The organism is Aeromonas finlandensis (genome assembly GCF_000764645.1).
In the GTDB taxonomy this organism is placed as follows: Bacteria; Pseudomonadota; Gammaproteobacteria; order Enterobacterales; family Aeromonadaceae; genus Aeromonas; species Aeromonas finlandensis.
Genome location: NZ_JRGK01000053.1, coordinates 1 through 46991 on the forward strand (window position 1 = coordinate 1; position 46991 = coordinate 46991).

43 protein-coding genes and 1 pseudogene are annotated in these 46991 nt (G+C 60.3%); 13 read left to right on the forward strand and 31 right to left on the reverse strand.

Annotation, left to right across the window (positions count from 1 at the left end; all coding sequences use genetic code 11):
* The 3 genes from LD28_RS0107070 to trhA all read right to left on the reverse strand — a co-directional run.
* On the reverse strand, positions 1 to 1779 hold a 1779-nt coding region (locus LD28_RS0107070; RefSeq protein WP_033136286.1), incomplete at its 3' end, for a retention module-containing protein.
* Between the two features lie 231 nt (positions 1780 to 2010).
* The gene (locus tag LD28_RS0107075) at positions 2011 to 3672 is read right to left on the reverse strand and encodes a putative transporter (protein ID WP_033136287.1); all 1662 of its coding nucleotides are present in this window, start codon (positions 3670 to 3672) and stop codon (positions 2011 to 2013) included.
* Positions 3673 to 3799: 127 nt separating this feature from the next.
* Complete coding sequence (trhA, locus tag LD28_RS0107080) at positions 3800 to 4435, reverse strand: PAQR family membrane homeostasis protein TrhA (protein ID WP_005335337.1); 636 nt, start codon at positions 4433 to 4435, stop codon at positions 3800 to 3802.
* A gap of 175 nt (positions 4436 to 4610) precedes the next feature.
* Here trhA and LD28_RS0107085 point away from each other — a divergent pair, with 175 nt between their 5' ends.
* The 3 genes from LD28_RS0107085 to LD28_RS0107095 all read left to right on the forward strand — a co-directional run bounded on the left by LD28_RS0107085 (position 4611) and on the right by LD28_RS0107095 (position 7116).
* Complete coding sequence (locus LD28_RS0107085) at positions 4611 to 6116, forward strand: pyridoxal-dependent decarboxylase (protein WP_033136288.1); 1506 nt, start codon at positions 4611 to 4613, stop codon at positions 6114 to 6116.
* Between the two features lie 115 nt (positions 6117 to 6231).
* Positions 6232 to 6795 (forward strand): septation protein A, encoded by a 564-nt coding sequence (locus tag LD28_RS0107090; protein ID WP_033136289.1) that lies wholly within the window; start codon positions 6232 to 6234, stop codon positions 6793 to 6795.
* Between the two features lie 24 nt (positions 6796 to 6819).
* On the forward strand, positions 6820 to 7116 hold the full coding sequence (locus LD28_RS0107095; RefSeq protein WP_005335344.1) for a YciI family protein: 297 nt from the start codon (positions 6820 to 6822) through the stop codon (positions 7114 to 7116).
* Between the two features lie 96 nt (positions 7117 to 7212).
* Here the strand turns inward: LD28_RS0107095 and cysQ are convergent, their stop codons facing one another.
* The 11 genes from cysQ to rpoE all read right to left on the reverse strand — a co-directional run bounded on the left by cysQ (position 7213) and on the right by rpoE (position 17093).
* Complete coding sequence (gene cysQ, locus LD28_RS0107100) at positions 7213 to 7980, reverse strand: 3'(2'),5'-bisphosphate nucleotidase CysQ (RefSeq protein ID WP_156120132.1); 768 nt, start codon at positions 7978 to 7980, stop codon at positions 7213 to 7215.
* A gap of 201 nt (positions 7981 to 8181) precedes the next feature.
* The gene (gene pdxJ / locus LD28_RS0107105; protein ID WP_033136290.1) at positions 8182 to 8919 is read right to left on the reverse strand and encodes a pyridoxine 5'-phosphate synthase; all 738 of its coding nucleotides are present in this window, start codon (positions 8917 to 8919) and stop codon (positions 8182 to 8184) included.
* A 140-nt stretch (positions 8920 to 9059) separates the two neighbouring features.
* Entirely contained in the window at positions 9060 to 9767 is a 708-nt protein-coding gene (recO, locus tag LD28_RS0107110) for a DNA repair protein RecO (RefSeq protein ID WP_033136291.1), read from the reverse strand.
* Positions 9768 to 9925: 158 nt separating this feature from the next.
* Entirely contained in the window at positions 9926 to 10825 is a 900-nt protein-coding gene (gene era / locus LD28_RS0107115; RefSeq protein ID WP_033136292.1) for a GTPase Era, read from the reverse strand.
* Positions 10822 to 11493 (reverse strand): ribonuclease III, encoded by a 672-nt coding sequence (gene rnc, locus LD28_RS0107120; protein WP_033136293.1) that lies wholly within the window; start codon positions 11491 to 11493, stop codon positions 10822 to 10824. The genes era and rnc overlap by 4 nt, the downstream gene beginning before the upstream one ends.
* Positions 11494 to 12417 (reverse strand): signal peptidase I, encoded by a 924-nt coding sequence (gene lepB, locus LD28_RS0107125; protein WP_033136294.1) that lies wholly within the window; start codon positions 12415 to 12417, stop codon positions 11494 to 11496.
* 3 nt (positions 12418 to 12420) lie between these two features.
* A complete protein-coding gene (gene lepA, locus LD28_RS0107130; RefSeq protein ID WP_033136295.1) occupies positions 12421 to 14214 on the reverse strand; it encodes a translation elongation factor 4 in 1794 nt (597 codons plus the stop codon).
* A 116-nt stretch (positions 14215 to 14330) separates the two neighbouring features.
* Positions 14331 to 14792: a SoxR reducing system RseC family protein gene (locus tag LD28_RS0107135; protein WP_033136296.1), complete on the reverse strand. Its 462-nt coding sequence runs from the start codon at positions 14790 to 14792 to the stop codon at positions 14331 to 14333.
* Between the two features lie 92 nt (positions 14793 to 14884).
* Positions 14885 to 15865 carry a MucB/RseB C-terminal domain-containing protein gene (locus tag LD28_RS0107140; protein WP_033136297.1) on the reverse strand — a complete coding sequence of 327 codons (981 nt, stop codon included), beginning with the start codon at positions 15863 to 15865 and terminating at the stop codon, positions 14885 to 14887.
* A gap of 21 nt (positions 15866 to 15886) precedes the next feature.
* Complete coding sequence (locus tag LD28_RS0107145; RefSeq protein ID WP_033136298.1) at positions 15887 to 16489, reverse strand: sigma-E factor negative regulatory protein; 603 nt, start codon at positions 16487 to 16489, stop codon at positions 15887 to 15889.
* Between the two features lie 22 nt (positions 16490 to 16511).
* Positions 16512 to 17093 carry an RNA polymerase sigma factor RpoE gene (gene rpoE / locus LD28_RS0107150; protein WP_005335411.1) on the reverse strand — a complete coding sequence of 194 codons (582 nt, stop codon included), beginning with the start codon at positions 17091 to 17093 and terminating at the stop codon, positions 16512 to 16514.
* Positions 17094 to 17275: 182 nt separating this feature from the next.
* On the opposite strand from rpoE, the gene nadB reads away from it, so the two are divergent.
* Complete coding sequence (gene nadB / locus LD28_RS0107155; RefSeq protein WP_033136299.1) at positions 17276 to 18883, forward strand: L-aspartate oxidase; 1608 nt, start codon at positions 17276 to 17278, stop codon at positions 18881 to 18883.
* A 151-nt stretch (positions 18884 to 19034) separates the two neighbouring features.
* Here the strand turns inward: nadB and LD28_RS0107160 are convergent, their stop codons facing one another.
* Positions 19035 to 19427, reverse strand: a complete 393-nt coding sequence (locus LD28_RS0107160) for a protein YgfX (protein ID WP_033136324.1) — start codon at positions 19425 to 19427, stop codon at positions 19035 to 19037.
* Positions 19428 to 19446: 19 nt separating this feature from the next.
* Complete coding sequence (locus tag LD28_RS0107165) at positions 19447 to 19716, reverse strand: FAD assembly factor SdhE (protein ID WP_033136300.1); 270 nt, start codon at positions 19714 to 19716, stop codon at positions 19447 to 19449.
* Positions 19717 to 19827: 111 nt separating this feature from the next.
* Between LD28_RS0107165 and ygfZ the strand changes: the two genes are divergently transcribed.
* A complete protein-coding gene (gene ygfZ / locus LD28_RS0107170) occupies positions 19828 to 20736 on the forward strand; it encodes a tRNA-modifying protein YgfZ (RefSeq protein ID WP_033136301.1) in 909 nt (302 codons plus the stop codon).
* 6 nt (positions 20737 to 20742) lie between these two features.
* On the opposite strand, the gene LD28_RS0107175 is transcribed toward ygfZ, so the two are convergent.
* Positions 20743 to 21624 carry a LysR family transcriptional regulator gene (locus LD28_RS0107175; protein WP_033136302.1) on the reverse strand — a complete coding sequence of 294 codons (882 nt, stop codon included), beginning with the start codon at positions 21622 to 21624 and terminating at the stop codon, positions 20743 to 20745.
* 137 nt (positions 21625 to 21761) lie between these two features.
* Here LD28_RS0107175 and LD28_RS0107180 point away from each other — a divergent pair, with 137 nt between their 5' ends.
* Entirely contained in the window at positions 21762 to 22187 is a 426-nt protein-coding gene (locus LD28_RS0107180; protein WP_033136303.1) for a PACE efflux transporter, read from the forward strand.
* A 215-nt stretch (positions 22188 to 22402) separates the two neighbouring features.
* On the opposite strand, the gene LD28_RS0107185 is transcribed toward LD28_RS0107180, so the two are convergent.
* Positions 22403 to 22759: a hypothetical protein gene (locus LD28_RS0107185; protein WP_033136304.1), complete on the reverse strand. Its 357-nt coding sequence runs from the start codon at positions 22757 to 22759 to the stop codon at positions 22403 to 22405.
* A 232-nt stretch (positions 22760 to 22991) separates the two neighbouring features.
* Here LD28_RS0107185 and cutA point away from each other — a divergent pair, with 232 nt between their 5' ends.
* The 3 genes from cutA to LD28_RS0107200 all read left to right on the forward strand — a co-directional run bounded on the left by cutA (position 22992) and on the right by LD28_RS0107200 (position 25642).
* Positions 22992 to 23309, forward strand: a complete 318-nt coding sequence (cutA, locus tag LD28_RS0107190) for a divalent-cation tolerance protein CutA (RefSeq protein ID WP_033136305.1) — start codon at positions 22992 to 22994, stop codon at positions 23307 to 23309.
* Complete coding sequence (locus LD28_RS0107195) at positions 23306 to 25096, forward strand: protein-disulfide reductase DsbD (RefSeq protein ID WP_033136306.1); 1791 nt, start codon at positions 23306 to 23308, stop codon at positions 25094 to 25096. Before cutA ends, LD28_RS0107195 begins: the two co-directional genes overlap by 4 nt.
* Positions 25097 to 25228: 132 nt before the next feature.
* Positions 25229 to 25642: a hypothetical protein gene (locus LD28_RS0107200; protein ID WP_033136307.1), complete on the forward strand. Its 414-nt coding sequence runs from the start codon at positions 25229 to 25231 to the stop codon at positions 25640 to 25642.
* Positions 25643 to 25696: 54 nt separating this feature from the next.
* Here the strand turns inward: LD28_RS0107200 and LD28_RS0107205 are convergent, their stop codons facing one another.
* From LD28_RS0107205 to LD28_RS0107255, 11 genes are all read right to left on the reverse strand, one after another.
* Positions 25697 to 26284: a hypothetical protein gene (locus LD28_RS0107205; RefSeq protein ID WP_033136308.1), complete on the reverse strand. Its 588-nt coding sequence runs from the start codon at positions 26282 to 26284 to the stop codon at positions 25697 to 25699.
* A gap of 220 nt (positions 26285 to 26504) precedes the next feature.
* Positions 26505 to 27809 (reverse strand): NAD(P)/FAD-dependent oxidoreductase, encoded by a 1305-nt coding sequence (locus tag LD28_RS0107210; protein WP_033136309.1) that lies wholly within the window; start codon positions 27807 to 27809, stop codon positions 26505 to 26507.
* A gap of 159 nt (positions 27810 to 27968) precedes the next feature.
* A complete protein-coding gene (gene fbaA / locus LD28_RS0107215) occupies positions 27969 to 29048 on the reverse strand; it encodes a class II fructose-bisphosphate aldolase (RefSeq protein WP_033136310.1) in 1080 nt (359 codons plus the stop codon).
* Between the two features lie 114 nt (positions 29049 to 29162).
* Positions 29163 to 30326, reverse strand: coding sequence for a phosphoglycerate kinase (locus LD28_RS0107220; protein ID WP_033136311.1), 1164 nt, complete (start codon positions 30324 to 30326; stop codon positions 29163 to 29165).
* 61 nt (positions 30327 to 30387) lie between these two features.
* Positions 30388 to 31398, reverse strand: coding sequence for an erythrose-4-phosphate dehydrogenase (gene epd / locus LD28_RS0107225; RefSeq protein WP_033136312.1), 1011 nt, complete (start codon positions 31396 to 31398; stop codon positions 30388 to 30390).
* A gap of 60 nt (positions 31399 to 31458) precedes the next feature.
* A complete protein-coding gene (locus LD28_RS0107230) occupies positions 31459 to 32388 on the reverse strand; it encodes an ROK family protein (RefSeq protein WP_033136313.1) in 930 nt (309 codons plus the stop codon).
* 112 nt (positions 32389 to 32500) lie between these two features.
* Positions 32501 to 33568: a uroporphyrinogen decarboxylase gene (gene hemE / locus LD28_RS0107235; protein WP_005354434.1), complete on the reverse strand. Its 1068-nt coding sequence runs from the start codon at positions 33566 to 33568 to the stop codon at positions 32501 to 32503.
* Positions 33569 to 33750: 182 nt separating this feature from the next.
* Positions 33751 to 34530: an NAD(+) diphosphatase gene (gene nudC / locus LD28_RS0107240; protein ID WP_033136314.1), complete on the reverse strand. Its 780-nt coding sequence runs from the start codon at positions 34528 to 34530 to the stop codon at positions 33751 to 33753.
* A gap of 229 nt (positions 34531 to 34759) precedes the next feature.
* Positions 34760 to 37924: a bifunctional proline dehydrogenase/L-glutamate gamma-semialdehyde dehydrogenase PutA gene (putA, locus tag LD28_RS0107245; RefSeq protein WP_033136315.1), complete on the reverse strand. Its 3165-nt coding sequence runs from the start codon at positions 37922 to 37924 to the stop codon at positions 34760 to 34762.
* 327 nt (positions 37925 to 38251) lie between these two features.
* Positions 38252 to 38857 (reverse strand): TIGR04211 family SH3 domain-containing protein, encoded by a 606-nt coding sequence (locus LD28_RS0107250; protein WP_033136316.1) that lies wholly within the window; start codon positions 38855 to 38857, stop codon positions 38252 to 38254.
* Between the two features lie 146 nt (positions 38858 to 39003).
* Entirely contained in the window at positions 39004 to 39756 is a 753-nt protein-coding gene (locus LD28_RS0107255) for a potassium channel family protein (RefSeq protein ID WP_241462267.1), read from the reverse strand.
* A 101-nt stretch (positions 39757 to 39857) separates the two neighbouring features.
* On the opposite strand from LD28_RS0107255, the gene LD28_RS0107260 reads away from it, so the two are divergent.
* Positions 39858 to 41108, forward strand: a complete 1251-nt coding sequence (locus tag LD28_RS0107260; protein ID WP_033136318.1) for a methyl-accepting chemotaxis protein — start codon at positions 39858 to 39860, stop codon at positions 41106 to 41108.
* Between the two features lie 148 nt (positions 41109 to 41256).
* Here the strand turns inward: LD28_RS0107260 and LD28_RS24030 are convergent.
* Both LD28_RS24030 and gltX read right to left on the reverse strand, forming a co-directional pair.
* Positions 41257 to 41387: pseudogene (locus tag LD28_RS24030) on the reverse strand (glutamyl-tRNA synthetase); the annotation flags it as partial.
* Between the two features lie 14 nt (positions 41388 to 41401).
* Positions 41402 to 42817: a glutamate--tRNA ligase gene (gene gltX, locus LD28_RS0107270; protein WP_033136319.1), complete on the reverse strand. Its 1416-nt coding sequence runs from the start codon at positions 42815 to 42817 to the stop codon at positions 41402 to 41404.
* Between the two features lie 274 nt (positions 42818 to 43091).
* Between gltX and LD28_RS0107275 the strand changes: the two genes are divergently transcribed.
* The 3 genes from LD28_RS0107275 to LD28_RS0107285 all read left to right on the forward strand — a co-directional run bounded on the left by LD28_RS0107275 (position 43092) and on the right by LD28_RS0107285 (position 46446).
* Positions 43092 to 45194: a methyl-accepting chemotaxis protein gene (locus tag LD28_RS0107275; protein WP_033136320.1), complete on the forward strand. Its 2103-nt coding sequence runs from the start codon at positions 43092 to 43094 to the stop codon at positions 45192 to 45194.
* 99 nt (positions 45195 to 45293) lie between these two features.
* Positions 45294 to 45962 carry a LysM-like peptidoglycan-binding domain-containing protein gene (locus LD28_RS0107280; protein ID WP_033136321.1) on the forward strand — a complete coding sequence of 223 codons (669 nt, stop codon included), beginning with the start codon at positions 45294 to 45296 and terminating at the stop codon, positions 45960 to 45962.
* 274 nt (positions 45963 to 46236) lie between these two features.
* Positions 46237 to 46446 carry a cold-shock protein gene (locus LD28_RS0107285; protein WP_033136322.1) on the forward strand — a complete coding sequence of 70 codons (210 nt, stop codon included), beginning with the start codon at positions 46237 to 46239 and terminating at the stop codon, positions 46444 to 46446.
* Positions 46447 to 46991: the final 545 nt, after the last annotated feature.

The following is a 46991-nucleotide window of genomic DNA, read 5'->3' on the forward strand; positions in this document are numbered from 1 at the left end:
GTTGGGCTCGTCGGTCACCGTGGTGATCACCGCAACCGGCAGGGCTGGCGCTTTCTCGTAGCCACCGCCACTGGTGCCGCTAACGCTGACCTGGAACTGCTCGGCCTCTTCCGCATAAACGTCATCCAGGGTCTCAACATCAAACTTGACGCTGGTCTCGCCCGCCTTGATAACCACGTCGCGGGTCACCGCCTGGACATCACCGTTATCGGTGGTGATGTGCCCCACCACCACCTTGACGGTCAAATCGGTTTTCGGTGCGTCGCTGATGGTCAGGGTGTAGTTGGCCTTGCCCCCCTCGACCACATTGGCATCGCCGGTCAGGGTCAGGGTCGGTGCATCCTGATCATCCACCACTGTATTGGTGATGGTGCCAGTGGTAACAACGTTCTCGTAATTGCCACCACTGGTCTTGTCGATAGTGACGCTCAGTGACTCTTCACCTTGCTGATAAATGTCATCACCACGAACCGGTACCGGCTCGCTGTTGGCGCTGCTGCTGCCCACCGGAATGGTGATCACCACCCCGTTGGAGAGGGTCACGGTCAGCGGGCTGCCAGTCACCGGGTTGCTGACGCTGGCGGTGTAGACGATGCTGCCGCCCTCGGTCACGGTCTGGCCATTGGTGGCCGAGCTCAGGGTCACGGTGGTGGTGTCCACGGTATCAGCCACCTCGGTGGTCACCTTGCTGCTGGTGTCCAGCTGCTCGTAGTTACCACCGCTGCTGCCGGTGATGCTCACCGTCAGGCTGCTGCCATCCTGGTACACATCGTCACTCGGGGCATCGACCGTCACGCTGCCGTTCAGCTCGCCCGCCTTGATGGTGATGCTGGCACCGTTGGACAGGGTCAAAACCAAGTCACTTTGCGGGGCGTTGTTAACGCTGGCGCTATAGGTGATCTGGCCCCCTTCGTTGACCTGCGCCGGAGCACCCAGGGTCACCGTGGTGGTGTCCACTGTGTCGTTAATCTGGGTAGTTGTTGAAGGGCCGGTAATGATCTGGTTGAAACCACCGCCTTGAGTACCGGTGATCGAAACAGTGATCGTGGACGGGTCAACATAGGGGCTGTCGGCAGGAGCTGCCACGGTGACAGAACCTGTGTTCTGGCCAGCAGGAATGGTAATGACCGCACCATTGGAGAGAGTAATAACCAGATCGGTACCAAAAACAGGTACATCAACAGACGCAGTGAAGGTGATAGAACCACCTTCATTGACTTGGGGCTGGGCAGCAAGGGTCAGATTAGCAGAGATAAAAGGCTGATCTGCAACGCCGGTCGCATCCAGTGTAGGCGCGGCACCATTGTTGTAGGTGGTATCAAACCCAGCCTGGGAGATGGTGGCATCACCTACCCGATCGATGGTGACAAAACCGCCGTTCCCACTGGAACCGGCAACACCACCAATACCGCCACCACCAGCAGCCGGAGCACCACCTGCAGCGGATGCTTCAAAGGCTTGGGTCGGGTCAGCCCCGCCCAAAATTGCCTGTTGCAATGCATTGATATCACTGGGCGTTCCCGCGGCACCATTCTGCGCCAACTGGGAAGCATCGCCCTCTTCGGCCGGTTTAGTCTGCTCGCTGGCCGGTTGCACATTGAACGACTGTCCGCCGCCAATAAAGCTGCCGCCATCAGGTGACATGATCACCGCGCCTTTCGGCAGCACATCACCTTCAGCCAACAGTTTCCGGCTGCCATCTGCGGCCACCAGGTAAATTTGTCCTTTGAGTTGGGTTACGGTTACACCCTGTTCCAAGGTAACGGCATTGGTAATCATGTTCTCTCCTGAATCCTGATTTGCATGCAATAAGCCACAGCCTACTGTGCATACAGAAAGTACAAATAACCAGCTCGAAAATTCGAAAGGATAAAGTGATTTGAGGCTGAATCGTTCAGCCAGAGAGAAGGGTATAAATCCGTGAATTCGGAAAAATAAAAACCAAAATTATCAATAAATTACAGAACAACGACAGGAGCATGACAATGCATGCCCCTGTCTGCTTCCACCCTAGGCACCTGCCCAGAGGATGATGGCCAGCAGTTGCGGCGAGATGATCCGCAGGAACATCACCAGCGGGTAGACTGTGGCGTATGAGAGCGCACTGGCACCACTGGTTGGATGCATTGCGTTGGCAAAGGCCAGCGCGGGAGGATCAGTCATGGAACCCGCCAGCAAGCCGCACAGGGTCAGATAGTTCATCTTGCCGTAGAGGCGCGCCAGCACCCCGACGACCAGCAGCGGGATCAGGGTGATCGCCATGCCGTAGAGCATCCAGGCCGGACCATCACCGTTGATCAGGGTATCGATAAAACCGGCCCCCGACTTGAAGCCCACCACCGCCAGAAACAGCACGATACCGATCTCCCGCAACGCCAGGTTGGCACTGGGGGGCATGAACCAGTAGAGCTTGCCGATGCTGCCGATCCGCGACAAGATCAGTGCCACCACCAAGGGCCCACCCGCCAGACCCAGCTTGAGCGCGGCAGGGAATCCGGGCAGATAGAAGGGGATGGAGCCCAGCAACACACCGAGGCCGATCCCGATAAATACCGGCAACATCTGCACCTGTTGCAGTTTTTGCTGCACGTTGCCGACTACATTGGTCACCGCTTCGATGGCGTCGAGACGCCCTACCAGGTTGAGAATGTCGCCAAACTGCAGACTGGTCTGGCTGGTCGGAACCAGCTCGATGCCCGCCCGGTTGAGACGGGAGATCACCACGTCATAACGCTGTTTGATGTCAAGATCGCGGATCTTCTTGCCAAGTACCTGCTCGTTGGTCACCACCACCCGTTCGACGCGCAGATCGGTGCCTCGGGTCGAAAGCGAGGTCTCCACCTCCTCTCCCAACACCAGCAATACCTTGTGCAGCGCGTGGCGCTCCCCCACTAAATGCAACAAGTCACCCAGCTCGATACGGGAATCAGGCCGAGGAACCATCAGCTCCTCACCCCGTTTGAGGCGAGAGCAGATCACATCGGACTCATCGAGACTCGGGATCTCGCTCAGCATCAGACCGTGCATATTGGGATTGCGGACCGCGATGTTGATGGTCTGCAAACTCTCTTTGGTTTTACCGGTTTGTTGCTCGAACTGGGCGGCTTCATCGTCGATCTTGATGCGAAAGAACACCCTGACCAGCCACATGGTGAGCAAAATGCCACAGATGCCGAACGGATAGGCAACCGCATAGCCCATCCCCATCAAGCCGGTCGAACCGGGCGCAGCGCCCAGCTCAGCCAGGATCTGCTGCCCGGCACCGAGGGACGGCGTGTTGGTGACGGCACCGGAGAAGACCCCGAGGATCACGGGTAACGGGACATCAAACAGTTGGTGCAGCGCAGCCGCTACCACGCAACCAAGGATGACCAGCAAGGCGGCAAAGGCATTAAGCTTGAGCCCCGAACTGCGCAAAGATGAAAAGAAGCCAGGCCCGACCTGGATGCCGATGGTGTAGACAAACAGGATCAAACCAAATTCTTGAATAAAGTGAAGAGTTTGCGCATCCAGCGCAAGATTGGAAGCACCAGCAAAGTGACCCACAATGATGCCGCCGAACAGCACCCCCCCTATCCCCAGACCAACGCCATAGACCCGCCAGTTTCCCAGCCAGAGTCCCAGCACTGCCACCAGCGACAACATGCTGATGGAAAGCGCGATATCACTCATTTCGTGCATCCTTTGCGAATTGAACTGTCCCTAGCTTGTCAGCAAACGCTGAAGCCAACTGTGTGATACCGCACGAATTTATCCTTTTACGCGCTAGAAATACCAATTTAGGGCTAGTTACACGACGTTAGGCGACGTAACCGTAAATGGCCATAAAGTGACAAACACTGCCACCCAGCACAAACAGGTGCCAGATAGCGTGGTTATAGGGGATCTGCTTGGCCACATAGAAAATGACCCCGAGACTGTAGATCAGGCCGCCGAGTCCGAGCAGCAGCAGCCCCTCACCGGCCAGATGAATGTAGAGCTGATAGATGACCACCAGCGACAGCCAGCCCAGCATCAGGTAGGTAAAGAGCGACAACTTCTTGAAGCGGTTGATGAACACCAGCTTGAACACCACACCAGCCAGCGCCAGGGCCCAGATCACCACCATCAACCCCTTCGCCAGCGGCGTATCGAGGGCCACCAGCAAGAAAGGGGTGTAGGTGCCGGCAATCAGCAGATAGATGGCACAGTGATCAAACACCTTGCACCAGCGTCTGGCCCGCCCTTCCGCCATGCTGTGATAGAGGGTCGAGGCGAGATAGAGCAGCACCAGACTGCCGCCATAGAGGCTGTAGCTCACCAGCGCCTGCGTGCCCTGCCCCCATCCCTTGATGAGCAGCAGCACCAGCCCGACAATCCCCAGCAACAATCCCGCACCGTGGCTCAGCCGGTTTGCCAGCTCCTCCCGGGGGGAGTAATCCATCACACCACTCATAACATCGACTCCACAATAACTGTGGCTCACTCTACCCAGCGCCATTTCAGAGTACAAGCGTTCGCTTAAAAAATGGAGTGGCTGCCACCTGCCAACCTTTGGTGTATGCTCTGCCGCCGATGCCCGAGACAAGCGGCATAGACACCTACCCCGGTGACCTGGTCTGGAGAACCTGATGAAGTTGACTGAGCTGTTTACACAACCGGATGCAGCCTTTGGCGACGCAATGAGCGCCATGCTGGCACATTTTCACCACTCGGATGACAGTCAGGCCCCCTACCAGCGCGACCAGTTCATCCACCAGCTCGATCAATCCCGTATGCCTGCGGTCGGCCTCTCCATCGAGAGCTATCTGGCGCGGCTGGCCACCCTGGTGCCCGGCGCCTCTCACCTCACCTCACCCCGCTACATGGGCCACATGACCGCGCCACTACCGGCCTATACCGCCGAGCTGTCGCGCCTGCTGGTGATGCTCAACCAGAATCCGATGAAGATGGAGTCCTCCCGCCTGCTCAGCTTTCTGGAGCGGGAGGTGCTGGCCAAGCTGCACCGCCTCATCTATGGCAGGGACGATGCCTTCTACGGCGAGCAGATGCATGCCAAGGATGCCGCCCTCGGCGTCATGACCAGCGGCGGCACCATCGCCAACGTCACCGCCCTCTGGCTGGCCCGCAACCGCGCCTGCGGCGACAACCTGTTCGCCCTCTATGAGCAGGGCTATCGAGGCGCCGTCATTCTGGGTTCCCGGCTGATGCACTACTCCTTCGACAAGGGGATGGATCTGCTGGGACTGGGCGCCCGCAGCGTCTGGCGCCTTGAGACCGACGAGCAGAACCGACTCAGTCTGGCTGCGCTGGAGCAGGCGCTGATCCAGTGCAAAGAACAGAAGCTCAAGGTGCTGACGCTGGTCGGCGTGGCGGGCAGTACCGACTTTGGCTCCATCGACCCCCTGCCGGAGCTGGCGGCCATCGCCGAGCGCGAGCAGATCCACTTCCACGTGGATGCCGCCTGGGGTGGCCCGACCCTCTTCTCCCCCCGCTATCAGGGGCTGCTTGAGGGTATCGAGCGGGCCGATACCGTCACGCTGGATGGTCACAAGCAACTGCTGGTGCCGCTCGGTACCGGCATGCTGCTCTGCCGCCAGCCCGACCTGATGATGGCGGTCAAGCGGGAGGCCCCCTACGCCATTCGTGCCACCTCGTTCGATCAGGGGCGCTTTACGCTGGAGGGCACCCGCCCGGCCAACGCCCTCTATCTGGATGCCGCCTTCCAGCTGTTTGGCCTGCAGGGTTACGCCCGCCTCATCGAGGCCAACTACGACCGTGCCCGACTGATGGCCGAGCTCATCGACAGCGACCCCGCCTTCGAGTTGATGTCGGCACCGGTGATGAACCTGCTCTCCTACCGCTGCATCCCGCCCCATCTGCAGGGCAAACCGCTGGACGAAGCGGCCAATACGCAGATCAACGACTTCAACGTGGCCCTGCAAAAAGCCCAGCGCGCCGAGGGGCACAGCTTTGTCTCCCGCACCCAGCGGGCGGTGGTGCGCTACGGTAGCCAACCGCTCACCCTGCTGCGCGCCGTGCTGCTCAACCCCCTTATCGAAGAGCACCACATCCGTGAATTGTTGGCGGATCAAAAACGGTTGGGCGAGCCCCTTGCCCGCCAGCTATTTGGCTAGCGCTGCGCCAGGGAACTGGACGTAAATTGGGCGGTCTTATTCATTTGCCGTTGCCTATCGGGCAGGTAAACTGGACAAAATTTTGAGTTCCATTCTTGAGGGCTACGCGCCAGACATGAAGCAATTTATTGAATTTATTCCACTTATCGTTTTCTTCGCGGTCTACAAGTTTTACGACATCTACATGGCCACCGGCGCACTGGTGGTGGTCACCGGTTTGCAACTCGCCTATAGCTGGCTCCGCTACCGCAAGGTCGAGAAGATGCAGCTCTTCACCTTCCTGCTGGTTGGCTTCTTCGGCGGCCTCACCGTCTTCTTCCACGATGACACCTTCATCAAGTGGAAAGTGACTGTCATCAACGTACTGTTCGCACTGGGTCTGCTCATCAGTCGCTACGGCTTTGGCAAGAACCTGATCAAGCAGATGCTGGCCAAGGAGCTGCAAGCGCCCGATGCGATCTGGGACAAGGTCAACCTCGGCTGGGTCGGCTTCTTTACCGTCTGTGGCCTGCTCAACCTCTACGTGGCGTTCAACATGCCGCAAGAGATGTGGGTCAACTTCAAGGTGTTCGGTTTGCTGGGGATGACGCTGGTCTTTACCCTGCTCAGTGGCGTCTATCTCTACCGCCATATCCCTGCCGAGCAGTTGTCCCAGCGAAAAGACGAACCCAAAAAATAACCCTCATCAGAAAAGGATCCTCTCATGTGGTATCTCATCTACTCCGAAGATGTCCCCGATAGCCTGCCACTGCGCAAGCAGGTTCGCCCTGCCCATCTGGCTCGCCTGCAAGCCCTGCAGGATGAGGGTCGCCTGCTGACCGCCGGTCCCAACCCGGCCATCGATGCCGAGGACCCAGCCGATGCAGGCTTTACCGGCAGCACCGTCATCGCCGAGTTTGCCTCGCAAGCTGACGCCAAAGCCTGGGCTGATGCCGACCCTTATGTGACCGCCGGTGTTTACGCCAAGGTCACCATCAAGCCGTTCAAGAAAGTCTTTTAAACCCGCGTCAGATGCAACGAGGCCGGAACGGGTGCACAACCCGCTCCGGCCTCTTTTTATTGGGCGGTGTGAGAGATGCTCCGCGCACCGGCAAGGTCACGCCCTGGCGACAAACCAGGGGTTGAGGATGTCGGGCTTGTTGTAGGCAAGGGGTGAACCGTCGAGCTGGGTGACGCTGCCACCCGCCCCCTCCAGCACCGCCTGCGCCGCGCCGGTATCCCACTCACAGGTCGGCGCAAGGCGCGGATAGAGCTCGGCGCCCCCCTCGGCAATGATGCAGAACTTGAGGGAGCTGCCCATCGAAACCAGCTCGATTTCACCAAAAGGAGCCAAGAAATCGAGGGTCTCCTGCGACAGGTGGTTACGACTGCCCACCACCCGCCACGCCTCTCCTTCCCGATGAGGCTGGGTCTGGATGGACTCTCGCTTGCCATCGGCAATGCGCCAGGCCCCGAACCCCTTGCCGCCATACCAGAGCTTGCCCAGCACCGGCGCATAGACCAGTCCCCAGCGCGGCGCCCCCTCTTCAATCAGCGCGATGTTGACGGTGAACTCACCATTACGGGAGACAAACTCCTTGGTGCCATCGAGGGGGTCCACCAGCCAGTAGCGTGACCAGCCGTGGCGCGCGGCCATTACCTCGGGGTCTGACTCCTCCGACAACACAGGGATATCGGGGGTCAGCCGCGCCAACCCCTGCACAATCACCTCATGAGCCCCCTTGTCGGCAGCGGTGAGCGGACTCTCGTCGCTCTTGTACTCCACAGCAAAAGGCTCGCGGTAGATCGCCATGATGGCTGCACCCGCCGCACGAGCGACAGGTTCAAGGTCGGTGATATCGGGGTGGTACAGGGGGTGCTCCATAACAATCTCGTCCAGCTCACAGGGCCAACCAGTGTAACCCTTTTGACATCAACTGCTTATAGCCGATTGTGCTGGGTTATTACAGCGCGGTGGCCGCCAGCCCATTGCCCTCGCGTGAACAGGCCCAAAAACAACAAGGGACGCCGCGGCTTCCCTTAGTGTTTCTGGCGATCGGTATCAAGCCGCGCCCTGGCTGGCGGATCAGATCCCCTGACGGGCTTCCTGCATCAGCAGGCGCATGTCGCTGACCGCCTTGGCCAGACCGTCGAAGGCGGCGCGGCCGATGATGGCGTGGCCGATGTTGAGCTCATAGAGCTCGGGGATGGCGGCGATGGCTTTGACGTTGTGGTAGTGCAGGCCGTGGCCGGCATTGACCTTGAGCCCCTTGCCAGCGGCGTAGGAGGCTCCGGCGGCGATGCGCTTGAACTCGGCATTGCGCTCGGCATCTGTGGTGGCATCGGCGTAGCGGCCGGTGTGGATCTCGATAAAGGGGGCGCCACTCTCGGCAGCCGCATCGATCTGAAGGGGATCTGCGTCGATAAAGAGGGATACCTGAGCCCCCACGGCAGAGAGGCGGGCCACAGCGTCAGTCACCTTGTCCAGCTGGCCAGCCACGTCCAGACCGCCCTCGGTGGTCACTTCGGTGCGCTTCTCCGGTACCAGACAGACGAAGTGGGGCTTGATGCGGCAGGCGATGCCGATCATCTCTTCGGTTACCGCCATCTCCAGGTTCATTCTGGTCTGGATAGTCTGGCGCAGGATCTCCACGTCACGGTCGGTGATGTGGCGGCGATCTTCACGCAGGTGCACGGTGATGCCATCGGCCCCGGCCTGCTCGGCCACGAAGGCGGCCTGTACCGGATCCGGATACTGGGTGCCACGGGCGTTGCGCAGAGTCGCGATATGGTCGATGTTCACACCCAGATAGATTTCACTCATTGAGAACTCCTTGAAAGGCTTCATCTGTTGACTGCGCGGCTACCGCGCGAATATCCGTATATCAGCTCGTAGGTTCGATTAGCGCAGCGTAATCGGACGTAGGTAACATTCTTACCGTGTCGGGTCACGCCGCAGAGCGGTTAACCCAAGCTATTCCGGCGTTTTAAAAACAGCTCCCGGCTCTTTAGCTGGCGCTTACCCAGATAGGGTTGCAGCGCCAGCCGGCTGAAACGTTTGGCCGCCTGCAGCAAGGGAGGGGTATCGAACCGTCCCTCGGCAAAGGCGAGCAGGTGGGCACCGAGAAACAGGGTACGGGGATCCGGCGCCCGCTCGCAAGCGACAAAGCCCAATTCACGCTCGAAGCCATAAAGCAGGGTCGGCTCGATAGGCGACTCGTCGTCCGCCGTGTATTCGAAATCCACCGCATAGCCCAGCGCCTGCAGCAGCAGGAACTCGAAGCGGCGCAGGGGCAGCTCCGGCGTCTCGCCATCGGCCAGCGCCATGATGGCACGGGCATAGGCGTCGAACACTTCGGGGAACGGGGTGTGGGCTTCCAGCAGGTAGTAGACCAGCTCGTTGAGATAGAGGCCGTAGAAGAGGCGATCGCCCCCTAGTCGCAGGGAGTGATCCGGGCATTCGACCTGGGTGAGGTTCTTGAGATCCCCCTTGCCGCGCCAGGCGATGGTGAGCAGGGTAAAGGGTTGCAACAGCCCCTTGAGGGGGGAGCGTGGCCCGCGAGAACCGCGAGCCACCAGGGTAAATCGGCCACTATCCTGGGTGAAGACCTCGACCAGCTGGCTGGTCTCCCGATAGGGCCGACTGTGGATGACGAAAGCCGGGCTCAGCAATCCGCCATTACCTCTCAAAACCTGTCCACGCACTGTCACGAGAGGCCGTCAGCAAGGTAAAGAGCAGCGCAGGAACCGGAGTGTATGTGAATACATGAGGATTCCGAGCAGCGCATGAGCCTTGATCATGGCCTCGCAGTAAGCGCGTGCACAGGTTCTTAATCATCGCCGTAACCGAGACTGCGCAGGGCTCGCTCGTCATCAGCCCAGCCGGACTTGACCTTGACCCACAGCTCGAGGTGCACCTTGTTCTGGAACAGCCGCTCCATGTCGAGGCGCGCTTCGGTGCCGATAGTCTTGATCTTCTCGCCTTTATTGCCGATGACCATCTTCTTCTGGCCATCACGCTCGACCAGGATCAGGCCGTGGATGTGGTAGAGGCCGTTCTCTTCCACCTTGAAGCGTTCGATCTCCACCGTCACCGAGTAGGGCAGCTCCTCACCAGTGAAGCGCATCAGCTTCTCGCGGATGATTTCGGAGGCCATGAAACGGGACGAACGGTCGGTCACGTAATCTTCCGGGAAGAAGTGAATGTTCTCCGGCAGCAACGGCTTGGCCCACTCGCGGATCTTCTCCACGTTGGTGCCCTTTTCGGCACTGATGGGCAGGATATGGGCGAAGTTCATCTGTTGGCCCAGCCACTCGAGGTGGGGCAGCAGATCTTCTTTCTCTTTGACGTTGTCGATCTTGTTGACCGCCAACACTACCGGGCACTTGAGATTGCGCAGCTTGCCGAGCACCATCTCGTCATCTTTGGTCCAGTGGGTCCCATCGACCATGAACACCACCATGGCCACATCACCCAGCGAACTGGTAGCGGCACGGTTCATCAGGCGGTTGATGGCCCGTTTCTCTTCGATGTGCAGACCCGGGGTATCCACATAGATGGTCTGGTAGTTCTCCTCGGTGTCGATCCCCAAAATCCGGTGACGGGTGGTCTGGGGTTTCTTCGAGGTGATGCTGACCTTCTGGCCAAGCAGCTTGTTGAGCAGGGTGGACTTGCCGACGTTGGGGCGGCCCACGATGGCGACAAAGCCGCAGTAGGTGGTATCTGTCATGACAGTTTTTCCAATGCTTGCTGCGCTGCGGCCTGTTCGGCCTTGCGGCGGCTGGTGCCGACCCCGACCAGCGGACCATCCAAGCCTTCCACGTCACACTGGACGGTGAACTCCTGGTTGTGGGCTTCGCCCTTGACGTTGGTCACTGTGTAGGTCGGCAGGGATTTGCGGCTTCCCTGCAGAATTTCTTGCAGACGGGTCTTGGGATCTTTCTGCTCGATGCCTGGCTTGATTTCGTCCAGACGGCTGGCGTACCAGCTCAGCAGCAGGGTCCGCACCGTCTCAAGATCTCTATCCAGATAGACGGCACCGATCACCGCCTCGACCGTGTCGGCCAAAATGGATTCGCGGCGAAAACCGCCGCTCTTGAGTTCGCCGGGGCCGAGGATCAAGTGATCCCCGAGGTCAAACTCCCGGCCCAGTTCGGCCAGGGTCTTCTCACGCACCAGGGTGGCGCGCATCCGGCTGAGATCCCCTTCCGCCGCTTGCGGGAAGCGGTGGAACAGATCATCGGCAATCACCAGACTCAAAATGGAGTCACCCAGAAATTCCAGTCGCTCATTGTGACGGGAGCCGGCGCTGCGGTGAGTCAGCGCCCGGGTCAGCAGTTCCTGATCCTGAAAGACATGCCCGAGACGGGACTGCAGTCTGTTCATCTTGATATTCATTTACTTGATTCCGCCAATGCGGTTGAAGCGCACACCTGTCGGTACCCAACTTGGCAGCAGGGAGCCTTCTTCGCGCTCGAATTCAAAACTTATCCAGATAGCGACCGCCTTGCCGACCAGATTCTGCTCGGGCACAAAGCCCCAGAAGCGGCTGTCGGTGCTGTTGTCACGGTTATCGCCCATCACGAAATACTGGCCTTCCGGTACGACCCACTCATCGGGGTAGGTGCCGGGCTGGCGATAGTAACGGCCAACCATATCGGGCATCAGCGGATTACGCAGGGTCTCGTGGGAGACATCACCCAACTGCTCGGTATAGCGGTCAAGGGGGATCCCCATCTGGGTAAATTCGCCTCTTTGTTCAAACTTGACGTCGAGCTTCTTGAAGCCCGGGCACGTTTTCCCTTCCTGCTCCTCGCACTTGGGCCGGATCATCAGCTCCTTGTTGCGATAGATGACCCGATCACCCGGCATGCCAACCACCCGCTTGATGTAGTCAACGCGCGGTTCAAGGGGATACTTGAACACCACCACATCGCCACGCTTGGGCTCGCCGGTCTCGAGGAACTTGGTGTTGGTCACCGGGTCCCGCAGACCGTAGGCAAACTTTTCCACCAGGATGAAGTCGCCCACCAGCAGGGTGGGCATCATGGAACCTGACGGGATCTGGAACGGTTCAAAGATGAACGAACGCAGGATCAGCACAAAGGTGATGACCGGGAAGACCCCGGCGGTCTGTTCAATCCAGACCGGCACGGGAGCAACCTTGGCCAGTGTTTTGTCATCCAGATGAGCGCCGCCATGGGCACGGGCCACGGCAATCTTGGCGGCTCGCTGTTTGGACCAAATCATCTTGTCCAGACACCAGATAACACCGGTGATCGCGCAGACCACCACCAGGATGAGGGAAAACGTGCTTGCCATCTATTAATCCTTTCCGACGTGGAGAATCGCGAGGAAGGCTTCCTGCGGCACGTCTACACGGCCGAGGGACTTCATCCGCTTCTTACCTTCTTTCTGCTTGTTCAGCAGTTTCTTCTTACGACTCACGTCACCACCGTAGCACTTGGCGGTTACGTCTTTACGCAACGCCTTGACGGTGCTGCGGGCGATGATCTGGTTGCCGATGGCAGCCTGAATGGCGATATCGAACATCTGGCGCGGGATCAGCTCACGCATCTTCTCCACCACCTGGCGACCGCGATACTGGGCGTTCTCCTTGTGGGTGATGATGGCCAGGGCATCGACGCGCTCACCGTTGATCATGATGTCCAGACGGACCATCTCGGAGGTTTCGAAACGCTTGAAGCCGTAATCCAGCGAGGCGTAACCGCGACTGGTGGATTTCAGACGGTCGAAGAAGTCGAGCACCACTTCCGCCATCGGGATTTCATAGGTCAGTGCCACCTGCTTGCCGTGATAGACCATGTTGGTCTGCACGCCACGCTTCTCGATACAGAGGGTGATCACGTTGCCCATGTACTCCTGCGGCAGCAGGATATGACACTCGGCGATCGGCTCGCGCATCTCCTTGATACTGGTGATGGCAGGCATCTGGGCCGGGCTGTCGATATGGATGGTGGAACCGTCGGTCAGCTCGATCTCGTACACTACGGTCGGTGCCGTGGTGATCAGATCCAGATCGTATTCACGCTCCAGACGCTCCTGAATGATCTCCATGTGCAGCATACCGAGGAAGCCGCAACGGAAGCCGAAGCCCAGCGCTGTGGAGCTTTCCGGTTCGAAGAACAGGGAGGCATCGTTCAGGGAGAGCTTGTCGAGGGCGTCACGGAACGACTCGTAGTCATCGCTGGAAATGGGGAACAGACCGGCATACACCTGCGGCTTCACCTTTTTGAAACCGGCCAGCGCCTTGTCGGCACCGTTTTTGGCCTGAGTCAGAGTATCGCCCACCGGCGCGCCGTGGATGTCTTTGATACCGCAGACAACCCAACCTACCTCGCCACAGCCCAGACCCTGGGTATCCACCTGCTTGGGCGTGAAGATACCGATACGATCGACACCCCACACCTGACCAGTGCTCATCACCTTGATCTTGTCGTTCTTCTTCAGGGAACCGTTCTTGATCCGCACCAAAGAGACAACGCCCAGATAGGAGTCGAACCAGGAGTCGATGATCAGCGCCTGCAGCGGCGCATCCGGATCACCTTCCGGTGACGGAATGCGGGCCACGATCTCTTCCAGCACCAGATCGACACCCAGACCAGTCTTGGCAGAGCAGCGCACCGCATCGACCGCGTCGATACCGACGATGTCTTCGATCTCCTCGGCAACCCGCTCCGGCTCTGCGGCCGGCAGGTCAATCTTGTTAAGCACCGGCACTACTTCCAGCTCCATTTCCATGGCGGTATAGCAGTTGGCCAGAGTCTGTGCCTCAACCCCCTGGCCGGCATCCACCACCAGCAGCGCCCCTTCACAGGCCGCCAAAGAGCGGGAGACCTCGTAGGAGAAATCCACGTGGCCCGGGGTGTCGATAAAGTTCAGCTGGTAGGTGTTACCGTCTTGTGCCTGGTAGTTCAGGGTCACACTCTGTGCTTTGATGGTGATGCCGCGCTCGCGCTCCAAATCCATGGAGTCAAGCACCTGAGCCTGCATCTCGCGGTCGGACAAGCCACCGCAAGTCTGGATCAGACGGTCCGACAGGGTCGATTTACCGTGGTCGATGTGCGCAATAATCGAAAAGTTACGAATGTGTTTCATCGAGCAAGAGTCACTCAAAATTAGTTAAGGTCAGTTATGGAGGCGCGATTTTACTGGATAACCCGGCTGACGGCCATTCTTTAGTCGCCAGCGCCAGTGAAATAGCGCCTGTTCAGTCAGGGGAGGATGCGGACAGGGACCACCACGCCGAGCATCTGCGGGCCGTAGCGCCCCTGATCCAGGCGGTTGGAAAAGTAACGAACCAGTAAAAAGCCCAGCACGCCCCCCAGCAGACAGCAGAGAATGGTAATCCCCTCCCCGCCCGAGAGCAGCGGCGCCAGCCAGAGCTGCCCCAACAGGGCGCCGGCCAGCAGGCAGAACAGCGGCAGCACATAGACCAACGCCGCCCCGCGCAGCAGACTCTGCTGCGGGATACCGAGCCTCACTTGCTGGCCAACCCGCACCTCGGCGGTCAGTCTGACCCGCAAGCGGGGGGCTTTCAGGGGAAACGCCTTGGCCACGGTGCCGGTACCGCAACTGGATTGCTGTTGGCAACCACTGCAGGCGGAGCGCCGCTCGCACTCCACCCAGGCATGGTCACCCTCAATGGCCACTACGGTCGCCAACTCTTCACTCATCTCGTTCACGGCAACACCTCGGGCTCATGCAATAAGGGGATCTGACCACGACTCGCCACGCCCGGCAAGCGGGAACAACCCCGGCGCCCCCGTTACTGCACCGCTTCGTTGCGGGCCAGCGGCTGGACCGACTCGGCGATGCGCTTGGCGGTCTCGGCAGGCACCTCGCCCACCACGGTGATCTCGACGCCCACTTCGTTGACATAGCTCACCAGCGAGGTCGCCCCCTGACGGATCAGCTGCTGTCGCACCGCCTGCTTGGGATCCACCCGGGAGACATAGACCGAGAGATCCACCAGCCCGTCGGAGAGCATCATGTAATCCACCGGCATACTGGTGGTCACCAGCTGGTGCCGGTCTTGCGACAGGATCTTGAAGCCATCGGGCAACCAGGTGATCTGCCAGTTCAGCGCCTGCTGCGGCGCAGGATAGGCATCCTCCAGCGCCAGCGCCGGAGGCTGCTTGCTGTTGGCCAGGGTCACCAGCCAGGGGGCCGGTTTGCTTTGCAACTCCAGATCCACCCCCAGCACCTGCTCCACCAGATTGCCTTCCCGCTCGACCATGTCGATCCGCAGCAGCAAGTGACTCTGCTCGTCAATCCAGAGCACGAAGCCATACTTGTCGGCCTCTTTAGGCACCAGCCTCACAACCTGCGCTACCACTCCGGCGACCCGGCTGCGGCCAGCCAGTACCGGATCATAGCTCTCCAGCACCTGCGCCAGCGGCATCCTCACCAGCGTCGACCAGACGCCGGGAAAGCGGGCATCCTTCAGGGTGTAGGGCTCGTGGCTGTTTTCAAAAAAGGTGTATTCATCCTGACGCTGCAGATACTCGATCGCCTTGCCGTCGAGGTAACTGAGGTGGGCAATTTCCTTGCCGTTGATGACGGCATGACTGATCCGGATCGGCTCAAGACGCCCCTGACGGGCCTTGACCATGGATAACTCGAAGTTTTGCTGCTGCACGGCACTCTGCATCTGCTGCAACAAGGCCTCGGCCGACTTATCGTCGGCCGAGGCCTTGGCACTGATCAGCAGGAGAGAGGCCAGCAAAATACGGCTGGACTGGCGCACGTTGGTATCCCTGACGATTCGTTATTGTTGGTTCTGTTTGTCTTGCAACAGGCGCTGCTGCAACTGGTGATCACGCAGGAAGGCGTTGATCCGCTCCCGCTGCTCCTGCATCTGCTGCTCGCTCAGCCCTTGCTGACGGGCACGGGCTCCATCCTGTTGCGGATAGTGGACGCTCACCGGCGAAGCACTGCCACCAATTGGAATAGTATTGAGCACCGGATTGGTCGGCACGCCATCCTGACCCTGATACTGCTGCACCCCGAAAATGACGGCAGCGGCAACGGAGGCAGCAATGGCATATTGACCAAGCTGCTGACCGACCCGGCGGAACAGCGGAACGACATTGGAATCTGTCTTGCCCGGTGCAACGACCGGTTGCAGCACAGGCGTAGCCTCAACCGGCTTGGGTGCCAGTATGGTGGGCTCATCCTCCAGCGCAGCCATGATGCTGTCGCTGAGATCCAGTTGCAGATTGACCGGCAGGTCACCCCGCATGGCATCGCCGATCAGGTGGTAACGACCCCAGGTATCTTGCAAGTCGGAGTCCATCTCCAGCTCGTTCAGTACCTCTGCGTCACTCAGGTCACCATCCATCAGGGCAGAGATTTGCTCTTTATTTGCCATAAGTTAACCCGTCTTTCCCCAGTTAATTCTCGATCAGAGGTTGCAGCTTTTTATCGATTGCTTCCCTCGCCCGGAAGATACGGGATCTGACCGTACCCACTGGGCAATCCATGATTTCGGCAATCTCTTCGTAGCTCAGCCCTTCCAGTTCGCGAAGGGTGATAGCTGTCCTCAGGTCTTCCGGCAATGCCTCTATGGCTGAAAACACGGTGCGTTTGATCTCGTCAGTCAGCGCCAGGTTTTCGGGGGTTGAGACCTCTTGCAAGGCTTCGCCACCACCATAAGACTCCGCTTCGTCAGCCTCCACATCACTGCTGGGCGGCCTGCGCCCCTGGGAGGTCAGATAATTCTTCGCCGTGTTCACGGCAATTCGGTACAACCAGGTATAAAAAGCACTTTCGCCACGGAACGTCGGCAATGCCCGGTAGGCTTTTATAAAGGCCTCTTGCGCCACATCGGGCACATCACCGGGATTGTTGACATACCTGGCGACCAGGTTGACCACCTTATGCTGGTATTTTTTTACCAACAGGTTGAAAGCTGCTTTATCGCCGCGCTGGACCCGTTCAACCAGCTGTTCGTCCAGTAGATTCTGGTCGCTCATCAGAGCCGTAAAACCCCCATCAGGTTATCGTTCTTCTTTTCCGGCCCTTCCTAAGCGCACAAGTTCAGACAGGGAGAATCAGAGAAAGTTCGCTTCAATTGAAAAAAATGTGATGCAGGATGCATCCTCGCCCTCGCTTGGGCTACCATGGGGCCAGTTCTTAATCCAGGCCAATGATACTTATGAAAGCAAGTGTTGAATACCTTTGCGATGTACTGATCATTGGCAGCGGTGCCGCTGGTTTGTCCCTCGCGTTGCGATTGGCAGACCACGCCAAAGTCCTGGTTCTGAGCAAGGGGCCCATCAGTGAAGGGGCCACTTTCTACGCGCAAGGAGGCATCGCTGCCGTTTTCGACGAAACCGACAGTATCGAATCTCACGTAAGCGACACGCTCAACGCTGGCGCCGGGTTGTGTGACCCGGCAGTGGTAGAGTTCACCGCGCGCCACGCCCGCGAATCGATCCAGTGGCTCATTAAGCAAGGCGTCCCCTTCGATCAGGAGGAGAACGCCGACGGTGAATCCCACTATCACCTCACCCGCGAAGGGGGTCACAGCCATCGCCGCATCTTCCACGCGGCGGACGCCACCGGCAAGGCAGTCCAGCTCACTCTGATCGATCAGGTCCGTGCCCACCCCAATATCCAGCTGATGGAGCGCTTCAACGCGGTCGACCTCATCACCACCCGCAAGCTCAATCTGCCGGGCAACAAGGTGCTGGGCGCCTACGTCTGGAACCGCAACGCCGAGCAGGTCGAAGTGATCCGCGCCCGTTTCGTGGCGCTGGCGACCGGTGGCGCTTCCAAGGTCTACCAGTACACCTCCAACCCGGATGTGAGCTCTGGCGATGGCATCGCGATGGCATGGCGGGCCGGCTGCCGGGTGGCGAACCTGGAGTTCAACCAGTTCCACCCAACCAGCCTGTTCCACCCGGATGATCCCAACTTTCTGCTGACCGAAGCACTGCGTGGCGAGGGGGCCTACCTGCGCCGCCCGGACGGCAGCCGCTTTATGCCGGAGTTTGACGAGCGGGCCGAGCTGGCGCCGCGCGATATCGTCGCCCGCGCCATCGACCACGAGATGAAGCGACTTGGCGCCGACTGCATGTATCTGGACATCAGCCACAAACCGGCCGATTTCATCATCAAGCACTTCCCGACCATTTATGAGCGCTGCCTCGCGGTCGGCATCGACATCACCAAGGAGCCGATGCCCATCGTGCCGGCCGCCCACTACACCTGTGGTGGCGTGATGATCGACAACAATGGCCAGACCGATATCCCGGGCCTCTACGCCATCGGTGAAGTGACCTACACCGGTCTGCATGGCGCCAACCGGATGGCCTCCAACTCCCTGCTGGAATGCGTGGTCTATGCCCATCAGGCGGGGGCCGACATTCTGGCCAAGCTGCCGATGAGCGTCGAGCCGCCACGCCTGCCGGTGTGGGACGAGAGCAAGGTGGAAGATTCCGACGAACTGGTGGTGATCCAGCACAACTGGCACGAGCTGCGGTTGATGATGTGGGACTACGTCGGGATAGTGCGCACCAACAAGCGTCTGGCCCGCGCCAAGCGCCGCATCGATCTGCTCAAGCAGGAGGTGCAGGAGTACTACGCCCACTTCCGGGTCTCCAACAATCTGCTGGAGCTGCGCAACCTGCTGCAGGTGGCTGAGCTTATCGTCAACTGCGCCCTGCAGCGCAAAGAGTCCCGCGGCCTGCACTACAACCTGGATCATCCGGATATGCTGCCGGACTCCAAACCGACCGTGCTGACCCCGGAGCGGGATTAATCCCCTTCCTGCCAAGCGTTGCAGCTATCAGTGACCCCGCCCCGGCGGGGTCACTTGTTTTCAGCCGTTTTTTTCAGCAAATAGTGCCGCCAGCCACATGGCAGCAGCTTATCGCGATAAATCAGCGCATGGTCATCACGGGAAACAGCTGTCAGCGCCGGGACGGCAGAAAGTGAATGGCTCGCGCCAGCAAACGGTAATGTTCGGGAGGAAGGGCGTCGGAGAAGAGCCACAATTGCCGTGGCGACACAGCTCCACTCTCTTGCGGCTCGGGGCAAAGCACCAGCCTCAGCACACCGGGCAGAATGCGGCTTTTCTTGCCGAGCTGATAGCGGCGACCTTGCCACTGCAACCACTGACCATCCCAGATAAGCTCGAACGGGGGCGCGGCGAGCGCCCGCCAGCTCAGCCAGAGCGCCACCAACCAGACGGGCAGCCACAGTGCCCACTGCCAACCGGCAATCAGGCCAGCCACCGGCCAGAGCAGCAACAGAAAGAGGGCCACCAGCACACATTGCTGATGGCGGGAGGGGTGAACCATGATGATCACCCGCTCCACGGTATTACCCTTGGCGGTCGTGGCGCGCCTGATTGCGCTCCAGGATCATCGGGATCATGGCGGCAAATGCGGGATCGGCAGGAACACCATGACCCATGCACCATTTGAACAGATCCGGATCGTCGCTCGCCAGCAGGCGGATAAAGGTCTGCTGATCGGCGTCGCTCAGGGAATCGAACTCGTGTTCGAAAAAGGGCATAAAGATCACATCCAGCTCGAGCATGCCGCGACGGCAGGCCCACTTCAGGCGGGATTTTTCAACTGGGCTCAACATGGCACTCTCCTTACAAAGACCGGGGGATGGTACCAGCTGGATTTTCCGGCTGACAAACATTAGTTACGTCTTTACCATGCAGCTCACATACTTTCTCTCTGGAATACCATCGTGAGCCTGCAACCACCTGTTTTTCCTGCCGAGCCGACCCGCTTCCTCCTGACCAAGCTGGCCATCACCCGTATCAGCGGCGAGGATCGCGCCAAATATCTGCAAGGTCAGGTCACCTGTGATGTCAACGCCCTGCAACCGGGGCAACAGACCCCGGGTGGCCACTGTGATCCCAAGGGCAAGCTGTGGAGCAATTTCCGCCTGCTCTGCCTCGACGACAGCCTGCTGCTGCTGACCAGCCCCTCGGTTCTGGAGCGCCAGCTGCCGGAGCTGAAGAAATTTGCCGTCTTCTCCAAGGTCGAGATCGCCGCCGATGAGCGCCACGCCACCGGGATCGCCGGTGCGGGCAGCGATGGGTGGATCGCCGCGCAGTTTGGCCTTGCGCAGAGCGGTCTCATCGACGGCGGCATGGTGGTGAAGATCGAACAGGATCGCTGGCTGCTGGTAAGCAATCAACAAGCCGACGCCCTGCCGCAGGGTGACGAGTCACTCTGGTGGGGATTCGACATCAAGGCGGGTCTGCCGCACATGGAAGCGGTGCATCAGGGGGAGTTCATCCCGCAGATGCTCAACCTGCAGGCGCTGGATGGCATCTGCTTCAACAAGGGTTGCTACATGGGGCAGGAGACGGTAGCCCGCGCCAAGTATCGCGGGGCCAACAACCGCGCCCTGTTCCTGCTGGCGGGCACCACTGGCGCGCCGGTCGCCAGCGGCGATACCCTGGAGCTGCAACTGGGTGACAACTGGCGCCGCAGCGGCATGGTGCTCAACGCCTGGCAACAGGCCGGGCAGGTGTGGCTCACCGCCGTGCTGCCGAAAGATACCGAGGCTGACGCCCAATTCCGCCTCAAGCAGGACGAAGGCTCCCGCCTCACCCTGCAACCCCTGCCTTACGCACTGACCGAGTAAGGTCGGCTAGCGAGGCACGCGCGCCAGCAGTGCCTCCTTCAGCCAGCGCCCCGCCTGCCCCAGCGGGTGGGCGCGATGCCACTGCAGCTCCAGCGCCAACGCGTGGCTGGCGATAAAGTCCGGCTCCAGCACCACTACTTCGCCCCGCGCCAGCGGCTGATGCAGCAGAAATGCCGGAATGGCGGACCAGCCAAGGCCCCGCTTGACCAGCTCCAGCACCCCGAGATCCCCCTCGACCCACCACACCTGAGCCGAGATGCGAAAACGCTGGCGCTCGCTCCCTTCCCGTCGGCCGGTCACCATCAGCTGGCGCGCCCCCTGCAGATCGACCTCCCGCAGCGGCTGCTTGCGGGCCAGCGGATGATCCGGTGACACCACCAGTGGCATGGCCACCTCCCCCAGCGAACGGGCGACAATCTCCCGTTGGGGATGGGCCTGCCGGTAGGTGATGCCGAGCTGGGCGCGGCCGCTCATCAGCATCTCGGTTACATCCTCCATCAGCGGAAAGAGCAGCTCCAGCTCCACGGTCGGGAAGCGGGTGGCAAACTCCTCCAGCAGGGCGCCGAGCCAGGGGAGGTGGGAGTCATCATCGATAGCCAGGGTGAGGCGCGTCTCCACCCCGGCCGCCAGCTCCCCGGCAATGGATTGAAGCCGTTCACTTTGCGCCAGCAGGATCCCTGCCTCCTGTACCATGCGGGCCCCCGCCTCCGTCAGCTGCGGATAGCGTCCGCTGCGGTCAAACAGGGTGAGTCCCAGATCGATCTCCAGATTGGCGATGGCGCTGCTCACCACCGACTGCGCCTTGCCCAGCTTGCGAGCGGCGGCGGAAAACGAGCCGGTTTCGGCGGCGGCCAACAAGATTTTGAGTGGTTCCAGTGACGGATTCATCCTGTCTATCCCCTGCATGGGCCCGGGCGCGGGCGTTATCCATCTATTTTAGCGATAGATACCAACGTGAAGCTATCGCAAAAAGGCGATAGATTGGCGCTGTTATCTGTCAACACATCTGCGAAAGAGAGTGATTTATGCGTACCCGTAACGACCGTATCCGCCAAGCCATCGGCTTTGAACTGATTGGCCTGTTCATCGCCGCCCCGCTGGCCAGCTGGGCCACCGGCATCCATCTCAGCCATATGGGACCGCTGGCGATCTTCTTCTCGCTGCTGGCTACCGCCTGGAACTACGTCTACAACGTCGGGGTCGACAAACTGCTGCTCAAATATCAGGGCCATACCCACAAGACCCTGTGGCAACGGGTGCTCCATGCCATTGGTTTCGAAGGGGGATTACTGCTGGCCGCCATGCCAATCATGTCTCTGTGGCTTGGCATTACGCTGCTGGAAGCCTTCTTCCTGGATCTGGGCTTTGCGATCTTCTATCTGATCTATGCCTTCTTCTACAACCTGAGCTACGACAAGATATTCCCCATCCCCCGCATCGTTACACAATAAGTGACGCAAGTAAGGGCACGGCAGAGTGCTTTGTGTTGAAGGCCTGAGCTGAAGATGTGGAGTGGAAGAGGTTGGCTTGCAGACGCCTGGCTTAAAAGATTAATAGCGAGCGTTAAAAGCACGGCACCATCATGACAGACATGATGGTGCCGCAAGAGGGGTCAGCGGGGGCAGGCCGGCTGATTCAGAGGTAAGGATTCAGACCTGCCCGTCACTCAGGCCTGGGCCTTGAGCTCTTCGCCGCTCTCATCGGCAGCGGCAGCCTCTTCAGGCTGGGCCTGGGCGGCCTGCAGTGCGTCCAGTTCGCTCTGATAATCGCTCAGGATCTGCTGGGCAACCGCCATATCCCCCTTGTGCTTGCGCTCGAACAGATGGTGCTGCACCACGCCGTTGAGATACTCCACCGTGATGGGCTGCTCCAGGGTGGCCATCAGCTCCTCTTTCTCCAGCTCGGCATTGATTTCATCGGCGGTAGTGCGCAGCAGCCCGGCCAATTGAACCAACATGCGGCGCTCACCTTCGCGCAGCAGGCTCAACATGCGGTTTCTCTGCTGCTCATTCTGTTGGGTCATACATTTCCTTACGTCAATTGGGAACAAGCCCGCTCATTCTGCCCTGTCCCTCCGATAGCGTCTATCTCATGCCCCCTACTAATTTTTGGCGCTGGCTCACAAATGGCGACAGATGCTATTTGAAGCGGCTCTGGGGTATAGTAGCCGCTGATTTTCGGGCGCGTTTTCCACACTCATCTTCAACGTTCGCGTTGCCCGCCCGGTTTACCCCAACGAGGTGAAGATCCGCTTTATGACCGACGCCATTGTGGTGCTCTGCACCTGCCCAGATCAAACCAGTGCCGACCTCCTCTGCGAACAGCTGCTGAACCAGCGGTTGGCCGCCTGCATCAATCAGCTGCCGGGGGTCACCTCCGTCTATCGCTGGCAAGGCAAGGTGGAGCGCGCCACCGAGATCCAGCTCATCATCAAATCCCGCCAGCCGCTCTTTGCCGAGCTGCAAGCATGCATTCAAGCCCATCACCCCTATGAGGTGCCCGAGCTGCTGGCCCTGCCGGTGAGTGCCGGGCTGCCCGCCTACCTCGACTGGCTGAACGGGGAGACCTCATGACATTCACCCGCTTGCTCTCTCCCCTGCTGCTGATCTGTGCCCTGCTGATGACAGCGGTGGGCAGCGCCCCTGCTCACGCCAGCGGCGCCGATCTGCTCAGCTCGCTGGGCATTGAAGCCAACGCCAAACCCAAATTTTTGCAGGTCGATGAAGCCTTTCAGATCGAGAGCGAACAGCGCGGCGATCAGCTGCAGCTGACCCTCCACATCGCCGACGACTACTACCTCTATCGCCACAGCATGCGCTTCAAGGGAAACAACCTCACCTTCAGCGAGCCAACCCTGCCGGAAGGAAGCGAGCACGAGGATGACTTCTTCGGCAAGACCCGGGTTTACTACCAGCAGGTCAGCATCACGGTGCCGCTAAAGGAGGTGGGGGAAAACGCCACCCTGCGGGTTCGCTATCAGGGCTGTACCGACGGCCTCTGCTACCCGCCGACCGACAAACTGATTGATGTGGCCCCGCTGGTCACGGTAACCACAGCGTCCACTGCTGAAACGGCACAAAGCGTCGCACCAGTGAGCCAGCAGGATCAGCTGGCCGCCGCCCTCGGCCATCAGGGGTTCTGGCTCAGCATCGTCGCCTTCTTCGCGCTCGGGCTGGGGCTCGCCTTCACCCCCTGCGTCTTCCCCATGTACCCCATTCTGACCGGCATCATCGCCGGTGCCGGTCATCGCCTCTCCACCGGTCGCGCCTTCCTGCTCTCCCTGGTCTATGTGCAGGGGATGGCAGTCACCTACACCTTGCTGGGGCTGGTAGTTGCCTCGGCAGGTCTGAAATTCCAGGCGGCGCTGCAACACCCCTATGTGCTGATCGGCCTCTCGGTGATGTTCGTGCTGCTAGCCCTCTCCATGTTCGGGCTCTACACCCTGCAACTGCCAAGCAGCCTGCAAACCCGCCTCTCCGGTCTCTCCAACCGCCAACAGGGCGGCTCGGTCGCCGGGGTCGCCATCATGGGGATGATCTCCGGGCTGGTCTGCTCACCCTGTACCACAGCGCCGCTTTCGGGGGCCCTCATCTACGTGGCCCAAAGCGGCGATCTCTGGCTTGGCGGCGCGGCGCTCTATGCGCTGTCGCTCGGGATGGGGCTGCCACTGCTGCTGCTCGGCACCTCGGGGGGCAAGCTGCTGCCCAAGGCGGGCGCCTGGATGGATGTGATCAAGCAGCTGTTTGGTTTTGCGCTGCTGGCGGTGCCGATCCTGCTGCTGTCACGGCTCTGGAGCGATCAGCTTGCCACCCTCGCCTGGCTTGGCTGGGGGCTGCTGCTGTGCGGCTACCTCTATCACCACAACCAGCACCAGCCCCACTCGGTGGCCAGAAGCCTGCGCGGCTTCGTACTGCTGCTGGCGATGATCAGCGCCGTGGTGGTGGGCAAGGATCTGCTGCAACCGCCCGCTACCGGCACCGTCACGGCAAATGCCAGCCAGAGCGCTCCGCAGTTTGTCCGCATCAAGACGCTGGATGATCTCAAGGTGCAACTGGCCGCCGCCCACGGCAAGCCGGTGCTGCTCGACCTCTACGCCGACTGGTGCGTCGCCTGCAAGGAGTTCGAGCACAAGACCTTCAGTGACCCCGCCGTGCGGGAGCGCTTTAGCCAGATGGTGCTGCTGCAGGCGGATGTCACCGCCAACGACGATGCCGGTATCGAGTTGCTCAACAGCCTCAACGTGCTGGGATTGCCGACCCTCATCTTCTTCGACCGCGAGGGCCAGGAGCTGACAGGGCAGCGGGTCACCGGCTTTATGGGGCCGACCGAGTTTCTGGGCAAGCTTGATCAGCTACGCTGACCAGCGGCGCCCCTTGTCGGCAGACAGGGGCCGCCTTATGCGTTACGCGCTGATTTTTCTGGCAATCCCTTGTATATGACCGGCAGCATGGCAAAATTTGCCCTTCGATTGTCTCGCCCGTCCGGAGTTTTGATGAAAAAGTGGTTCATCCCCCTGCTAGCCCTCTGGCTCTATGGCTGCAGTGCAGGACCCGGTGAAGAGGATATCCGGCAACAGGTCACCGCCAGGCTGCTGGCCGAGACAGACGCCAACCTGTTCGAGATCAGCGACTTCACCATCCTCGGCAAGGAGGAGCGGATGGAGGGGGTCTATCTGGTCAAGGTGAGCTACCAGCTCCACTTCAAGCAGGGGCTGGACCAACTGCAAGTGCTGCACGACGAGGATCTGGTCTACGACCGGGTCGGCCCCTTCCAGCAGGAGATGGGACTGATGGAGCTCGAGCGCAAATATGGCGAGTTCGAGGAAGGTCAGGTGCTGCCACAAGAAGCAGAGGTGTGGATGATGAAGGGCGAACAGGGGTGGCGACTGGCCGAACCGGCCCAATAAAGGACTGCCCGGCCCTCACTCTCTGCAACAACAGATCTGCCGTTGCCAGCCAGCTCAGACCTGGGTATCAACCCGATACCCTTTTCGATCAGCGGGTTCGCTCGGCAGCTTGCTGGCCAACCCTGACAGCACCTCTTTGAGGGTGACCCCACTTTCTGCCGCACCGCTGCTCTCCAGCAGCTTGGTCAGCTGACTCTGCAATGGGCTCACCGCTTCGCCCCCTTTCCCTTGCCCACTCTCTGTTCCCTGCCCGCCCGGCTGATCCAGCGTGCCCAGCAGGCGCACCAGATCCCGCTTGAGCGGGCTTTCGCTGTGGTCGGCGAGGGCAAGCTTGCGCTGTTCCTGCGCTTGCTGCTGTTGTTGCTGCTGCAACGCCAGCTGTTGCTCTTGCTGCTGTTGCAGGGAGCCCATCATGGTGTTGATGAACGCCTCCAGCGAATCCCTGATAGAGATGCTGCTCCCGCCGCGGCCCTCCCCCTTCGGCGACAGCCCGAGAGTGGTCAGCACAGCGCCAAGGTCACGCACCATCCGGCTGTCACCGCTCGCCGACGGCATGACCCTCTCCGCCGCCTGCGCAGCGGGAGATCCTTGCCGTTGCGCCAGCGGGCTGAGCCCGCCTGACGCGACCACATTCATCTCCATCTCAGCCCTCCTCTCTCCCCACCCTCGGCCCTTTTTCGGCAAGTATTCCGGCAAACAGGCACACCCTTGCCCCCTTGGCAGAGAACTTCCCTCACACCTAAAAGATAGTTTCTGGTCGGAAAACGTGGCGATAACGCGTTTTTTGGTCTATCAGGCCGTGCGCTAGTACTGTGCCGCTATAACCAAGGGCTGGCGGGGCGCAACACCCGCCAGTGCGGGGTCAGAAGATATCCTTCATCCGGTGCCACAGCATTCCCAGTGCCAGCAGCGGGGAGCGCAGCGCCGGGCCGCCGGGGAAGGTGATATGGGGCACGCTGGCAAAGAGATCGAAACCCCGGCTCTCGCCCCTGATCGCCTCGGCCACCAGCTTGCCTGCCATGTGGGTCGCGTTAAGACCATGACCAGAGTAGGCCTGGGCGTAGAGCACGTTGGGGTGTTCCTTGAGGCGGCCAATCTGCGGCAGCCGGTTGGCGCCGATCCCGATCATGCCCCCCCACTGAAACTCGATGGCGGTACCAGCCAGCTCGGGGAAGACCCGCAGCAGCTTGGGCAACATAAAGGCCTTGATATCGTGGGGATCCCGGCCCGAATAGTTGCAGGCGCCGCCAAACAGCAGGCGGCCGTCGGCGGAGAGGCGGTAGTAGTCGAGGGCCACGTTCTGATCGCACACCGCCATGTTTTGCGGCAGCAACCGCTGGCGCAAGCGGCGATCCAGCACCTCGGTGGCGAGGATGTAAGAACCGGCGGGCAGCACCTTACCCCCCAGATCGGGATTGAGGTCGTTGAGGTAGGCGTTGCAGCCGATCACCAGATAGTCGGCCGTGACCCGGCCGTGGGCGGTGGTCACTTCGACCTGCTTGCCGTAGTCGATATGGGTCACCCGAGAGTGTTCAAACAGGGAGACCCCGAGGCTGGCGGCGGCGCGCGCCTCGCCCAGCGCCAGATTGAGGGGATGCAGGTGGCCGGAGCCCATGTCGATGAGGCCGCCGATGTAGCGATCCGATCCCACCACGGTATGGATATCTTCCCGCGGGACCAGTTTCAGCTCGTGCTCATACCCCAGACTCGCCAGATGGTCGAGATCCTCCTCGAAGCCAGCCAGATGACGCTGACGGGTCGCGAGGTCGCAGTAGCCCCAGGTGAGATCGCAATCGATATTGAAACGCTCGACCCGCTCGCGCACCAGCTGCACCGCCTCCAGCCCCATCAGATCCAGCTCGTGTACCCCTTGCTCGCCAATCCAGCGGGCAAACTGGCTGGTGTCGTGGCCGATACCGCGAATAAGCTGACCACCATTGCGCCCCGACGCCCCCCAGCCGATGCGATTGGCCTCCAGCAAGACGACCTTGTAACCGGCATCTGCCAGATTGATGGCAGTGTTGAGACCGGTAAAACCGCCGCCGATGATGCAGACATCCGCCTTCAGCTCAGCTTCAAGTTCCGGCCACTGCTGTGGGTCGTTGCGGGTGGCCGCGTAGTAGGAGGCGACGTGCTCCTGATATCCGATGTGCTTTCCTGCCTGCATACTCAGCATCCTGCTTTGGTTGCAAATTGTTTAATAAAATAAGCAAACTTGTTTCGATAATACCCAGTTCCTTGGCCACTCACCAACCGGTGCGGATCACAGAAATGCAAAAGGCGCCCCGAAGGGCGCCTTTTCATGCAATCGAGCTGCTGTAACGAATTACAGTACGTCGATGGCGTTCAGGTCGGAGAATGCTTTCTCCAGACGAGCGATCATGGAAGTCTGACCGGCACGCAGCCATACGCGCGGATCGTAGAACTTCTTGTTCGGCTTGTCAGCGCCTTCCGGGTTGCCCAGCTGACCTTGCAGGTAAGCTTCGTTGGTCTTGTAGAAGTTCAGCAGACCTTCCCAAGTTGCCCACTGGGTGTCGGTGTCGATGTTCATCTTCACTACGCCGTAGGAGATGGACTCGCGGATCTCTTCCAGAGTGGAACCTGAACCACCGTGGAATACGAAGTCCAGAGACTTGGCAGGCAGACCAAACTTCTCGGAAACGAATTTCTGGGAAGCGTCCAGGATGGACGGGGTCAGCTTGACGTTACCCGGCTTGTATACACCGTGCACGTTGCCGAAGGAGGCAGCGATGGTGAAACGCGGGCTGATCTTGGACAGACGCTCGTAAGCGTAAGCAACATCTTCCGGCTGGGTGTACAGAGCGGATTGATCCATGTGGCTGTTGTCCACACCATCTTCTTCGCCACCGGTGCAACCCAGTTCCAGCTCCAGAGTCATGTTCATCTTGGCCATGCGGGCCAGGTACTCGCAGCAGATGTCGATGTTCTCTTCCAGAGACTCTTCGGACAGATCCAGCATGTGGGAGGAGAACAGCGGCTTGCCGGTTTCAGCAAAGTGCTTCTCGCCCGCTTCCAGCAGACCGTCGATCCACGGCAGCAGCTTCTTGGCAGCGTGGTCGGTGTGCAGGATGACCGGCACGCCGTAAGCTTCGGCAACAGCGTGAACGTGCTTGGCACCGGAGATGGCACCCAGGATGGCGGCTTTCTGGCCTTCCAGCTTCAGACCCTTACCGGCGGTGAACACGGCACCACCGTTGGAGAACTGAACGATAACCGGCGCTTTAACCTTGGCGGCAGCTTCCAGTACGGCGTTCACGGAGTCGGTACCAACGCAGTTTACGGCCGGCAGAGCAAAGCCGTTCTCTTTAGCGATGGCGAACACTTTCTGAACGTCATCACCAGTGATCACGCCAGGTTTTACGAAGTCGAAAATTTTCTTAGACATGTTTAATCGTCCTGTCTCGTATGCCGTTAATAAAAAATGGGGGTTCATCATGAACCGGCACAGCGGGCTCATGATAAACGAAACGGGAGGCTTTTGCCCCCCGTCTCGGGTCAATTAGGCTTTGGCGCGCTGTTCCAGAATCGCAACAGCCGGCAGTACCTTGCCTTCTACGAACTCCAGGAAGGCGCCGCCGCCAGTGGAGATGTAGGAGACTTTGTCAGCGATGCCGAACTTGTCGATGGCAGCCAGAGTGTCACCACCGCCAGCGATGGAGAAGGCCGGAGAAGCAGCGATGGCTTCAGCGATGATCTTGGTGCCTTCAGCGAACTGGTCGAACTCGAATACACCGACCGGGCCGTTCCACAGGATGGTCTTGGCGTTCATGATGATGTCAGCCAGGGCCTTGGCAGAATCAGGGCCGATGTCGAAGATCATGTCGCCGTCGGTCACGTCAGCAACAGACTTGATGGTCGCCGGAGTGGACTCGGAGAACTCGGCACCTACAACCACGTCGGTGGTCACAGGAATGTTGGTCTCGGCAGCCAGTTTCTTGGCGGTGTCGATCAGGTCGTGCTCGCACAGGGACTTGCCGACGTTGTGACCGGCAGCAGCGATGAAGGTGTTGGCGATGCCACCACCGACAACCAGCTGGTCAGCGATTTTGGAGAGGGATTCCAGAACGGTCAGCTTGGTGGAGACCTTGGAGCCGCCAACGATGGCAACCATCGGGCGCTCAGGCTTCAGCATGGCTTTACCCAGGGCTTCCAGTTCACCCGCCAGCAGCGGACCGGCACAAGCAACCGGTGCGAACTGGGCAACACCGTAGGTAGAACCTTCAGCGCGGTGAGCAGTACCGAACGCATCCATTACAAAGACGTCACACAGGGCGGCGTATTTTTTGGCCAGCTCTTCGGTGTTCTTCTTCTCGCCTTTGTTGAAACGGCAGTTTTCCAGTACAACCAGCTCACCGGCGGCAACGTCTACGCCATCCAGGTAATCCTTGGCCAGGCGAACCGGGCAGGACAGAGCGTCTTTCAGATAGTTGACAACCGGAGCCAGGGAGAATTCTTCGTTGTATTCACCCTCGGTCGGACGACCCAGGTGGGAGGTGATCATCAGCTTGGCGCCTTTTTCCAGAGCCAGCTTGATGGTCGGCAGAGTCGCAACGATACGTGCATCGGAGGTGACCTTGCCGTCTTTTACCGGTACGTTCAGGTCAGCACGGATCAGAACGCGTTTACCCGCCAGATCCAGGTCAGTCATCTTGATAACAGACATATTCAGTCCTCTATATTTTCCAGGTAATGTTAAAAACAGTAACCTTTCGCCCGGGGCAGGCTCAGCCTGCGGCCATCATGGCCCGGGTGGTATCCAGCATCCGGTTTGCGAAGCCCCATTCGTTATCGCACCACATCAACATCTTGACGAGGTTGGCATCGCTCACCCGGGTCTGGGTACCATCAATGATGCAGGAGTGTGCATCATGATTGAAGTCTACGGAGACCAAAGGTTCCTCCGTGTAATCCAGAATACCGTGTAATGTACCTCTGGATGCCCGTTGCAGGGCTTGATTTACGTCAGTAACTGTCACTTTTTTACGAACAGTAATACTGAGGTCCATCGCTGTTACATTGATGGTCGGCACCCGCACCGCGATCGCCTCGAACTTGCCGGCGAAGTGGGGCAGGATACGCTCCAGCCCCTTTGCCAGCTTGGTATCCACCGGGATGATGGACTGACTGGCAGCGCGGGTTCGGCGCAAGTCACTGTGGTAGGCATCGATGACTTGCTGATCATGCATGGCCGAATGAATTGTCGTAATAGTACCACAATTTATCTCGAATTCTCGATGCAATGTTTCAATCACCGGCACCACGCAGTTGGTGGTACAGGAGGCGTTGGAGACGATCCGCTCCGCTCCGGTGAGGGTATGATGGTTGACCCCGTAGACCACGGTGGCATCCACATCCGCATCAGCCGGGTGGGAGAAGAGCACCTTGCCCGCCCCCGCCGCCAGATGGAGCTCGGCATCGGCTCGCGAGCCGAACACCCCGGTGCAATCGAGCACCACATCGACCCCCAGCGCCCGCCACGGCAGCTTTGATGGATCCCGCTCGGCAAACAGGGAGATGAGATCCTCCCCCACCAGCATGCTGTTGCCTGCCAGTTGCACCGGATGGTTGAAGCGACCGTGACTGGTATCGTAACGGGTCAGGTGCACCATGGCCTCGGGGGCCGCCAGCTCGTTGATGGCGACGATCTTGATGGTCTTGTCGCGCCCGCTTTCATAGAGGGCTCGCAACACGTTGCGACCGATCCGCCCGTAACCATTGATGGCAATCTTGATCATCGAGAATCCGTTTCCTTGAACCAGCAACGGGGCGGCGCACCGGCCGCCCGGGAGCCCCGGCTACGACAGCAGGGCCTCCTTGAATTCACCGCGGGCCAAGAGTGCGGCCCCGAATACCCCGGCACTGTCACCGAGGGCTGGAGCAATAATGGGGGCGCTGAAGCGGGGATTAAAGAGGAAGGGCAAAATTGTCTCTCGTCCCACGCTGTAGAGGCTCTGCACGTTGCCCACCCCGCCGCCGATGACGATCACATCCGGGTCGAGAATATTGACCACGTTGGCCAGCGCCTGACCAAACAGCAGGTGCAACCGGTCAATGGTGAGCTTGGCGATGTGATCGTGGGCGGTCGCCGCCGCAATCTGGGCCAGCGAGAGGCGACGCTTGGCCTTGGCCTCGTACCAGGCCTCCAGCGCCGGGCCGCTGATCAGGGTCTCGACGCAGCCACGCTTGCCGCAGTAACACTCGGGACCATCGGGGGAGAGCACGTTGTGGCCCCACTCACCGGCAATGCCGTGGTGGCCGTTGAGGATCTGGCCGTTGATAACGATGCCGGAGCCAACCCCGGTGCCCATGATGATGCCGAACACCACTTTCGCATCGGGATGGTGCTGGCGCACTGCGCCCAGATGGGTTTCTGCCAGCGCGAAACAGTTGGCGTCGTTGGCGATCAGTACCGGCACGCCCAGCTTGCGTTCCAGATCTTCCTTGAACGGCTTGCCGTTGAGCTCGGTGGTGTTGCAGTTCTTCATCAGGCCGGTTTGCGGATCCCGTGCGCCAGGGGTGCCCATGCCGATGACGGTCGGGCGCTGGCCAATCTTCTCGGCGCACTGTGCCACCAGCTTGGCGATCTGGCCGATCATATGGTCATAACCGCCAGCCCGCTCGGTGGGGATGCGGTGGCGCAGCAGCACCTCGTCGCCATCCAGCACCACACATTCACACTTGGTACCGCCAAGATCGATACCCCAATCCAGTGACTTGCTGCTCATCTTGCCTCCTGCACGGGCACCACGCTCTCATCATCGCGGCGCCTTTTAAAATGTAAAACGGGGCCTGACGGCCCCGAATTTCAATCACACTATCCTTCTCTCGCCCCCAACCTTAGCGGCCGTGGTACTGAGCGGAGAGCTCGTGTACCGCGTTGACGAACACACCAGCGTGCTCCGGGTTCACATCCTGATGGATGCCGTGACCCAGGTTGAAGACGTGGCCGTTGCCGTGACCGAAACCGGCCAGAATGGAGGCGACCTCTTCACGGATGCGAGCCGGAGTGGCGTAGAGCATGGAGGGATCCATGTTGCCCTGCAGCGCTACCTTGTCGCCGACCCGGCGCTTGGCGTCGGCAATGTCGGTGGTCCAGTCCAGACCCAGCGCATCGCAACCGGTGGCGGCGATCTGCTCCAGCCATTGGCCACCGTTCTTGGTGAACAGGGTGACCGGCACGCGGCGACCGTCGTGCTCGCGAATGAGGCCATCGACAATCTTGTGCATGTACTGCAGGGAGAAGTCGCGGTAATCGCGCGGGGTGAGCACGCCGCCCCAGGTGTCGAACACCATGACAGCCTGCGCACCCGCCTTGATCTGGGCGTTGAGATAGCTAATCACGCTGTCGGCCAGCTTGTCGAGCAGCAGGTGCAGGGTTTGCGGCTCTGCGTACATCATCTGCTTGATCTTGGTGAACGCCTTGGAGCTGCCCCCCTCCACCATGTAGGTGGCCAGGGTCCATGGACTGCCGGAGAAGCCGATGAGCGGCACTTCGCCCTTCAGCTCACGGCGGATGGTGCGCACCGCGTTCATCACATAGCCCAGCTCATCTTCCGGATCCGGAATGGGCAGCGCCTGCACGTCGGCCATGGAGGTGATCGGGCGCTCGAAGCGCGGGCCTTCACCCTGCTCGAAGTAGAGACCCAGCCCCATGGCATCGGGCACGGTGAGGATGTCGGAGAAGAGGATGGCGGCATCGAGCGGGTAGCGGCGCAGCGGCTGCAGGGTGACTTCACAGGCCAGCTCGGCGTTGCGGCACAGGGACATGAAATCCCCCGCCTGGGCGCGAGTCGCCTTGTATTCCGGCAGATAACGGCCAGCCTGGCGCATCATCCATACCGGGGTCATGTCCACGTCCTGGCGCAGCAGGGCGCGCAGGTATCGATCGTTCTTCAGCTCTTTCATCCCAGTTCCTGAGTTCGTATCACGCATAAAATGGCGGCCATAATAGCACTTTGCCCACCGGAGCGGACTGCCCAAAACGTGGCAAATGGGCGCGCGGTTGCAAAGATGTGAAGGGGCGCAAACCAGCGCGCCCTGTTTACAAAAAAAGGGGCGAAAAGATTGGCGAAAAGATAAGCGCCTCGTTACCCCTCACCCGCCAGCGAACGCTCGATCAGCCGCCGTGCGATGGTGCCGTGGGGCGGCAAGCGCGGCAGCCGGTCGGCGGCAAAGAAATCGGCAGCCACCAGTTCGTCATCCTGCACCTTGATCTCGCCGCTCTCGTAGTCGGCGGTAAAACCCATCATCAGGCTGTGAGGGAAGGGCCAGGGCTGGCTCGCCACATAGCGCACATTGCGCACCCGGATGCCGCTCTCCTCGAACACCTCCCGCGCCACGCACTGCTCGAGGTTCTCCCCCGCCTCCACAAACCCGGCCAGCACGGTATACATGGGATCGTCGGCCTGATAGTGACGGCGATGGGCCGCCAAGAGGATCTCCGGCCCCTTGCGCACCGCCACGATAATGCAGGGTGAAATGCGCGGATAGACCGTATGGCCGTGGTGGCACACCTGCGCCCACTCCCCCACCTTCGGAGTCATGGGGGCACCGCACTCGCCGCAGAAACGGTGGGTGCGGCGGAAGGTAGCGAGCTGCCAGGCACGGCCCGCGAGACGAAAGCTCTCTTCGTCCCCCGCCACCATCAGCTGGCGCAGCGGGCTCATGGCGCTCGTGTCGGCCTCATCACCCAGATCCAGCAGGTAGCAGGGCAGCCCCTGCCACTCGTCAAAACGCTCGAAACGGGTGTCAGCCAGCGCCGCGGGCAGGCACGCTTTACTTCCTTGTGGCACCTCTCCCTGCTGATCGAGCAGTACCAGATGATCGCCCCCCAGCACGAACCAGCGGGCTTGTTCGGTTAATGACATCAGATGAACACTCTCGTTAAATCCAGTTAAACAAAACCCTGCCAACGGCGGGCCCGCCAAGGGGCAAAAGCCGCGCTAATGGCTCCCATCTTACGACCAGCACAGGTCGCTGACGACCCCGCCGTGGCCGATTGTCCTATTCGTAAAAACGGATGGCGAAAATAAAGAGGCCACCCGAAGGCGGCCCGCTGTTAGCCGGCATCCAGTATCCGGCCTCTATCGACGTGGATCAGGCATCGCCCATCGCCAGCAGGGAGGCGTTGCCACCCACCGCCGTGGTGTTGATGGTGCGGGTCTTCTCGGTAACAAACCGCCCGAGATAGTGGGGGCCGCCCGCCTTGGGGCCGGTGCCGGAGAGCCCCTGCCCGCCGAACGGCTGGACCCCGACCATGGCGCCGATCTGGTTGCGGTTGATGTAGACGTTGCCGACGTTGATGCGGCTCGCCAGCTCCTCGGCGTGGGATTCGTTGCGGCTGTGGATCCCCAGCGTCAGGCCGTAGCCGGTGCCGTTGATGTCGCCGATCACCTTGTCCAGATCCCGGGTGGCGTAGCGCACCACGTGCAGGATGGGGCCGAACTGCTCCTTCACCAGCTCACGGATGGAACCGATCTCTAGCGCGGTCGGCTGGACGAAGTGTCCTTCCATGGTCGCGGCGGGCATCGGTGCCTGGGCAATCAGGCGAGCGCGCGGGATCATGTAGGCGAGGTGAGCATCGAGACCGGCCTTGGCATCGGCATCGATCACCGGGCCGACGTCGGTGTTGTGCTCGGCCGGATTGCCCACTTTCAGCTCCTGCATGGCGCCAGTGAGGATCTCCAGCACCCGCTCGGCAATCTCCTCCTGCAGATAGAGCACCCGCAGAGCAGAGCAGCGCTGACCGGCGCTCTGGAAGGCGGCGCTCACCACATCGCGCACCACCTGCTCCGGCAGCGCGGTGGAGTCGACAATCATGGCGTTTTGGCCACCGGTCTCAGCGATGAGCGGCAGGATGGCGCCATCGCGCTGGGCCAGGGTCATGTTGATGAGCTTGGCGGTCTCGGTGGAGCCGGTGAAGCAGACACCGCCGATGCGCGAGTCCGCCGTCAGCTTGGCGCCGACGGTAGCGCCGTCACCGGGCAGCAGTTGCAGCACGTCACCCGGAATACCGGCCTGATGGGCCAGGGTCACCGCCAGATGAGCGATAAGGCCGGTCTGCTCGGCAGGCTTGGCGATGACGGTATTGCCGGTGGCCAGCGCCGCCGCAACCTGACCGAGGAAAATCGCCAGCGGGAAGTTCCACGGGCTGATGCAGACAAACACCCCGCGCCCCTGCAGGAACAGCTCGTTCTGCTCGCCGGTGTAACCGGGCAGCAGGGTCGCCTGCCCCATCAGGCTGCGCGCCTGCACCGCGTAGTAGCGGCAGAAATCGACCGCTTCACGCACCTCGTCGATGCCATCTTGCAGCAGCTTGCCCGCCTCGCGGGTACAGAGGGAGACGAACTGCTCGCGGTTCGCTTCCAGCAGATCTGCCAGCTTCTCCAGCGCGGCGGCCCGCTCGCTCACCGGCGTTTCGCGCCAGCGCGGGAAGGCGGCATGAGCGGATGCCAAGGCCTGCTCCACCGCCTGCTCGTCGGCCCAGTGGATCTTGCCAACAGTGAGGCTCACATCCTGCGGGCTCAACACCACGCGGGCTTCGCTGCGCTTGAGGGTCTCGCCATCCACGATGGGGCCCGCCAGCCACTGCTTGCTCTCCAGCTCTTGCAAGCGAGCGAAGAAGGGACGCTGGATGGAGAGGATGTTCATATTGACGCCGCTGGAGTTCTTGCGGTCGGTGAACAGGTTCACCGGCTGCGGAATGCGGTCGTTGGCAAAACCGGAGTAGCGCTTGAGGGTGCGCAGCGGGTGCTCAGCCAGCGAGTCGACCGGGGTGTTGGGATCCACCAGCTTGTGGACGAAGGAGGTGTTGGCCCCGTTCTCCAGCAGGCGGCGCACCAGATAGGGCAGCAGATCCTTGTGGGCGCCGACCGGTGCATAGGTGCGGCAGTGCAGACCGGGATTGTCGTTCAGCACCGCGTTGTGCAGCTCCTCCCCCATGCCGTGCAGGCGCTGGAATTCAAACTGGCGATCACCCGCCATCTCCAGAATGCTGACCACGGTATTGGCGTTGTGGGTGGCGAACTGGGGAGCGATAAAGCCGCGGGTCGGCTCGCTCAGCAGGTAGCGGGCGCAGGCGAGGTAGGAGATATCGGTGCCCGCCTTGCGGGTAAAGAGCGGATAGCCGGGCAGACCCGCCTGCTGGGCATATTTCAGCTCGCTGTCCCAGTAGGCACCTTTTACCAGTCGCACCGGAATGAGGTCACCCTGCTCGCGGGCCAGCGCGGTGAGCCAGCAAAGTACCGGCAGGGCGCGCTTGGAGTAGGCCTGCACCACCATGCCGAGCTTGCCCCAGCCACGGTTGGCATCGGAGCGGTAGAGCTGCTCGAACAAGTCCAGCGACAGCTCGAGTCTGTCCATCTCCTCGGCATCGATGCTGATGGCCACATCCTTGTCGCGGGCGAGGCGCACCAACCCCACCAGCCGCTCGCACATCTCGCCGAGCACCCGTTCGCGGTTGGCCACGTCATAGCGCGGATGCAGCGCCGAGAGTTTGATGGAGATGGAGGGGGCCGGGCCGCCGTCGCTGATCCGCTCATTGCCCACCGCCTCGATGGCGTTGCGATAATCGGTCAGGTATTTGTCGGCATCCTGCAAGGTGAGGGCCGATTCGCCCAGCATGTCGTAGGTGTGGGTGTAGCCCAGCTCGCGGGATTTGCGGCTCGCCTTGAGCGCTTCTTTCATGTCGCGCCCCAGTACGAACTGCTTGCCCATGATCTTCATGGCGGCATACATGGCGGAGCGCACCACCGGCTCCCCCAGCTTGTTGACCATGCGCCCCAGCAGGTTGGCCGGGTTGCCGTCGAGCTTCTTGTCCAGCTTGATGATCTTGCCGGTCAGCATCAACCCCCAGGTGGAGGCGTTGACCAGAGTGGAGTCGCTCTTGCGGAAATGGGAGGACCAGTTGGCGCCGGAGAGCTTGTCCTTGATCAGGGCATCGGCGGTCTCGGCATCGGGAATGCGCAGCAGCGCCTCGGCCAGACACATCAGGATGATCCCCTCCTGGGTATCGAGGCTGTACTCCTGCAGGAAGGCGTCGATACCGTCACCGGAGCCGCTCTCCTTGCGCACCTTGGTCACCAGCATGCGGGCACGCTGGGTCACCTGCTCCAGCGCGGCGCCATCCCCCGGCAGCATGGCCGACAGTTCGGTCAGATAGGCATTTTCATCCACCACGTAGTTCTGGGTGATGGCTTCGCGCAGGGCGGCCAGATCGGAGGGGATATAGTCAGCAGCAAGCACTTGAGTAGCTTTGAACATAGGGGTCTTCCTGTACGCCCGAGGGCTGATATCGACAAAGGCGGACGCGCCGCCGAAACGCCGATAATGTATACAATATTGCACCCTATATGAAATGGATTTGTTGCCATTATTTAACAAACATCGCTATTTCAGCCCCCTCAGCCCTCTTCGGGCCCCCTTGCCGACTGTGACGAGGGCCATCCGGCATCATTTTGTATACGATCTTGGACCGATGCACTCCGCCATCCGGGCCACTGGCAGCGGCAACCGGCGCGGGCAAGATGCAGATAAAAAAGAAGGGCCGCCACGGCGACCCTTCTCATCAGTTCATTCAGCCAGATGCTGTCAGTTCATCCAGCGATCACCGCGGCTGCGACGACGGGGCAACATGGGCAACAGAATGCCGAGCAGCAGCCCGGCCCCCACCATGGCACCGCCACGAATAAACCAGTCCATCTGCATGTCATGTTCCTGGTTGTCGTAGCTCTGGGTCAGGGCATCATTCTGCTCCTTGAGACTCCCCATCTCCTCGTTCTGGCTGGCCAGCTGAGCCTTGAGGGCGGCGATCTCCTTGCTCTGGGCTGCGATCTGGCCATCCTTCTCGGTGAAGCGTTTCTCGTTGTCACCGTTGAGGTTTTGCAGGCGCGCCTTGAGATCGTCACGCTCTTTTTCCACCTGGGGCAGGCGCTCGCGCAGGCTGAGCTGGCTCTGCAGCTCGCTGTTCTTGATCCACCCCTCGCGGCCACGACCGTCCACCACCTGGGTGAAACCGGCCTCGCTGTTCACCGCCTTTACCTCCAGCGGTTCACCAGCCTTGATGCTGCCAAGGATCCGGTACTGGGTACCCGGGCCATTGTGGATAAAGGTAAAGATGTTGTCTGAAACATAACGGGTATCGGCCAGTGCCTGTTGGGCACACAAGCAGATAAGAATCCCGAGAAGGGCGCGCATGGTCGATCGGTTCTCTTTTTCAGGTTTGGACAAGAGGTTGAATGTTAAGCCGCCTGCAGGTTAAAGGACAAGCAAAGAAAAAGCACCTCCCCCCGGATAAAGGGCGCAGAGTTGCGAGTCACCTCGCAACTTGCCCGCCCGCGGCCTCACTTGTTTTTCAGCTCCCGCACCTCGCTGCGCAGGGCGCGGATCTCCCGCAGCAGCTCCTCTTGCTGGGTGTTGTAGTGATGACGCCACTTGTCGGTCTCACCATCCCCCTTGTTGGGCTGCAGAAACAGGCTGGCCATGAAACCGCTGATGGCACCGAACAGACCGACCCCGAACAGGATCAACAAGCTGGCGACAAAGCGCCCCTCCTCGGTCTTGGGCACCAGATCGCCATAACCCACGGTCGACAAGGTCACCAGCGTCCACCAGAAGGCATCGTAGGGGGTCTCAATCTGGCTGCCGGGCTGGCCCGACTCAATCCAGTACATGACGCCGGAGCCCAATCCCAGCAGCAGGAAGAAGAGGAACAGGATGCCGGAGAGGGTGGTCTCGTTGCGCTCGCGACGGAACATGGCCCAGAGATCCGGGTGCTCCTTGAACAGCTGATAAACGCGCCACAGCTGGATCAACCGCGCCCAGCGCAACTGCTCCGCCATCGGCAGGCTACCCGGCAGATAGATCCAGTTGGCCTTGAAATAGGCCTTGCGATCGGAGGCCCGGATCCAGCCATAAGCAAAGTGGGCGAGGAAGAAGTAGCAGATCAGACTGTCGAGGTCATAGAAGAGCTGCAGGGTCTGTGGCGTCAGGCTCTCCTGGCCCCACCAGCGTGCCGTGACCAGCACGACCGAGATAATCGACAGAAATGCCATCAGCAGATCCATCGCCCGCAGATGCGTTAAGTGATGTCGCATACATTTTCCAACTTTAAGCACAGTGCAAATTAATAAAAGAGAAGATAATGCCGATAGCCCTGAGGGCAAAGGAAAAAGCGGTTTTTAAAAGGAGAATGACAATGCAGTTGAATCTGCTGGAGAAACGGATGAGCAACATCCGGTTGGTGCCAAAAGTGGTGCTGCTGATGGTGTTTAGTACCCTCCTGCTACTGACAAAACTCTGGTTTGACGCCAACAATCTGGAAGCCACCCTGCTCAGCGAAGGGCTTGATCCCGCCAAGGCGGATGCCATCTCCAATCGCCTGCTCTGGACCGGCCTGATGGAGACCACCATCATGGGGCTGCTGTTCGTGATCCTGCTGCTCACTGGCTCCCGGCTGATGGTCAAGCAGGTGCACTATCTGGTTGGCCTGCTGGAGCGCTTCGCCAAGCGGGATCTCAGCCATCAGGTGCTGCTCAAGTCTCGTGACGAGTTCGGTGACATCGCCAAGGCGGTCTCCCACTCGCAGGAGAACCTCAAAGCGGTGTTTGGCAACCAGCGCACCGCCTGCAAGGAGCTCAACGACATCGCCTCCCAGGTGACCCTCTGCATGGAGGAGGCCAACGACGCGATCAGCGAAGAGTTCGCCCAGATCGAACAGCTGGCCAGTGCCATGAGCCAGATGGTTGGCGCCATTCGTGAAGTCGCCTCTCACGCCGATCAGGCCTCTCACGCTACCGCCGAAACCAGCCAACTGGCGGAAGAGGGGAGCCGCTGCGTCGCCGCCACCGTCAGCACCATCGACACCCTCTCTAGCAACATCCAGCGCTCCGCCACCGTGGTCAATCAGGTGGAGCAAGGGGTCGAGCGGATTGGCTCGGTGGTCGACACCATTCGCGGCATCTCGGAGCAGACCAACCTGCTGGCACTGAACGCCGCCATCGAAGCGGCCCGCGCCGGTGAGGCGGGTCGCGGCTTTGCCGTGGTGGCCTCCGAAGTACGCGAGCTGGCCAACCGGGCTCAGGCCGCTACCGTCGAGATCCAGAAGATGATCGAACAGTTGCAGGGCAATGCCGGTCAGGCCGCCGAACTGATGGCCCAGAGCGTGCGCCAGGCCGACAAGGGGGTGGAACAGGTGACCCAGGCGGGCACCCAACTCGCCACCATAGTGCAGCGGGTGCAGGGGGTGGCCGACATGAACCGCCATATCGCCGCGGCCTCCGAGCAGCAGAGCTCGGTCGCCGAGGAGATGCGCGGCAATCTGGAACAGGTCAAGCAGATCGCCGAAGGCTCGGTCGTGGTGCTGCGCGAACTGCAAGAGGCCTCCGAGCTGGTCGAGCAGCACAGCAAGGATCTCGACAGCCAGATCCACTCCTTCAAGCTCGCCTGACAACTCGCTCTGGTCGGGCATGACCGCCGTTGTGCCCCGCCCCAGCCGATCCAGGCCATAAAAAAATCCGAAACCAGTGGTTTCGGATTTTTGCTGTTCAGCAGGTGGCAGAGCAGGGTTATCCCCTCGCCTGCCACATCGGCAGCACTTACTCGGCAGCCATGCGGGCTTCGATATACGCCAGCGCGCGGTCGATACGAGCAAGAACGCGCTCTTTGCCCACCAGCGCCATCACGGCGTCGATACCCGGGGGGATTTACCCAGAGCGGTGATGACGACCGGCAACGTCAGGCTTACTCAGCTGCCATGCGGGCTTCGATATACGCCAGCGCACGGTCGATACGAGCAAGTACACGCTCTTTGCCCACTAGTGCCATCACGGCGTCGATACCAGGGGACTGACCCAGACCGGTGACGGCCACGCGCAGCGGCATGCCGACCTTGCCCATGCCCTGACCCAGCTCGGCGGCAGTCGCTTCAATCAGCTCGTGCAGCGCTTCGGTGGTCCAGCTGTCCAGTGCAGCCAGCTTGGTCTTGGCCAGAGCCAGCGGCTCGGCAGCCACGCCACGCAGGTGCTTCTTGGCAGCCGCTTCGTCGATCGCTTCGTACTCTTCGAACAGGTAGCGGCTCTGGGCGGCCATCTCGACCAGTGTGTTGCAGCGCTCGGCCAGCAGGGTGACCACCGCAGGCAACGCCGGACCATTGCTGGTGTCGATCTTCTGGTTTTCCATGTGCCAGGCCAGATGCTTGGCGACATAGGCCGGATCCAGGCTGCGCATGTAGTGGTTGTTCAGCCACAGCAGCTTGTCGGTGTTGAAGGCAGAGGCGGACTTGGAGATGGCATCCAGGCTGAACAGCTTGATCATCTCGTCCAGGGTGAAGATCTCCTGATCGCCGTGGGACCAGCCCAGACGCACCAGATAGTTCAGCAGCGCTTCCGGCAGGTAACCGTCATCGCGGTACTGCATCACGGAGACTGCACCGTGGCGCTTGGAGAGCTTGGCGCCGTCGTCACCCAGGATCATGGAGACGTGGGCAAACTCCGGTACCGGCGCGTTCAACGCCTTGTAGATGTTGATCTGACGCGGGGTGTTGTTGATGTGGTCTTCGCCACGCACCACGTGGGTGATCTCCATATCCCAGTCATCGACCACCACGCAGAAGTTGTAGGTCGGGGCGCCATCGGTACGGCGGATGATCAGATCGTCCAGCTCGGTGTTGGCGAACTCGATGCGGCCACGGACGTGGTCATCGAACACCACGGAACCTTCGGTCGGGTTGCGGAAGCGGATCACGTGCGGCGCATCGGCCGGGTGATCGTGGGCGTGATCGCGGCACTTGCCGTCATAACGGGGCTTCTCGCCGTTGGCCATCTGACCTTCGCGCAGCGCTTCCAGACGCTCCTTGGAGCAGTAGCACTTGTAGGCACGGCCATCGGCCAGCATCTCGTCGATCAGCGCGTTGTAGCGATCGAAGCGCTTGGTCTGGTAGTAGGGGCCCTCATCCCAGTTCAGCTCCAGCCATTCCATGCCCTCAATGATGGCGTCGATGGCCTCCTGAGTGGAACGTTCCAGGTCGGTATCCTCAATACGCAGCACGAACTCACCGCCCTGGTTCTTTGCAAACAACCAGGAATAGAGTGCGGTACGGGCACCGCCGACATGCAAAAAGCCGGTCGGGCTGGGAGCAAAACGGGTTTTGACTTTCATCTTTAAGCCTTGTGTAGAGGGCCTTGGGCCAATTCGTTAGAAAAAACCGTCGCATTTTAGCACCGACAATCACGGATGGGAAAACCATGAGGCCACTGCGGGCTAAAGTTGGGGATTTAATTGACGGCCGGACCGCTTGCCAGCTGATATTTGAAGGGGATCGCAAAACAGAAGTGCTGTTTCCGATTTGCTATGCACAGCGCTGGAGAGCTGCCTCCTCCGGTCGATAGCCAACTAACGCTCACCACAGTTTTCACGAAACAAGGAAGAGATGATGCAGTTCCATTCTATCCAGCATCGCATTCTAGTGATGGCCGGGATCGCCATGACCACTGCCATGGTCATCCTGATCCTGCTCAACCAATATTCCGGCCAACAGACCCAGAAGCTGACCATCAGCTCCAGCCGCGAGGCACTGCAGCAGGAGGCATGGCAAAAGGTCAGCGCCAACGCCCGCGCCGAGGCCGCCACCATCACCCAGTTGCTGCAAAAAGGGCTCTCCTATACCCAGCAGATGGCCAGCGTCTTCGCCCAGCAACAGCAGGGCAAACTGCCGCTCGATCGCCAACAGGCCACCGATCTGCTCAAGGCGCAGCTCGCCCTTGAGCCCCAGCTCTACGGCGCCTTCGCGGGCTTCGAGCCCAATGGCTTTGACAGTCAGGATGCCAGCTTTGCTGGCCAGACTGCGCTGGGCAGCGACGGCAAGGGGCGCTTCGTCCCTTACTTCTACCGTGACAAGGAGCAAATCGGCACCGATCTGCTGCTCTCCATTGAGAAGAGCGAGACCGACAGCTTCGGCAACCCGGCCAACGACTACTACGCCTGCCCGAAACGGGAGGGGCGCTCCTGCCTCATCGATCCCTTCAAGGTGGATATCAACGGTCAGCAGGTGCTGGTGAGCACCATCACCACCCCCATCATGGTGGATGGTCAGTTCAAGGGGATCGCCGCCCTCGATCTGGCGGTGGACTCCATCAGCCGTCAGGCCAAGAGCCTCAACAGCAACATCTATGACGGCCAGGGGGAGACCCTGATCGTCAGCGCCGCCGGTGTTATCACCGGCACCAGCGGTGATGCCAGCCTGCTTGGCAGCAGCGCCGGGAAGCTGCTGGGCAATCAGTGGCAGCAGTACCTGAAGCCCGAAGTGCAGCGTCAGGAGCTGAACGAGTCATTCCGCATCTCGGTGCCCATCATGGTGCCGGGCATGAACCGCAACTGGGCCATCATCGTCACCCTGCCCTACAAGGTGGTACTGGCGGGGGCCGATCAGCTGGAGAGCCAGCTGGGCGAGATGAACCGGGCCGCCGTGACTCAGCAGCTGGTCGGGGCCGTTATCGTGCTGGTACTGGCGCTGGCCACCATGCTGGCGATCGCCCGCAGCATCACAGGCCCGATCCGCCAAATGGTCAGCCTGGTGGATGACATCGCCGATGGCGAAGGGGATCTCACCAAGCGCCTCACCACCCGCTCCGTCGACGAACTGGGGGATCTCGCCAAGGGGATCAACCGCTTTATCGACAAGCTGCAGGGGCTGCTGAGCGATGTACTCAAGACCGCCAGCGAGGTCAACCGCTACGCCGGTGACACCGACCGCATCGCCGGTCAGACCGACACCAACCTGCAGCATCACCAGGCGGAGATGGAGCAGATGCTGACCGCCGTGCAGGAGATGTCCTACGTCAGCCAGGAGGTCGCCACCCACGCCAACAACACCGCCGACTCGGCCAAACAGGCGCAAAGCGCCGCCGATCAGGGCAAGGATCGCTTCCAGCAGGTGATCCAGTCGATGCACAAGGTCGCAGCAGAAGCCGGTAAAGGGGCCGACGTGGTGGAAGGGCTGGCTCACGACAGCGCCCAGATCACCAGCATCCTCACCGTCATTCAGGGGATTGCCGACCAGACCAATCTGCTCGCCCTCAACGCCGCCATCGAAGCGGCCCGGGCAGGCGAACAGGGGCGCGGCTTTGCGGTGGTCGCCGACGAGGTGCGCAAACTGGCGGGCAACACCCAGCAGGCGGTACAGAACACCCAGGAGCTGATCGAGAAGATCCGCCTCAGCTCTACCAATGCAGTCACTGCCATCACCCAGAGCCAACAGCTGACCCATCAGGCAGTGAGCGAAGCGGATCTGGCAGAGGAGGCGCTCGGCAGCATCTACAAGGCCATCTCCACCATCAACGACATGACCTACCAGATCGCTTCCGCCGCCGAAGAGCAGAGTTCGGTCTCCGAGACCGTCTCCGGCAACCTGTCAAAAACCAACGCACTGGCCAACGACATTGCTCAGGATGCAACCGAAACGGCCAAAGCCAGTCAGGCATTGCGTCAGGCCGCCGACAAATTGCAGCAATTATTGGGTCAATTTCGTCTCAGCTGATAATTTTCCTCTCCCGTACTCTCCCCCTCGGGGGCGAGTACGTTTACCATAGGCAACGAATTTGCCTGATGGCAGGCAATGTAGTGAGAGGTAAATGCCGTGCCCACCCCGGACCGTCGCCCACGAGGCCATAACAGACGAGCCCAGCAGCGTCGCCAAGACGAATCACAAGGATCCCTGCTCCATCGCATCAATGCCGCGACCCTGTCCCTGCGCCAACGTATTGGCCAAGGAATGAGCAACCTCGGCCAACGCCGTCAGGATGCCAAAGCAGGCAAATTCAAGCTGTCCAGCCCGCTGCCCCGCAAAAACACCATAGGTCTGCTGATCCTGATCCCGCTCTGGTTGCTGGTGCTGGCCTGGGAGCCTGCGCCATCTGCCCCCAAAGCCGCCCCTTCCGGCTCGCTGGAAGTGCCGCTGGCGGTGCCCGCGCAGGCCCTCACCGTCGGCAATGGTGCAACAGGCAGTGCGCCTGCAGCAGCCAAGCCGGTCGAAGAGAAGGTCAACGGCACCTGGCTGCAACACGATGTGCAGGCCGGTGAGACCCTCTACTCCATCTGGCGCAAATTCGAGTTGCCGGGTGCCGAGCTGAGTCGTCTGATCGCCATCGAAGGGCCGGATCGGCCGCTGACCCGCCTGCAATCGGGCCGCGCCATCTTCATCCTGGTGGACGACACCCGCCGCATCCAGCGGGTGGAGATCCGCTCCTACGGTCAGGCGGTCTACCGCTACGACCGGCAGGGCGAAGGGTTCGCCCTCAAGGAGTGATGAAACGGGAGGCTGCGGCCTCCCGTTTTTTTTGGCTCAAATCACTTCAAATAAGCTACTGACTTCACAATATTTTTAGCTTGTTCAAAAAACGAAAGGGGTCAAATTGACAAGGATCGGCGCTAACGTACAATCGTTTGTGCTTTAGACAGGGATTGTTCTGCGTGCTACTGGGACAAATAGACGTGGTCAGTCATGAGCCAACCCCTGCTTGCAAGGCAAATGCAGCCCAGCACGGGCTTAGTTTCATTTTGTTATTGATAGGATTTAGCACATGTCTGACATTCGCACCGGCCAGGTAAAATGGTTCAACGAAACCAAGGGTTTTGGCTTTATTGAACAGTCTCAGGGTCCGGACGTATTCGTTCACTTCTCCTCCATCCAGAGCACCGGTTTCAAAACCCTGGCTGAAGGTCAACAAGTCCAGTTCACTGTGACCCAGGGCAAAAAAGGCCCTCAGGCTGAAAACGTTACTCTGGTCTAAGCCCACGCCAGTGAATCATGCAGGAGGAGCCAAGGCCCCTCCTCTTTTTTTGCCCGCAATATCCCCTTCCCGACCGGCAGATCCCTTGTCGGGCTTGCCGACCCCGCCAGAAAACCGTTTATGGCCGCAACCCGCCGCTATAAATCAAATTTATGGCTTTTGGCAAAATGCCCCAACTTTAACTTATGCCGAGCCCGTGTCTGCCATCCATGCCCTGCCAAGCCTGCGATCCGTCTGCAAAGAGTTGTGCCCGATCTCAGGGACGTTGTTGGTGAGCGATACCGCGTTGGCTCATAACCAGGGATGTGCAAAGCAGAAGAGATAGAAAGGCAAACGCCGGATACGACAACGCATCGCAGCGCGATGTGATGGGCAATTCAAATGGGGTGATGGTGATATCGAAGAGAGATTGGAGCGGGAAACGAGACTCGAACTCGCGACCCCAGCCTTGGCAAGCACTGATCATGCTCTACCAACTGGATATGGTAATGAGTGTATTGAGATATTGAATTGGTGGACTTCAAGGAGAGAGATTGGAGCGGGAA

Bases quoted from the DNA above. Each gene is read 5' to 3' on its own strand.
- gltX (WP_033136319.1), bottom strand. From the start codon at position 42,817: ATGAAAGTCAAAACCCGTTTTGCTCCCAGCCCGACCGGCTTTTTGCAT.
- fbaA (WP_033136310.1), bottom strand. From the start codon at position 29,048: ATGTCTAAGAAAATTTTCGACTTCGTAAAACCTGGCGTGATCACTGGT.
- LD28_RS0107165 (WP_033136300.1), bottom strand. From the start codon at position 19,716: ATGTTGAGCCCAGTTGAAAAATCCCGCCTGAAGTGGGCCTGCCGTCGC.
- LD28_RS0107145 (WP_033136298.1), bottom strand. From the start codon at position 16,489: ATGGCAAATAAAGAGCAAATCTCTGCCCTGATGGATGGTGACCTGAGT.
- putA (WP_033136315.1), bottom strand. From the start codon at position 37,924: ATGTTCAAAGCTACTCAAGTGCTTGCTGCTGACTATATCCCCTCCGAT.
- LD28_RS0107255 (WP_241462267.1), bottom strand. From the start codon at position 39,756: ATGCGACATCACTTAACGCATCTGCGGGCGATGGATCTGCTGATGGCA.
- LD28_RS0107090 (WP_033136289.1), top strand. From the start codon at position 6,232: ATGAAGCAATTTATTGAATTTATTCCACTTATCGTTTTCTTCGCGGTC.
- LD28_RS0107250 (WP_033136316.1), bottom strand. From the start codon at position 38,857: ATGCGCGCCCTTCTCGGGATTCTTATCTGCTTGTGTGCCCAACAGGCA.
- LD28_RS0107200 (WP_033136307.1), top strand. From the start codon at position 25,229: ATGAAAAAGTGGTTCATCCCCCTGCTAGCCCTCTGGCTCTATGGCTGC.
- hemE (WP_005354434.1), bottom strand. From the start codon at position 33,568: ATGAAAGAGCTGAAGAACGATCGATACCTGCGCGCCCTGCTGCGCCAG.
- LD28_RS0107275 (WP_033136320.1), top strand. From the start codon at position 43,092: ATGCAGTTCCATTCTATCCAGCATCGCATTCTAGTGATGGCCGGGATC.
- LD28_RS0107185 (WP_033136304.1), bottom strand. From the start codon at position 22,759: ATGACCCAACAGAATGAGCAGCAGAGAAACCGCATGTTGAGCCTGCTG.
- LD28_RS0107210 (WP_033136309.1), bottom strand. From the start codon at position 27,809: ATGCAGGCAGGAAAGCACATCGGATATCAGGAGCACGTCGCCTCCTAC.
- LD28_RS0107085 (WP_033136288.1), top strand. From the start codon at position 4,611: ATGAAGTTGACTGAGCTGTTTACACAACCGGATGCAGCCTTTGGCGAC.
- LD28_RS0107175 (WP_033136302.1), bottom strand. From the start codon at position 21,624: ATGAATCCGTCACTGGAACCACTCAAAATCTTGTTGGCCGCCGCCGAA.
- LD28_RS0107285 (WP_033136322.1), top strand. From the start codon at position 46,237: ATGTCTGACATTCGCACCGGCCAGGTAAAATGGTTCAACGAAACCAAG.
- LD28_RS0107205 (WP_033136308.1), bottom strand. From the start codon at position 26,284: ATGGAGATGAATGTGGTCGCGTCAGGCGGGCTCAGCCCGCTGGCGCAA.
- cysQ (WP_156120132.1), bottom strand. From the start codon at position 7,980: ATGGAGCACCCCCTGTACCACCCCGATATCACCGACCTTGAACCTGTC.
- LD28_RS0107135 (WP_033136296.1), bottom strand. From the start codon at position 14,792: ATGAGTGAAGAGTTGGCGACCGTAGTGGCCATTGAGGGTGACCATGCC.
- cutA (WP_033136305.1), top strand. From the start codon at position 22,992: ATGACCGACGCCATTGTGGTGCTCTGCACCTGCCCAGATCAAACCAGT.
- LD28_RS0107260 (WP_033136318.1), top strand. From the start codon at position 39,858: ATGCAGTTGAATCTGCTGGAGAAACGGATGAGCAACATCCGGTTGGTG.
- nadB (WP_033136299.1), top strand. From the start codon at position 17,276: ATGAAAGCAAGTGTTGAATACCTTTGCGATGTACTGATCATTGGCAGC.
- nudC (WP_033136314.1), bottom strand. From the start codon at position 34,530: ATGTCATTAACCGAACAAGCCCGCTGGTTCGTGCTGGGGGGCGATCAT.
- LD28_RS0107230 (WP_033136313.1), bottom strand. From the start codon at position 32,388: ATGAGCAGCAAGTCACTGGATTGGGGTATCGATCTTGGCGGTACCAAG.
- LD28_RS0107220 (WP_033136311.1), bottom strand. From the start codon at position 30,326: ATGTCTGTTATCAAGATGACTGACCTGGATCTGGCGGGTAAACGCGTT.
- era (WP_033136292.1), bottom strand. From the start codon at position 10,825: ATGACAGATACCACCTACTGCGGCTTTGTCGCCATCGTGGGCCGCCCC.
- rpoE (WP_005335411.1), bottom strand. From the start codon at position 17,093: ATGAGCGACCAGAATCTACTGGACGAACAGCTGGTTGAACGGGTCCAG.
- rnc (WP_033136293.1), bottom strand. From the start codon at position 11,493: ATGAATATCAAGATGAACAGACTGCAGTCCCGTCTCGGGCATGTCTTT.
- epd (WP_033136312.1), bottom strand. From the start codon at position 31,398: ATGATCAAGATTGCCATCAATGGTTACGGGCGGATCGGTCGCAACGTG.
- lepA (WP_033136295.1), bottom strand. From the start codon at position 14,214: ATGAAACACATTCGTAACTTTTCGATTATTGCGCACATCGACCACGGT.
- LD28_RS0107075 (WP_033136287.1), bottom strand. From the start codon at position 3,672: ATGAGTGATATCGCGCTTTCCATCAGCATGTTGTCGCTGGTGGCAGTG.
- pdxJ (WP_033136290.1), bottom strand. From the start codon at position 8,919: ATGAGTGAAATCTATCTGGGTGTGAACATCGACCATATCGCGACTCTG.
- LD28_RS0107195 (WP_033136306.1), top strand. From the start codon at position 23,306: ATGACATTCACCCGCTTGCTCTCTCCCCTGCTGCTGATCTGTGCCCTG.
- lepB (WP_033136294.1), bottom strand. From the start codon at position 12,417: ATGGCAAGCACGTTTTCCCTCATCCTGGTGGTGGTCTGCGCGATCACC.
- trhA (WP_005335337.1), bottom strand. From the start codon at position 4,435: ATGAGTGGTGTGATGGATTACTCCCCCCGGGAGGAGCTGGCAAACCGG.
- LD28_RS0107180 (WP_033136303.1), top strand. From the start codon at position 21,762: ATGCGTACCCGTAACGACCGTATCCGCCAAGCCATCGGCTTTGAACTG.
- LD28_RS0107095 (WP_005335344.1), top strand. From the start codon at position 6,820: ATGTGGTATCTCATCTACTCCGAAGATGTCCCCGATAGCCTGCCACTG.